We start from the raw sequence: 45632 nt of genomic DNA, 5'->3' as shown, positions 1-45632 counted from the left end.
TTCAGCAATGGCAATGGGCGCGTGGTGCGCCTGCTGACCTACGCCATGCTGATCAAGTACGGTTTTCAGGTGAGCTCGGCAGGCCGCCTGCTGAACCCGGCCGCCGTCTTCTGTGCCGACCGCAACCGCTACTACGCCATGCTGTCGCAAGCCGACTCGGGCGAACCGGCCATGCTGGAACAGTGGTGCACCTACGTGCTCAGCGGCATTCGGGACGAGTTGGAGAAAGTCAGCCGGCTGGCCGATTACGCCCACCTGCAAAACACCGTGCTGCTGCCCGCGGTGGCCCATGCCAGGGAGCGCCAGCTCATCACGCGACAGGAAGAAGCCGTGCTTCAAACCACCATCCGGGCAGGCACGGTCAAAGCCGGCGACCTGGAGGCGGCCATGCCTGGCCTGAATGCGGGCCAACGCACCTATCAAATCAGAAAGCTGGTGGACAGCGGCATGTTGCAGCCCATCCGGGAAGGCGCCAGGCAATACACCTTGGGCTTCACACACAACACCTTGCTGCGCGGCGTGGTGAAGGCCCTGGGCGACCAAGGCTTCGTACCAGCGGCATTGGCAGCAATGCCCAAGAGTTAAGCCGACATCGGCATCAAGGCAAGCGACAACAAAACGCCAGGGACGGCCACATGAACAGCATCAACAAGCCTGAACGCAGCACCCAAGATCGGGTGATCCAGCTGTTCACCGATACCTTGAACTACCAGTACCTGGGTGACTGGTCGGAGCGCGCAGGCAACCACTGCATTGAAGAAGGTTTGCTGACCGCCTTTCTCACCCGAAGCGGCCACAGCCCAGCCCACATCAGCGCCGCGCTGCACAAGCTGCGTTCAGACGCCTCGCTTCACGGGCGCACGCTCTACGCCGCCAACCAGGCGGTGTACCAACTGTTGCGATACGGCGTGTCGGTGAAAGTGGCGGCCGGGGAAATGAGCGAAACGGTTCGCCTGGTGAACTGGGACAACCCGGCTGACAACGACTTTGCGATTGCAGAAGAGGTCACGCTCAAAGGCGGGCATGAGCGTCGGCCCGACATCGTGCTTTACCTCAACGGCATCGCCGTGGGCGTGCTGGAGCTGAAGAACAGCCGCACGGGCCTGGGCGAGGGCATTCGCCAGTGCCTGTCGAACCAACAGCCCGAGTTCAATGACTGGTTCTTCAGCACCGTGCAACTGGTGCTGGCGGGCAACGACTCAGAGGGCCTGCGCTACGGCACCATCGAAACCCAAGAGAAATACTTCCTGACCTGGAAGGAAGACGAGGCCGACAACGCCGGCTACAAGCTCGACAAGTACCTGACCAAGCTGTGCAGCAAGCACCGATTGCTGGAGCTGATTCACGATTTCGTGTTGTTCGACGGAGGCGTGAAGAAGCTGCCGCGGGTGCACCAGTACTTCGGGATCAAGGCGGCGCAGGCGCATGTGCAGCAACGGCGCGGCGGCATCATCTGGCACACGCAGGGAGCCGGCAAAAGCATCTTGATGGTGCTGCTGGCCCGGTGGATCTTGGAAAACAAACCCGCTGCGCGCGTGGCCATCGTCACCGACCGGGACGAACTGGACCGGCAAATCGAGCGCGTGTTCAAAGACGCGGGCGAGACCATCCACCGCAGCCAGAGCGGCCGCGACCTGATGGCGCAGCTGGCACAGCCCAACCCGCGCCTGCTGTGCTCACTGGTGCACAAGTTCGGCCGGCGCGACGTGGACGACTTCGAGGCCTTCCTGCGCGACCTGGCGGCCCAGCCCAGCCCCACGCAAGGCGAGGTGTACGTGTTCGTGGACGAGTGCCACCGCACGCAAGGCGGCAAGCTGCATCGGCTGATGAAGGCCATGATGCCCAACGCGGTGTTCATCGGCTTCACGGGCACGCCCCTGCTCAAGCAAGACGCACAGACCAGCCTGGAGGTGTTTGGCGGCTACATCCACACCTACAAGTTTGCCGAGGCCGTGGAAGACGGCGTGGTGCTGGACCTGGTCTACGAGGCGCGCGACATCGACCAGAAACTGGGCAGCAGCGAGCAAATCGACCAATGGTTCGAGGCCAAGACCAAGGGCCTGAACGACTGGCAGAAGGACGAACTGAAGAAGCAGTGGGGCACGATGCAGAACGTGCTCAGCTCGCGCGCCCGCATGGACCGGGTAGTGGCCGACATCGTGTTTGACTTTGCGGTGAAGCCCCGCCTGTCCAACGAGCGCGGCAACGCCATCCTGGTGGCGTCCAGCATCTACGAGGCCTGCAAGTACTTCGTGCTGTTCGGCAAGACGGTGTTCAAGGGTCGCTGCGCGGTGGTCACCTCGTACAACCCGCAGGCATCAGACGTGAGCAAGGAAGAGACTGGCGCGAACACCGAGAGCGACAAGCAGTTCATCTACAACACCTACACCGAGCTGTTGAAAGACGTGGTGGCCGAGCCCGGCAAGACCAAGACCGAGACCTACGAGCAGCTGGTGAAAGAGCGCTTCATCAAGGCCCCCGCGCAAATGAAGCTGCTGATCGTGGTGGACAAGCTGCTGACCGGCTTCGACGCACCGCCCTGCACCTATCTCTACATCGACAAGTCGATGCAGGACCACGGCCTGTTCCAGGCCATCTGCCGCACCAACCGGCTGGACGGCGATGACAAGGACTTCGGCCACATCGTCGACTACAAAGACCTGTTCAAAAAGGTGGAGAAAGCCATTGCGGTTTACACAGCCGAACTGGACCACAGCGCGGGCGGCACAGACCCCGAGATCCTGGTCAAAGACCGGCTGGAGGCTGGCCGCGCCCGGCTGGACGATGCCGTGGAAGCACTGGCCTTGCTGTGCGAGCCGGTGGAGCCGCCCAAGGGAGACCTGGAGCACATCCACCACTTCTGCGGCAACACCGAGATTGCCGACGACCTGAAAACCCGTGAACCGTATCGCGTGGCGCTCTACAAGGCAGTGGTCGCCTTGGTTCGGGCCTACGCCAACCTGGCCGATGAACTGGAAGCGGCGGGCTACACGCCTGCACAGATCGAGCACCTGAAAGGCCTGCAGAAGCACTACCTGAACCTGCGAGAGATCATCCGCAAGGCATCGGGTGAAACGCTGGACCTGAAGCCCTACGAGGCAGACATGCGCCACCTCATCGACACCTACATCGAGGCCCAGGCACCGCGCAAAATCTCGCCCTTCGATGGCATTGGCTTGCTCGACCTGATCGTGAAGACGGGCATCGCCGACGCGATTGCCGAGCGTTTGAGCGACATGAAGGGCAACCACGAGTCGATTGCCGAGACGATCGAGAACAACGTCCGCAGCAAGATATTGAAAGAACAACTGACCGACCCGGCCTACTTCGCCAAGATGTCGGCCCTGCTGGACGAGATCATTCGCCTACGCAAAGAGAAAGCCATCGAGTACGAGGAATACCTCGCGCGCATCGCCGACGTGGCCAAGAAGGTCAGCGCCGGCAAGGCGGAGGACACGCCCACCCAGATCAAGACGGCGGGGCAATTGGCCCTGTTCAACAACCTCAAAGATCACGTGGTCACCGACGCCGTACAACAAGCTGACGTGCCCTGGGGCGACGCCAGCAAAGCACTCGACACCGCCCTGCTGCTGGACGCCACCATCAAGACCAAACGCCCCGATGGGTGGCGCGGTGTGGTGGCCCGAGAGCAGATGGTGAAGCAGGCCATGTTCGATGTCCTGAAAGACATCAAGGAAGTGAACCGACTCTTCCCCATCGTGTTTGCGCAGAAGGAGTACTGATGCGCGACGTGCTGGATCTCGGCGAGTTGAAGGCGGAGATCTCCCGCAAGGCCATCAAGCACGTCCACCTGAGCGTGCTCCCCCCCATGGGCAAGGTGCGCGTGACTGCACCCCAAAGCACGCCACTGGACACGATCCGACTGTTCGTAATTTCCAGACTGGGTTGGATTAGGTCACAGCAACGCAAACTGCAAGCCCAAGAACGCGAGACCCCTCGCGAGTTCTTGAACAAAGAAAGCCACTACCTCTGGGGCAAGCGCTACCTGCTGGAGATCACCCACGCGGAAGCAGCGCCAACGGTGAGCCTCACGCCCCGCAAGCTCAAGCTGCAAGTCCGGCCGGGCGCAGATCAGGCGCGGTGCGAGGAAGTCCTGGACAGTTGGTACCGGCAGCAAGTGCGCGACGCCGTGCCCGCGCTGCTGGCGAAATGGGAGCCCCTGCTGAAGGTGAAAGCCCACAAGGTGTTCGTTCAGCGCATGAAAACCAAGTGGGGCAGTTGCACGCCCGAGTTAGGCTACATCCGGCTGAACACCGACTTGGCCAAAAAGCCATTCGAGTGCCTCGAATACATCGTGGTGCATGAACTGGTGCACCTGCTGGAACCCACGCACAACCAGCGGTTCATTGACCTGATGGACTTGTACTTGCCGCATTGGCAGCAGTTGAGGAAGCAACTCAACCGGTTGCCGGTTAGGCATGAGGATTGGGGCTACTAACGCCCCCGGACCTGACAACCAAATAATGCATATTTGAGCTATTAAAGGGAAGACTGAGATGTTTGAATCGATAGAGCCGCTGGACACGTATAACAAAAATATAAACATCCTAATCGGCTCAGGTGCTTCAGCAAACCTGTTCCCAACACTTGCGCTTGCCATCAAAGACGCAAAAGGGAACAGAGAAACAATCGAGACACTCGCTACGAGATTCGAGAATAGCCCCGAGAAGCGGACGGCACTTTTCATGCACTACTACAACACGAGCATCTTTCCAGTCCAAAAATTCGATCCAGCCTCAGTCACCTCCGATGAAGGCAAAGAAAATCTCAGGAACTATGAGACCCTCTTGACGACCTTGCTGGGGCTACTCGACAGAAGAAAAGACCTCAATCGGAAGATCAACATATTCACCACCAACTATGACGGCTGTTTAGAACATACAGCCGACAAAATTCTCATGAAGGGATCGCATGATTTTGTGGTGAACGATGGAGCTTCTGGCTTTCACAGAAAGCACCTTCATTCGAAGAACTTCAACACCTTCCAATGTCAAACTGGGATATTCGAACGCACCAACTACGGCATCCCACAACTCAACATCATTCATCTGCATGGCTCCGTTTACTGGGCCAAGAGCGGGGAAAAAATCGAGGTCAGTTACCGTAAAAATTTCAACAACCTACTGACAAAGCAAGCTATTGGAAAACTTAAAAAATACTCTGCATTCCTAAGCACTGATGGCAACAAAACTGAAGATATCCCAGACTTATCCTTCAGCAAAAAACAAATCGAGGCGTTCTGGAACGAGTACAACAAGCTTCCAATTGTGAACCCCACAAAGTGGAAGTTTCATGAAACCGTATTTGAAGAGCACTACTATCAAATGCTTAGGCAATTGAGTTATGAGCTAGAGAAGCCAAACTCAATACTGATCACATTCGGTTTTTCTTTCGCCGATGAGCACATCCTGAAACTTGTCCAAAGGTCACTGGCCAACCCGCAACTTCAAACCTTTATCTGCTGCTACAGCGATACCAGCGCGAACAGCATGCGGGAAGAATTCAAGCTCTGGAAGAACGTCAAAGTCATTGGACCACCTGAAGGTGTGAAGATGGATTTCACCAACTTCAATAGATATGTATTCTCTCTGCAGGCCGAAAAGTACGAGCCACCTGTTCCGGCTGAAGATGAGGGTTCACTATGAGCATCGTAGTCGGCGAAGTCATTGCGGTCAGCGGAGTACGCATCTCCCTTCGGATTTTTGAAGACTCCAATCAAGAGACCATTTTCTACGATGGCGTTAAGTACCGAGGTGTATCACTGCGGGAACACATCTCTATCCAACGAGGCTTCATAGACATTGTCTGCCTGGTTGAAGGCGAGTTTCTAGATGAGAAGAAACTAGATTCTGATGCCGAGAAAACTCAGTACATCCGGAAGGTGGACGTCCGCCCTATTGGCTACGTGGTTGACGACAAGTTCTTTGAAGGCGTGAAGTACATGCCGATGATCAGGGACAGGGCGTCCCTGCTTAGCGAGCTCATGGTTGGAAAAGTCTATGGGACTGAGGGCAAGACCAGTTTTTCTATAGGGTCCATGCTCAAAGAGAACGTCCCAATCAACCTGCCATGGACACGGTTATTCAACAGCCACCTGGGCATCTTCGGTAACACGGGAAGTGGCAAGTCCAATACGCTAGCAAAGCTCTACACGACGCTCTTCGACGAGAAGCTACCAGCGCTAAAGCAAAAGAGTCAGTTCGTCATCATTGACTTCAATGGTGAGTACACGGAAAACCAGATTCTTCCAGCCAAGGACAAACAGATAACGGTTCTGGATTCCAAAAAGGCAAAGCACAGGTTCAAGATTGAGGCCGCTCATTTTTGGGACATAGAAACCTTGAGCCTCCTCTTCCAAGCTACCACAAACACACAGCAACCATTCTTGCGCCGCGTCCTTTCTGGCAAGGACAAGTTCAAGGATGCACCGCTAAAACATTATGTTGAGAAGGTTTTCGAGAAGGTCTTCAGCACTGGCGAGGCCAAATCAGACGCATTAGATCTGAGTCGCGAAATTGCTCGGATGATTGACTGTGAACCATTACAGAAACATCTGAGCGGAATCATCTACTACAACAAAGACAAGTACTTTAAGCACAACAACGGCACGTACTACAACTCAAATGGAAATGGCTTTGAAGGCAACATCAAGCCTGTCATTGATGAGCACGTCCATTTGGACGGGATGGACCAATTCGACGAGCTTATCTTGAGGTGCTACCTCCAGCTCTGCTCGGATGTCGTGTTCGGCTATGCCCAATACGAACACATCCAGCCAGTACTCGCAAGGGCCAAGTCATCCATTACTGCACTTCGCAACGTGCTTGAAATCGTGGTTGTCCCACCTCCACCTCATCTCTTGCACGTCATCTCTTTGAAGAAATGCAAGAACGAGATCAAGAAGATCTTGCCATTACTCATTGCAAAGAACTTCTACACAAATCATAAGGATTCGGAAAACCTGAAGAGCCCACCGAGCAGGACACTTCACCTCATCATTGATGAAGCCCACAACATCTTGTCCGAGCAGTCCACCCGAGAGCACGAAATCTGGAAAGACTACCGGCTTGAGCTGTTTGAGGAGATCATCAAGGAGGGGCGCAAGTACGGCGTCTACCTCACGCTATCTAGCCAGCGGCCGGCCGACATCTCACCCACCATCGTTTCTCAGATTCACAATTTCTTCATCCATCGACTGGTGAACGAGCGCGACCTCATGCTGTTGGACAACACCATCAGCACCTTGGATTCCAGCTCGAAGGCGCTCATCCCGACTTTGGCGAAAGGCTGTTGCGTGGTCACGGGAACGGCGTTCGAGCTACCCATGATCCTGAAGATTGACCCACTCCTCAAGGAGCATCGCCCCAGTAGTGACGATGTGAATCTTGAGGAGCTTTGGGCGCTGCCTGAAAAGCTCTGACACGACCGTGCTTGAGTGCTCGGCGAATCTCAACAGCGTTTAGCAAGATGTGAGCACCTGCGACTGTGTTCGCAGACGCGGCGCCGTTGTGCTTTGATGTCTACGACTTTATTGCGCTGTCTACGACTTTATTGGCAAAGAACAGCCGGCGCGTGATCTACAGGAATAGAGCCTGTCGGGGCTCTCCCTCTGAGCCCGTACACGTTTAGAACGTGACTCTACCCTGTCGGGCCCCCCCTTTGAAACGTGTGTGCATTGGTGCCTTTGGAATATTCCCTGTCGAGGCCGCCTGTTGGGTCGTATTCCGGCTGTTTTACATCTCGAAGCCAAGGATTTCAAAGGAAAATTTCCACATGGAATCCTTAGAGCCAACCCTCGGATCGTCTGCGCTCGCCCGCAGGAAGTGCATCAACGCCATCAAGTCGGTCCCCGCCGACGTGCATTCCCTGCCATGTTGAAGGGAGGCCTTGATGGAGGAGCGAACAGAAGCGGGCCATGTTGGGAAGAAGGAGACTCTAAATTTGACGGGTTTCGTTTTGGTCATCGATGTTGAGGCGACCTGCTGCCCTCTAGGTTCGGTACCACAGCAGCAAATGGAAACTATCCAAATCGGGGCAGTGATCGCCACCCTTTCGGGGGAGGTGATAGGTGAGTGGAACTCACATGTGCGCCCCATCCGGCACCCCGTGCTGACGACGTTTTGCACGCAGCTGACGGGCTTCCGCCAGAGCGATGTCGATACTGCTGACGTCTTCCCTAGCGTGATCAAAAGACTGGGACAGTGGATCGACGATACCCGCTCAACCATTGAATGCTGGGCGTCGTGGGGCGCGTACGATCGTCATCAGCTACAACAGGACGTCACCTTCCATGGTGTGCCCTGGTGCCTACCGCCAACTCACCTGAACATGAAGGCGGTGTTCGCCAAGAAATTCCGGCTAAAAAAGCGTCCAGCGCTAAGTACGGCATTGAGTCTCGTCGGACTGGAGTTTTCTGGCACGCCTCATAACGCTCAGGATGACGCAAGAAATGCGGCAAAGCTGCTCCAACATCTGCAACGTTGAACACTCCACACCTTGACAATCCAGGACCGCTTTGCAGCGGTTGCTGCCCCTCGCAGCACTGATCCGAATACCCGCTGTTGGTCGTAGATCAGTCATTCACTCCGACAAAAATGCCGTAAATGGTCCCAGAACCATGAGCGGAAAGACGAGTTCGAATTTGACCTAACGCAATACCCTTCATCAGAGCCGGCGCATGCTGTGTGGCCCTCAACTTGTTGGAGCCCATCATGGAAACCTCAGGTACGGCTGTTCACCGCGCGCCGTGGAACAAGGGAAAAATCGTTGGTCAGAAGGCGCCTTTCAAGCTCAAAGACATCTGGTCGTTGCGTGTGCGCCTTCAGCTGGAGAACCGGGTTCGCGAATTAGCGCTCTTCAACCTCGGCATCGACAGCAAGCTGCGCGGTTGCGACTTGGTGGCACTGAAGGTTCGTGATGTGTGCCACGGTGACCAGATGGCCACGCGAGCCATCGTCATGCAACACAAAACACAACGGCCGGTGCAGTTCGAAATCACGGCGGGCACCCGTGATGCCCTGCAGACCTGGATCAAGCAGGCGGCGTTGAAATCAGATGACTTCTTGTTCCCCAGCAGGCTTCATGAATCTCCCCATTTGGGCACACGGCAGTACGCTCGAATTCTGGGTCACTGGGTTGACGAACTCGGACTTGATCGTGCGGACTATGGGACACACTCCATGCGAAGAACCAAGGCGACGTTGATCTACCGGCGCACCAAAAACCTTCGAGCTGTTCAGTTGTTGCTCGGACACGCCAAGCTGGAATCCACCGTGAGGTACCTGGGTATCGAGGTCGATGACGCCCTTGAAATCTCCGAGCAGACAGAGATTTAGACTGCGCTGCCGCGTTCTGATTGGCTGTTTTCCCGTTGCAAGAGTCCCAGACGTGTCGAGGTGGTCTGCGCGAGCTGTGGCATCGGAGATCAACCTCAGACGGCACCGTCGAAGAACAGGCGCCAACGACCATGTTCGCGAACCCAGTATTGGCGACGGTCGATGCTGCGGGGTGGCTTCGTGTTTACAGCGGAGTAGTTGACGATGGCTACCTCGTCCTGGCGCTTCCAGCGGAAGACCGATACATCGCGCCACACAGCCTGTTGTGCGGCCTCCTGGCGGTCGCGTTGGTCTTCTGAGCCGGTAGACACCCTGCGCAGCGGGCTGCTGCCGCGTGCACTGAAGTCATCGGTTTGCAGTGCCGTCAGGATGCGGACATCATTTCGTGCCCTCGCCTGCTGCCACTGGGTGAGCAGGGCTTCGAAGCCGTGGCGCTCCGCAGTCTGGTGAGTGGGTGTTGCCCACTTCAGTTCGTCGGCAACGATCACCGGCGTGCGCCGTGTCTGCAACACAGCCATGAGATAGGCCATGTCGTCGTTGGCCAGCGCCACGCAACCCTCGGTGGCGTACGGGCTGCGCGAGTAGGTGGCGCGTGGCACACCATGCAGCCAGATGCCGCTGCCGGTGCGCCCCAGGCGCCGGTCGTGCTCGTTGGGGTAGTTCAAGGGCAGCGCACCGATACCGTACAGCTCCTCAACCTGCTGGTCGTCCAGGCGGCTGGTGATGAAGTACACCCCCAGTGGGGTGCGCAGGTCGCCCTCGACCCGTTTGTCAAAACCCGCCTGACCGATGGACGCATAGAAGCTGCGGATCAGCTGCAGGCCGTGAGGCTGTTGCTCAAACACATAGAGCCGCGAATGACTGGCATCCACCGCCACCACATGGCGGACATTGCGGGCGAGTTGCAGCACTTGTTCGGGCACGGTGCCCGGCGGTGGCATCTCGGTGAGCGAACCCAATCGTCGGTTGGCTTCCGCCCGAAGCTTGCGCAACCTCTCTCGCACCACTGGGGGGCCATCTGTGGCCGTCGAGAGGCCGGGAGCGTTGCCGCTGTGCGCCAGCAGCAGGTCTGCGTAGACGAGCTGTCCCAGCTGGAAGCCGGGGACATCGCGCACCAGCGCAGCAGCCAGCGGCAGGGCCTGCCGGTCACCGCGCGCCACTGCGCGGTACACCTCGATCAGACGGGCCTCCGGGGAAGACCGCAGAGACCCGGTCAGTAGAACTCCATCGTTCGGGCTGTGTCGTGTGGTCTGTGCGCTGACCTCCCCGAACGGCGACACCAGTGACGCCCCCGCCAGCGCCGTGCGGGCGAGCAGCACTCGCCGGCTTGGGTCCGAGCAGGATGCTGCGGTCAGGGGGGTGAACGATCTGGTGGTCATTGCGCGTCGGCCAGTGCCAAGGCTGAGGCCAGGTCAAGTTGCTCTCGCATCGCCTTTGCTGCCTGTTGAAAACCGGGCAGGCTGGACACCGCAACGGCCGAAGCCGACGTGTTGCTGACGATCTGCGACGGGTTGGTCCGCACGCCCTTGACGAGGTATTCGAAGTGCAGATTCGGACCGGTTGCGGTACCGGTCGCGCCGACCGTGCCGACGGTCTGGCCCTGCTGCACGCGCTGCCCTGCCCGGACGTCGATGCGACTCAAATGCGCATACGCCGTGGCGGCCTTGTCAGGGTGTTGGATCACGACGTAGTTGCCGTAGCCACTCTGGCGACCCGCGAAGCTCACCACACCGTCGGCCACGGTTCGGATCGGGGTCCCGGCCGGAGCGCTGTAGTCTGTTCCCTTGTGAGCTTTCTGTCCTCCGAACACCGGGTGGATGCGTGGCCCGTACGAACTGGTGATGCGGGAGAACGCCAACGGGGATGCAAGGTAGGCGCGGCGCTGACTCGACCCATCGAGACCGACGAACTCGCCGGCCTTGCCAGGAGATTGAAACCACAGGGTCTGGTGGGCGTCCTTGCCGTTCTGGACTTCGGCACCCAACAGCTGTCCGGTGAAAAGGATTTCTCCGTCCAGCTCGAACGCTTCGTACACCAGGCTGAAGCGCGCCCCTGGCTGAAGGTCACGCTGAAAATCGATGTCTGCGGCAAACGCCTCCACGACCTGCGAGGCGACGGCATCCGGCAGGCCTGCCCGGTCCGTGGCGGCAAAGAAGGAAGAACGGATGGTGAGTGAACCCAGCTGAATCAGGCGCCGTGGCGTGGGCTGTTCGAGCCGGGATCGGAACCCCCCGTCGAGTTGCTCCACCACCAGCCGGCTGACCCGCTGATGGGCTGCATCCACCCACCGCACAGACAGTGTCTTCAAGCGCCCATCGGTTGTGCGGGTCACCGACGCGAGCTTGCCGGGGGTACCCGTCAATAGCAAACGCGATGTGGCGTCGCTGGCGAGAAAGGCTTGTGAATCTCGATCTTCGACGCCCAAGCGCCTGAGCAAGGCCTGGAGGGAGTCGTCGCGACGGGTGACCTGGGATTGGTGAACGAGAAACCCGGGGATCAATGCCGTCAGATCGGACGACGCTGCGGGTGTATCTACCGGCTCTACCACCTGCCGAACCGGCCATTGCGCCGCGTCCGGCAGCGCGGGCGAGACGCCGAAGGCCACGACACCCGTGCCCAGCAACAGGCTGCCCAAGGCGGCGATCAGGGGCCGCTGGTGACGCTGGATCCAGGGTTTGAGAAGAAGCAAACGTGCGGAGTACATGACAGTGCCCATGCTGGAGGCCCCTGGTTGCGAGATGCCTCAGGCATTGGACAAAAGGACCCGGATGTCCGACGTGATCGTGGCGGCGTCGGTTCCATAGGCGGAGAACAAGCGCACCCGACCTTGGGTGTCGAAGATGTACTTCCCCGCCGAGTGGTCCATGGTGTAGGACGTCGGCGTCGATCCCGGGACCTGCTTGTAGTAAATCTTGAAGTCGGCTGCGACGCCCTTGAGTTCATCGGGCTCGGGCCGCAGGGCAACGAACCCCTGGTCGAAGTTCGCCATGTATTCCTTGAGCAACGCCTGGGTGTCCCGCTGGGGGTCCACTGTGATGAAGAGCACCTGCAGCCGCTCGCCCTGGTCACCCAGCAGACGCTTGACCTCGGCCATGGTTGTCATGGATGTAGGGCAGACATCCGGACACTGCGTGAAACCGAAGAAGGTGACCACAATCTTGCCCTTGAAGTCCGCCAGCGTTCTCAGGTTGCCGTGGTGGTCCTTGAGCCGGAAATCCCGGGCAATAGCGGCACCGGTCACATCGGTGCTCTTGAACGGCGTGACCTCGGGTGAGCAGGCCATCAGCACAGGCGCACCAGCCACGCTGGCCAGCGCCGCCTGCACAAAGCGCCGACGCCCCATGCGCGGGTGGTCTGGGTTGAATGAAAAGCGTTGGTTCATGTCACTTCCTGGCTTTGGCCACTTCTTCGGCCACGAGTGACAGCAGTTGCTGGTCACCAAAGGACGGGAGACCGCGACCATTGACAAAGAACGTCGGGGTCTTGGTCACTTCCAGTGCGGTCAGGTCTTCGATGTCCTGCTTGAGCACCGCATCGATGTCCGAGCCCTGGGCGTCGGCCTGCGCCTTGGCAATGTCCAGACCGGCTTCCTGTGCCGCCCGGAACGCCAGCTCGATGTTGGGTTTTCCGTGGTCGGCCCACTGCGGCTGGCTGGCCAAGATCATCTCCAGCACGGGTAGGTACTTGTTCTGGCGTTTGGCGGCTTCGAGCAGCTTGACCACCTGATCGGAGCCGGCATGGAACGGGGCATAGCGGATCACCAGACGCACATCGTTCGGATACTGCTTGAGGATGTCCTTGACGATGGGATAGAACGCTCGGCAGGTCTCGCAGGCCGGGTCAAAGAACTCGACGATGGTGACCGGCGCGTTGCTGGGGCCAAAGACCGGTGAATGGAAGCGGACCAGCCGGTTGTCCGTCTGGCTGGCTAGCGCGCTGCCGGACTGCTGGACCACCTGGCTGACCTTCTCGGCCTGCGAGTTCTGCACCCGCTTCTGGTAGGCGTTCATGCCGAGGAAGAAGAACAGCAGGACGATGGCGACCAGGGCGATGACGGTGATTTTTTTGGAATTCATCGGGAGGACTTTCTGAGGTAAACAATGAGAAGGAACGCCAGCACTATGAACGCGGCCAGCGACAGCCAGGGGATCTGGACGCCGTTGAAGATGTCGAGCTTTTGGTCCGCGCAGGACACCCCGGCGCTGCAAGGTACCCAGGCCTTGGGAATCAGGCCAGCCACCAGCAGGGTGTGGTACCCGGCCATCGCCAGCCCGCTCAGTGCCAGAGCCAGGCCATAGACGGCGCCCCGTCGGTCTTCAGTGAAGCATGCGATCCCCAGAATGATGGCGAGTGGAAACATGAAGATGCGCTGGTACCAGCACAGCACGCAGGGCGTCATGCCCATGACCTCGCCCAGAAACAGCGCGCCCAAGGTGGCGGCAGTGGCCACCAGCCAGGCCATCAGCAGCCAGGTCCAGGGTCGGTTCATGACGTGCCTTTCGAAAAGGCCACGGCGGGACGCAGGGACATCAGGATCCAGGCGCCCGCCGCCAGCACGATGAACACATCGGCCAGGTTGAAGGCAGGCCAGTGCAACCCGCGCCAGTGCAGATCCAGGAAGTCGGTGACGGCGCCGCTGGCAATGCGGTCGATGAGATTGCCGCTGCCGCCGGCCACGAGCAGTGCGCCCGCGGCCCGCTCCAGCGGTTCCACCTGGCGCGCAAGACAGACGAAGGTGATGGGCACCACCACCATGAAACCGATGACGATGAAGAATATCCGCTGCCAGCCACCCGCTTCGGCCAGCAAGGAGAACGCGGCGCCAGTGTTGAGCACATGGACCAGGTTGAACCAGGTCGTGACCTCCACCGCTGTGCCCAGTGCGATGGTGCTGGCGAACCAGGTTTTGCTCAGCTGATCCAGCGCCAGAAGAAAAGCCACGGCAAGCAGCCAGGCCAGACGGGGGCGACCCCGCCAGGAAAATGCAGACATGAAAAGACCCTGAAAGAACGGACATCACCAGCCGCAAGGGCTGGCACGTTTCACAGGGATCGGAGAAGCACGGCGATGGGCGCCGTCAAAGAAGCCGAACCCTGGTCAGGCCAGGGTGGTCCACTGCGGCCGTTCGGGCCGCTCCACGAGCAGGATCTCGGTCCAGAGACGGGCCACTGCGTGCAGACGGTCGGCGTCGTTGCTCGGAACAAAGGGCGTACTGGCCGACAAGGCCAGGGCGCCGGAGTGGCAGCTTCCACAGTGGGAGTGCTGCGCATGGGATTCGCCGACGTGGTCGTCGGTCTCGGCCTGTCCAGAGGTATCCGCCAGGTTCGCATGCACCGAGGCACAGGGCTCGTGCACACAAGGCTCGCGCTCGGCCGCGCCCGCCCACTGCAGGGGCAGGCAGAACAGCATCAAGAGGGTGAGCAGAACGGCGCGCATGATGCAATGATTTTACGGCGCTGGCACTGGGGTGGAAACGCCGCCCTGGTGTGCTTCAGGTTGTTCAGCGGTCCGGTGGAGACTGGAACTGGCGAATCGTGGTCCACAGTTCCGGGGCCACCGCCATGGGCTGGAACGCGCTGATGTATGCACGTCCGGTGTTCCCCAGCGGGAGGCGACCGAACAGATGGCCAAACGGCACCAGGAGCAGCCTCAGGAGTTGCCCGCTCAACTCGGACAGGTTTCGCGTCTGCCAGGCCAGCCTGAGCATGTACCAGTGCGAGCGTGCATGCGGGACCAGGCGCGTCTGTCCCAGCACGTGCATGGCTTCGAGCAGGTGCCAGGCTTGGCCCAAGTCACGATGGTCGAGACGTTGGTAAGCCTGTGACAGCCGCTCGAAGGTGTGCGGGTCGAACGCCACCGTGTTCACGGACTCAGTGGGCATGGCCATGGTGGTCGTGCCCGTGGTCACTGGCATCTGCGGTTCCGAGTTCACTCCTGGCCTGGCGCATCACCTGCCAGCCGCCGTGCAAGGCCAGACCCGCCATCAGGGCCGCCACGAGCAGGTCTGGCCAGGCCGTGCCTGTTCCAAAGACCCCCAGTGCGGCCAAGAACACGGCCACGTTGCCGATCGCATCGTTGCGCGAGCACAGCCAGACGCTGCGCATGTTGGCGTCACCCTCGCGGAAGGCATACAGCATCCAGGCCACCGACACGTTGGCCAGCAGCGCCAGCAATGCAACAACCCCCATGGTCGGTGCATCAGGCACCCGACCGTTCCAGACCGCCCACAGCGCGCTGCCCAGCACGTAGAGGCCAAAGCCCATCATGCTGAAGGCTTTGAGCATGGCGGCCCTGGCACGCCAGGCCAGCGCCGATGCCAGCACCGCCAGCGAAACACCGTAGTTCAGCGCGTCACCGGCGAAGTCGATGGCATCGGCCAGCAGGGACAGAGAGCCCGACGAGAAGCCAGCGCCCAGCTCGACCAGGAACATGGCGGCGTTGACGAAGAGCGCGACCCACAGCACGCGGCGGTAGCGTGGCAGGTTGGCAATCTGTCCGGGGGCGGGGCATTCGTGTTCACAGCAATGGGCTGACATGGGATCTCCTGCAGGTTCAGAATGCCGGTATTGAAAACCCTGGAGCTGCTCCAGAGTCAAGCCCTGAATCCCACCGAACGGAGAAACCCCATGCGCATCAAGGAACTGGCCGAGGCCACAGGCGTGGACGTGGACACCATCCGCTACTACGAAAAGCAAAGTCTTCTGCCGGAACCGGCCCGGCAGGACAACGGCTACCGTGACTATGCGAGCGCCCACCTGGAGCGCCTGGCCTTCATCCGCCACTGCCGCGCACTGGAAATGCCGCTGGCCGACATCCGCCGGTTGCTGGGCGCGCTGGACGCTCCGGGCGAGCCACACCCGGATGTGGACCGGCTGGTTCAGGAGCAGATCGACAAGGTGCGGGCGCGGCTCAAGAGCATGCGAGCGCTGGAGAAGCAGTTGTTGCTGCTCCAGGCCGCCTGTGGCCGTTGTGACGACGAAGGCACTGACTGCGGCATCCTCAAGGAACTCGTGGCCGCCGCGCACGGCGAAGCCTGCGCGTGTCATGCCCATCTTGCGCACTGACCGACCATGAAGGCCTTGTTGCTGTACGTCGCCACCACATGGGCCTACACAGCAGCAACTCCAATCGACAGAGTCAACAGGTTCAAAGACAAATTTCAGTCAAAACTGTCATCTTCGGGCAATCTCGCGGTCACTCGTCCATTACTACATTGCTCCTGTACTCGGTACCGCGTTGCATCACCCGATCAACGTGAAACTTTCAGGAGCAACCATGATTCGCAAGTTCAACATCCTCGTCCTTTCGTTTGCAGCAACCATCCCGGCTTTTGCCATGGATGCGGCTCAAGCCGAAGCCAAGCAGACTGTCCCGCTGGTCAATGGCGAGACGCTCTACATTTTCAAGGACGGAAAGATGGCAAAAGCCAACCAATATGGACGCACTGCATACCTTGCCAAGGGAGAGGTCGTTCAATCCGTGGATGGTCAGAAGATCAGCACAGTGGGCAACGAAGTCGCTCGCCTCGACTACCTGGCGCGCAAGGGTCATCAAAACTGATGGCGTCACTCGCGTGAAGACGGCCACCCTGTCTTGGGTGGCTTTTTTACTTGCGACGGAAGATCATTGCAAAAACGATCACCATGGCCAGATAGTTCATCACCATGAACCACGTGTTGTTCCATGCGACGCCATCAAACCCCCAGTAGGTCACCGGATAGAAAACCGGGGATGGATAAAAATCGGCCGAATGGGTGAACACGTCGATTAGCACGTGGGACCACCAACCCAACAGCGGCAACCAGAAGCGGCTCAGCCAAAGCCAGAGTACCCCTGTGACGGCCCCCGCCACCAGCGCGCTATGCATTACGCAATGCAGGTGGTGGGTCAGGCCGGCGAGCAGCGGCGACATTGGGGGCTCGTACCCGGGCAGCGCATTGGCATAGGCCAGCAGCACACCCCAGCCCTCAGACGACGACAGCGTCAGTGCGACCAGCGGCGCAAGCTGGACCAGATCAGGCAACACCGCCAAGCCCACCGCCAGCCCGGCGGTCCAGCGGCCGGTGCCGGTGCCAGGCCGCGGCGCCCAGACCCACCCACAGTCCGTGTGCAAGGATGTCCATGGCGCATGCCCTCTTGTGCAGTGAATCTGTCCGCTATCGGTTGCGCAGGCGCAGCGCATTGCCGATCACCGACGCCGAGCTCAGGCTCATCGCCAGTGCAGCAATCAAGGGCGACAGCAGCCAACCCGTCAACGGGTACAACACGCCGGCAGCAATCGGGATGCCCAGTGCGTTGTACAAAAAGGCAAACACCAGGTTCTGCTTCATGTTGCCCACGGTCGCTTCGGACAGCGCCCGCGCGATCGCGATCCCGCGCAGATCGCCCTTGACCAGCGTCACCTGCGCGCTGTTCATCGCCACGTCGGTCCCGGTTCCCATGGCCACGCCCACATCGGCCTTGGCCAGTGCCGGCGCATCGTTGATGCCGTCACCGGCCATCGCCACCACCCGACCTTCCTTCTGCAAGCGCTCAACCAGCAGCAGCTTGTCGGCCGGCTTGACCTCGCCATGCACCTCGTCGATGCCCAGGCGGGTGGCCACAGCCTGGGCCGTCGTCAGGCCGTCACCGGTGGCCATCACAATGCGCAGACCCGATGCCTTGAGGGTCGCCAAGGCCTCCGGCGTGCTGGCCTTGACCGGATCGGACACCGCCAGCAGGCCCATCAACTGACCATCCATCGCCAGGTGCATCACGCTGGCACCTTCTGCACGCAAAGCCTCGGCCTGCGGCACCAGCGCCGCGACCGAGACGCCCATCTGCTCCATCAGCGCGGTGTTGCCCAGCGCCAACTGGCGCCCAGCCACCTGGCCACGCACGCCGATGCCCGTGCCAGACTCGAAGTTCTCGGGTTTGTCCAGCACCATGCCGCGTTCGCGGGCGGCACGCACGATGGTTTCGGCCAGCGGGTGCTCGCTGCCCTGGTCCAGGCTGGCGGCCAGGCGCAGCACCTCGTCGGCGTCAAAACCGGTCGCGGGAACGGCGCGCTCGAACGTCGGGCGACCTTCGGTCAATGTGCCTGTCTTGTCGATGATCAGGGTGTCGATCTTGCGCATGTTCTCGATCGCCGCGGCATCCCGGAACAGCACGCCATGCGTGGCGCCCCGACCGGTCGCGACCATGATGGACATGGGAGTGGCCAGACCCAGGGCGCAGGGACAGGCAATGATCAGCACCGCCACCGCGTTGATCAGGCCGAACACCCAGCGCGGCTCGGGGCCGAACAGCCCCCAGCCGAAGAATGTCAGCAAGGCAATGCCCACCACCGTGACGACGAAGTAGCCCGCCACCACGTCGGCCATGCGCTGCATCGGTGCCCGGGAGCGTTGTGCCTGGGCCACCATCTGCACGATCTGCGACAGCATGGTGGCCGCGCCCACGCGCTCACTGCGCATCACCAGCGCGCCGCTGGTGTTGAGCGTGGCACCAATCACCTTGTCGCCCACCCGTTTGGCCACCGGCATCGGCTCGCCCGTGAGCATGGATTCATCGACCGCACTGCCGCCTTCGGTCACCTCGCCGTCCACCGGCACTTTTTCGCCGGGGCGCACGCGCAGCACGTCACCCACATGCACATGGTTCAGCGGCACGTCCTCTTCGGTGCCGTCGGCGCGGATGCGGCGGGCCGTCTTGGGAGCCAATCCGAGCAGCGACTTGATGGCCGTCGAGGTCTGCGACCGGGCCTTGAGTTCGAGCACCTGGCCCAACAGCGTGAGCGAAATGATCACGGCGGCCGCCTCGAAGTACACGGCGACGCGGCCCATGGAAATGAACGAATCCGGGAACACCTGTGGCGCGACCGTCGCGACCACGCTGTAGACAAACGCGGCCCCCGTGCCAAGACCGATCAAGGTCCACATGTTGGGACTGCGATGCATCACCGACTGCCAGCCACGAGAAAAGAACGGCCAACCCGCCCACAGCACGATGGGAATGGACAAGAGGAGCTCGACCCAGCTCTGCGCGGACATGTCCATCCACTGGAGGCGGTGGCCAAACATGGCGAGCACAAACACCCCGGCGGTCAGTGGCAGCGTCCACCAGAAGCGGCGCTGAAAATCGCGCAACTCCGGGTTGTCGTCGTCTTCGATTTCCGGCAGCAAGGGCTCCAGCGTCATGCCGCATTTGGGACAGTTGCCCGGATGGTCCTGGCGAATCTCTGGGTGCATCGGGCAGGTGTAGACGGTGCCGGCGGTGGCTGGCGCAGAGTCCGCTGGTGCCGTGGACACGAGGTACTGCAGCGGGTTCGCCGCGAACTTGCCCTGGCACTTGGCACTGCAGAAGTAGTAGGGTCGCCCCTCGTGTTTCAGCGTGTGTGCCGACTGCGGCGTGACCTTCATGCCGCACACCGGGTCCTTGAGGTCGGTGGGCGACGCGGGCACGGTCGGTGGGGTGTGGCTGCTGTGGTGCTGGTGTGTGCTCATGTCCATGGGCCTACTGCTTGTCGTCCTGTGCGCGACCGGGTGCCTGCGGGTGCCGATCATGTCCTCCATGACCATTTCCATGCATCAGGTGCATCAGTGGGCAGGCCAGCAACAACAGATAGGGCCAGAAGCCCATAACATGGCCCCAGTGCTCTCGCAGCAGGTAGAAGCCCGCGATCAAGGCAGCCGTTGCCAGCGCCATGCCGGCCGGGCGCCGCCAGAAAGAAGGCACATGGGCTTCGTTATGGTCGTGGTTCATGGTGTCTGGTGCTCCGTTGCCTAGGCTTTGACTGCGTACCGCATCATCATTCCCGCCTCGGCATGTTCCAGCGTGTGGCAGTGAAAGACGTAGTCCTGGTCGCCGGTGTGCGGGTGCGAGAAGTCGATGGCGATCTTGACCGACTCGCCCGGCCAGACCTGCAGCGTGTCCACTACGCCCAGGTCCTGCGGCAGCAGACCGCGTGCCCCTGCCAGGGGACGGATCTGGTCCGGGCTGCCCAGGCGTTCGAGCACCCGGAACGAAAAGCCGTGCAGGTGCATGGGGTGCGGCATGCTGCGTTCGGCGTTCTCGATCAGCCAGGTTTCACGCGCGCCACGCTGCACGGTCAGCGGCACGGCTGCGTGATCGAACACCCCGCCGTTGATCGTCCAATGGCCTTTTCCGTCATGGCCCAGCCGCATGCGTCGCGGGGTGCCCACCGATTCGGCCGGTGTGGCGAGGCTGGACAGCCGGGAGGGCATGCGCCGGTCATAGGGCACTCCGGCTGCCGCCAGGTCAATACGCATCAGTGCCCTCGCATCGCCTTCCATCGCCATGGCGGCGGGCGCGGCGGCACCGAGGGCCGCGCCGTGCTGGCTGTGGTCCATCGCCGCCATATCGTGTCCGCCCTCCTGGTGCATCGGGTCGAAAGGCAGCGAGGCCAGGGTCACCGGCCGACCGCCTTCGGCTTCCCGGAAGTCCACCAGCACATCCAGCCGCTGACCGGGCGAAAGGAAGGTCTGTTCGATGCGCACGGGCTGGGCCAGCAATCCACCGTCCGTGCCCGCCAAGTAAAAGCCCAGGGCTCGGCCTTGTTGCAGGAACGCCAGCCGGTAGCTGCGCGCGTTGCTGCCGTTAAGGATGCGAAAGCGAACGATGCGACGCCCGGCCTTCAGGCGTGGGCGTTCGGTCAGGTTGACCATCAGCCGGTTGCCCACCCAGCCACCGAAGGACTGGGCGGCGCTGGGCGCGTACTGGAGGCGCCCTTGTGCGTCGAACTCCTTGTCCTGCAGCACCAGCGGGATTTCGGATTCGCCCAGCGCCAGTGCCAGTTCCTTGCGCAGGGTGGCTTCGTCTTCGTCTTCGACGAAGAACAGGCTGGCCAGCCCGTGGTAAGCCTGCTGGGGAATGAAGCCGTGCGCATGGGGGTGGTACCAGTACATCGAGGACCGGTCCTGCACGGTGAAGGCGTAGTCCATCTGCTGGCCAGGTGCCACCACGTGGAGCCCGTTGCCGTCGTTGCGCGAATCCACGCTCAGGCCGTGCCAGTGAATGACGGTGGGCTGATCGATGCGGTTGATCAGCTTGACCCGCATCTGATCGCCCTGTCGGGCCAGCAGCGCCGGGTTGAGGAATTTCTTGCCGCCCGACTCCACGGCATAGGCCAGGACGGGGGTGCGCTGCCCCGGCAGCACTTCGATCTCGCTGCGGACCACATGGACTTCCTTGAAGTCCGTCACGGGCAGCACCCCGAAGAGGCCACTGGTGCCCGGCAGGCGCAAGGGGTTGGAGAAGCCCGTCGCCTGCGCTTCAAGGCGCAGGACCTCGTCGGTAGAAAGGCCTGACGGCGTGGCTGAGGCGGCCCAGGCACCCGGGTAGGCGGCTGCGGCCCCCATTGCGCCCATGCTGCCCAGAAACTGCCGCCGTGAAAACATCGACATCACACAATCTCCTGAACTGGATACGAAAACAAGAACAGCGTCAGAACGTCGGCGCGCTCACTGGGCGCCGGGTTTGGCGGGCGACGGCGGCATGCGCTGCATCATCATTTCCATCATGTTCTGCATCATGTCCATGCGCATCTCCATCATTTGATGGCGCTGGGTCAGGTCTGGCGTGGCCACTCCCGGGGTACCCATCCCCTGCATGCCGGCCATGCCGCCCATGGGCTTCATGCCTTTCATCATGTCCATGCCTTCTTGCATGGCCTTCATGTGCTCGGCCATCAGGGCCTCGCGTTCGGCCGGTGTCTTTGCGGCCGCCATCTTGGCGCGCAGCGACTGCATCGTGGCCATGTGCTCTTGCATGTGCTGCTGCATCTGCGGCATCGACGACATGCCCATGGGCATGCCTGCCTGGGGTGTGGCCGGCTGGGTCGCGGTGCTGGCCGCCGGGGTGGACGGGTGGTGCTGGGTGTGGTCGGCGGTTTGCTGAGCTGCGGCGGAGAACGCCGCACCGGCGACAGCCACGGACAGTAGGGCTCGGATCAAGGCGGACATGACGATTTCCTTTCGTGACAGAACGCATGGCGAAATGCCATGGGGTCACTGTAGGGATCGACCCGGGTCGGCAAGATGACCCGGAGATGACAAAAAAGTCAGGTTCAGCGCGGCGACTGCTGCTGGGCCTGCCGGTTGATGTCGTCGTGGTGGCGTCGGGTCTCTGGCGCCCATTGCGACTTGATCCAGGACAGCACGGCCACGATGTCGGCATCGCTGAGCGAATCGCCAAAGGCGGGCATGTTGGTGGCGTAGTCGGGCAAGCCGACGGCCTTCGCCACCCCTTCCTTGGTGATGCGAATCAGCACATCGTCCGGGTGGTGCCAGGTGTGGCCGCTTGAATCGTGGGGAGGTGCAGGCATTCGCCCATCGGCGCCTCTTTCGCGCCAGTTGGCTTGCCCCTCCAGATGGACACCGTGGCAGCTTGCACAGCGGGTCTGATAAATCAGCGCCCCCTGTTTGAGCATCGCAGCGTCATCCGTGCGAAGCATCCCGACAGGAACTGGCCGGAAGAGGTCCGCAGATTGCCACCAGAAAAAGGCTGCGGAAGCCCCGGCGAGTGCCAGAACGACCGCAGCTGAACGGAGGTAACCTGCGCGCTGAAGAGTCACTTCGCTGGCTGGATGTCGGTCACCGTCATCTGCCCGTTTTCGTTGGTGGCCATGAACTGGATCTTGGCGCCGACGCTGGTCTTGTCCAACAAGGCCTTGTCCTTGGCCACGAAGACCATGGTCATGCCGGGCATGTCCATGTGCTTGATGTCACCGTGCTTGATGGTGATCTTGCCGGCGTCCTTGTCGATCTTGCGCACCTCACCGTCGGTCATGCCGGGAGCTGCAGCCAAGCCCATCTTGGCGTGGTCCATGTTCATCTGGGCAAACACGGGGTTGATGGCGAAGGCGGTGAAGGCCAGTGCGCCCGCACTCAAAATTGCTCGCAGCTTCATCGTAAAGTCCTTTCGTTGAGTTGAGATCGCGAGAAAAAAGCTCAATTGGCCGCCACATTGACCTGGCCTTTCATGCCGGCCTCGTAGTGGCCCACATGCAGACAGGCGAAGTTCACCACGCCGGGCTTGGTGAAGCGCCAGATCACTTCACCCTGTTTGCCAGGCTTGAGCGAGATCTTGTTGGGTTCTTCGTGCTCCATGGTCGGGAACTTCTTCATGACTTCGTAGTGCTCCTTGAGTTCCTTTTCCGTGCCGAGGCTGAACTCGTGCGGCACCTTGCCGGAGTTCTTGATGACAAAACGGATGGTCTCACCCTTCTTCACCGACACGTTCGACGGTGTGAAGCGCATGCTGTCTGCAGCGTCCACCTCGATCGTGCGCGTGACCTTGGCTGCAACGCCCGGTTCGCCGATAGGAGACTCTTCGTGGTGGCCACCGCCGTGGGTGCCACCAGCGAAAGCAGCCGATGCGGCCAATGCTGCAGCAGCGAAAACAAAGCCGGCGCGGGAGGCGAAGTTGAACTTGAGGGATTTCACGGTTGTCCTTTGGGTTTTGGTTGGGGAAACGGTTGAGGAAAAACGGTCGTGAGGCGGGCAATGGCCCATTTCAGTGGGACATGCCTTTGGCAGTGGGTTTGACCACCTGCGCGGTGGCGGGCGTCGTGTCACTGCTGGCCGCAGGGCGTGGTGTCGGGGGTAGCGCCCCGGTCCATTCGTACGCCACGGTGCCCTCCGGGAACTTGTACGGTCCCGGGTCCTTGTAGTCGCCCGGTTTCTGGTCCTTGCGGACCTTGAAGACCGTGAACATGCCGCCCATTTCCAGCGGGCCGAACTGGCCGGTGCCGGTCATCATGGGCGCCGTGTTGTCGGGAATCGGCATCTGCATCTCGCCCATGTCGGCCATGCCGCGCTCGCCCATCAGCATGTAGTCGGGCGCCACCTTCTGGATCTTCTTGACCAGGCCGCGGTGGTCCACGCCGATCAGGGTGGGCACGTCGTGGCCCATGGCGTTCATGGTGTGGTGGCTCTTGTGGCAGTGCATGGCCCAGTCACCTTCTTCGTCGGCGATCAGCTCGATCTGGCGCATCTGGCCCACGGCCACGTCGGTGGTGACTTCGTACCAGCGGGTGCTGGGTGGGGTCGGTCCGCCGTCCGTACCCGTGACCAGAAACTCGTGGCCGTGCAGGTGGATCGGGTGGTTGGTCATGGTGAGGTTGCCCACCCGGATGCGCACGCGGTCGTTCAGGCGCACGTTGAGCGTGTCGATGGCGGGGAACACCCGGCTGTTCCAGCACCAGATGTTGAAGTCGGTCATGGTGTTGACCTTGGGCGTCTTGCTGCCAGGCTCCACGTCGAAGGCGTTGAGCAGGAAGCAGAAGTCGCGGTCCACCTCGCTGATGTGCGGGTGTTTGGCCTTGGGGTGGGTCACCCACATGCCCATCATGCCCATGGCCATCTGCACCATCTCGTCGGCGTGCGGGTGGTACATGAAGGTGCCAGGGCGCCGAGCCTCGAACTCGTAGACATAAGTCTTGCCCACTGGAATGGCGCGCTGATTCAACCCCCCCACGCCGTCCATGCCGCTGGGCAGGCGCTGGCCGTGCCAGTGGATGGTGGTGTGCTCGGGCAGCTTGTTGGTCACGAAGATGCGCACGCGGTCGCCCTCCACCACCTCGATGGTCGGGCCTGGGCTCTGACCGTTGTAGCCCCACATGTTGACCTTGAAGCCCGGCGAGACCTCGCGCACCACGGGCTCGGCCACCAGGTGGAATTCCTTGACACCGTTGTTCATGCGCCAGGGCAGCGTCCAGCCGTTGAGCGTGACCACCGGGTTGTAGGGTCGGCCGGTCTGTGGCACCAGCGGCGGCGCGGTGTCGACCGAAGTCTGGATGACCGGCTCGGGCAAGCCAGCCAAAGCAGAGCGGGCCACGGCCAGGCCGGCCACGGAGGCAGCGGCGCCGGCGAAGAACTGTCGTCTGGAGTTGGTAGGGGTGTTGGTCATGTGATGTGTCCTTTCAATGCGCTGCTGCTGCCGGAGCCTCGCCACCGGCGCCGCCCAGATTCACAAAACTGTCGGGCTCTCCGCCCTGCAAGACCCACTGCAGATCGGCCTCGGCCAGCCAGAAGTCGCGCTGTGCACCGATTGCATCCACCGTGGCCTGAGACTGGTTGCGCACCTCGTCCAGCAGGTCCCAGACGCTCTTGAGCATGCCGTTGTAGTGCAGCACCGTCTCTTCGGTGATGAACTCACGGGTCTTCAGGATGTCGCCCTGGCTGTCCTGCGCCAAGGCGTGGGCGGCCCAATAAACGTTCATGGCTGACTTCGATAGCGCACGATTACGCAGGCTTTCTGCGTCTGGCAACTGGTTGCGAACAGCATCACCGCGCTTTTGCAAGTCCGCTGCGGCCATGGGTTGCGCCGGGATGGCAGGCAACTGGTCTGGCAACACAAAGCCATCCTGAAGACCCGTTTGCCCCATCGTCTTGACCAGATTGGCCTGCGCCTGGGCGGCGGCTTGCTGCGCTCGCCTCAGATTCATGCGTGCATTGGATGCAGCCAGTTGAACGGGAGACAGTTGCAGCTTGCTCCAGTTGCCCACCGTCACCATGCGCTGACCCAGTTCATAGGCCGCCTGCGCGGCTTCCAGCATGTCACGCTGGTGCTTCAGGACCTGTTGGGCTGCCACGGCTTCGATCCAGGCTTTACGCCCCGCCGCAGCCACTTCCAGCACCTCGCCGGTATCTTCGACGCGGCGCTGCAGGCTGGGGTCGAGTTCCGTCCAACGGCCCTCAGCGATCAGTTGCTCGTGCTTAGGACCCAACCGAGCCAACGCACGGGCCAGATCGCGATGCACCATCCAGGCCATGCGAACCGCTACCTCTGCGGTGGGGATGGCAACTCCCATGGTGCTGCTCGGCGTAACGGCGGCGACGCTCACGTTGGTCTGCTCCCACTTGAGTACGTCGGCATGGCCGCGCTTGAACACTCCCACTGCGTCATTGGCACGGCGCCAGTCGGCCTCCTGCGTCGGGCTGGCCGTCTGCGCAGCCAGCGCGAATGGGACGACCAACAGGCCTGCCACCAGCAGCTGGCTTGTGGCTCGATAACTGAACAAAGGTTTCACTGCAATCGCTCCTTTTGATGTGGATCAAGTGGTGCGGATTCTGGCGAGGCGAGTTCGTCACTTCCCTGTCGGTCAGATTACAAAAAGGTCAGCTTTTGTCGCGCCCGCCTCGATACGGGCAAACTCGAGGTCAGGAGAACGTGAACGTGAAAATTCTGATCGTCGAAGATGAGCCCAAAGCGGGTGACTACCTCAGACAAGGCCTGCGCGAGGCCGGCTTTGCCGTGGAACTCGTCACCAACGGTGTGGACGGTCTGCACCATGGCCTGGAGGGGGACCACGATCTGGTGATCCTGGATGTCATGCTGCCAGGCATGGACGGGTGGCAGGTGCTCAAGAACCTGCGCAGCCAGGGACGGCAAATGCCCGTGCTGTTCCTCACGGCACGCGATCAGGTCGAGGACCGCGTCAAGGGCCTGGAATTGGGGGCAGACGACTACCTGGTCAAGCCGTTTTCGTTTGCCGAACTGCTGGCCAGGGTCCGGACGATTCTCAGGCGCGGCCGCACGGGTATGGAACCCACTTCGATGAAAGTCGCCGATCTGGAGCTCGACCTGCTGCGCCGGCGTGTGACCCGGTCCGGCAAACGCATCGATCTGACGGCCAAGGAATTCGGCCTGCTGGAATTGCTGATGCGCCGCCACGGCGAGGTGCTGCCGCGCTCCCTGATTGCCTCCCAGGTATGGGATGTGAATTTCGACAGCGACACCAATGTGATCGAGGTGGCCATGCGGCGTTTGCGGGCCAAGGTGGACGACCCCTTCGAGCCGCGGCTGATCCAGACTGTCCGGGGCATGGGCTACGTGCTGGAAGCGCCCGAGGGCACCCGCTGATGCCGGGACGGTTTTCTCTCACCGCACGCCTGACGGCGTTTTACACCCTGGTCTCGGCCTTGGTGCTGGTCGGGATGGGGCTGCTGGTGTCGCTGGCGACCGGGCGGCACTTCGTTGAACTGGACCGGGACTATCTGCATGACAAGATCGAGCTGGTCCAGAAAATCGTCCGGGAGTCGCCTTCACAGGCAGAGTTGTCCAGCCGATTGGACGAGTTTCTGGGCAGCCATCACGGGCTGTACATCGATCTGCGGCAAAGTGATCGGCTCGTGTATGGCCAGGAGGCTCCACGGTTCCCAGCCGACCTGCCCACAGCAGGTTCTGGCGCCGATCCGATGGACTGGGACGATGGCGGCCAGATGCTCAGGGGTCTGTCGGCCCGGTTCGAGGTGCCCATGTTGCCCTGGGCCACCTCACAGACAGCGTTGCAGTTGCGGATTGCTCTGGACACAGCGCACCACGCGCACTTCCTGCAAGCGCTTCGCCACACGCTGGCGCTGTACCTGCTGGGTGCCATCCTGGTCAGCGGCCTGCTGGGATGGTGGGCGGCGCGCAGAGGCCTGGCGCCGTTGCGGGTCATGAAGGAGCGCGCCATGACGGTGACTGCCCAGAAGCTGGACCAGCGCATGCCGGTGGACGCGGTGCCGGCGGAATTCGCCGACCTGGCACAGAGCCTGAACACCATGCTGGAGCGCCTTCAGGCCGACTTCGCGCGGCTGCAGGAGTTCTCCAGCGACCTGGCGCACGAACTGCGCACCCCCATCAACAACCTGCTCACGCAGACCCAGGTGTCACTGGCGCAGAAGCGGGACGCGAGCGCCTACCAGGACATCCTCGCCTCCAATGCAGAAGAGTTCCAGCGCTTGGCCCGCATGGTGTCCGACATGCTGTTTCTGGCCAAGACGGAACATGGCATCGAACTGCCTAACCCGGAGGCGATCGCACTGGAGCAGGAGACGCGGGCGCTGTTCGACTTCTACGATGCTGTGGCCGACGAGAAACGCATTCGTCTTTCGCTGGCAGGAGAGGCGGTGATCATGGGAGACCGCCTGATGGTCCGGCGCGCCATTGGCAATCTGCTGTCCAACGCCCTGCGGCACTCACCCGACGATGCCGATGTGAAGGTGGCGATCGAAAAGAAGGGCGCGGCCGTTGCGCTGTGCCTGACCAACACCGGGAACACCATTTCGGCCGACGTCCTGCCCCGGCTGTTCGACCGCTTCTTCCGGGTGGACAAGTCGCGCAGCCACCCGGACTCCGATGGCGCTGGCCTGGGCCTGTCGATCACCCAGGCCATCATGGCCGCCCATGGCGGCTCCGTGACAGCCAGTTCCAGCTACGGCGTCACCACCTTCTGCCTCATGTTCCCAGGCTCAGTTGCAGATTGACTGGAGCTTGGGATGTCCGGTCACGTCGATCGCGACCTTTCGGTCGGGAGGTTCGGGTGACCGCTCCCAGCCTGAAGCAGAGGTTACTGCCACCGCAGTCATTGACATGTTTCCAGCTGGGCTTAGTCTCGCCGAGGCCACTCCCAGCATCGCGTATGGGGTGCTCGGAGGCCTCCCTCATGGATAAGGGTGCGCGGAAACATGTTGCGCACCGCCCATCCATCTCCGCTCGCTTCCTATGAACATGCTCTTCTCAGCGCGACGGGCAAGCCAGTCTTAGAGAAATGGCTGTACCTGCCGGTTGCTGGGCGAGCAGTTCAGCTGACCTTCGTTGATGGCTGAAGGCCCTGCGCTATCGTTTGAGAAGCCTGTTCAATCCTGCTATGAGATCGGTGGCAACACGAGGCGGCGGAGTCCGTCGTGTCGTTGTTCTGGATTGCTGATTAGACTTCGCTGCTGCGGGCACTCGGATCTGAGGAGATGGGGTCGCTTCTCGCTCATCGGCCAGGCGGGCTTGAGTTGCCGATTTTCCAACGGCCGCTGCAAGCTCACTTTTTGCCAGTTGTCGCTGCCGGAGCTCGTTTGCCCGATCCTCCATCTGTTTGGCTTGGTGAGGGGGCAGATCGAATGGGCAGGTGTATTCGTCGCCGACGTTACCCAGACCCAGCAGCGCACGGTGGCACTGCTCGACCAGCTTTCGATCTTCTTCAAAATCCAACGACTCGTATGCCTGGTGAAGATGGTTCATCTGGACCACCACCTCTTGTGTCGTCTTACCGCTTTGGCGTCGCGCCAGCTTGTAAGCAACAGAAATGAGTCTGAGCAAAGGCCGTTTGAGGCCCCCGGTCAATGAGGCGATCTCATGCGAGTCCTTGTGTGGATCGATCTTCAGCCGACCATCCATCACCACTTTCAAATCATCCAGGTAAGCGCGATAACCAGGGTCGTCTCCATGGTCAGGCAGCATCACGATGGGCGATGACAGCACCCGAGCCCGCTCCTCGGGTGGACGCCGCTTCAGTTTGTGAACTAAGCTGTAATTCATGGTGAGCGTCAGCGGAATACCGAAGTCAGCCAAGCGCGTAATCAACACCGACACTTGACTGTTGGCGTTGCTGCTTCGTGTCACAAACTGGAGCTCGTCGGTCAGGATGCCGCAACAACCATGCTGAACCATCCTCAATTGCAGGTGCCTCAGATCCCCCTCCGATCGCGCCTCGTAATCGTGGCCGAGCCCGATCCTCCCAGCGATCAGGTCATACATTTCTGCTTTACTGATGTTCGAGCGAATCGGCAGGTGAACGATAGGGTTCAGTGGAAACTGAGGCAGGTCGCCACAAACCTGAATCTTTTCACCAGAAGGAATGAGTCTTGCGATGGCGAGCAGGAGTGCGGACTTCCCAACACCAGGCTGACCCGTCAAAACAGTAATTCGAGGATCAAGCGGAAGATTCAACTGCCCCATTGCGGCGCGAATGAATTGCTCTTCGCTACCGTAGTGCAGAACGGCATGCGCCAACATGGGGCCCAAGAGTTGTCTGATGATCCCGATGTGCTGATCAGACGCTCGGTAAGGCACCTTCAAGGCAGCATGAAGCAGTTCAACCGCGACATCGACAGGCAGTTTGTCGATGTCGCACACCGGCACCGGCTCGATCCGAACTGCGCCCTTCAAGACGGTATCGTCTTTCGGGAGTGTGACACTATTGATCCATGGTGTTTTCTGCATGTTCGCCTTAGAAACTGTGTTTCAAACGATCCATTTCGTCTCTTTGATCGGGCGTGGAAACAGCAAGTCGGCCACTGCTTCGACCTGAGAACCACTCCTTACCGCTCTCTGTTTTGCAGCGTTCTTGGGCTGCGACCCGCTCAGTCACAACACGTCGCTTCTGACGGGTAGAGGCCTTCCCCCGCGCCTGCTGAACCAGGTGACTCTCCCCATCCGTCATGAACAATGCGTCATCGGTCGGGTGCCCAAATGCTTGCACCTCAATGAGTTCACCATTGAACTCAACCCACGCATAAAGCGGAGCCAGAGGGATGTAGTAGCCCTTTAGCGGTGTTTTCTTGTTAAAACGCACAATCGCCGCCCCAAGTGTTGGGAGGTGAGACGCAGGCACGAGATAGCGACGCCCATCCCGCGTCAGCTCACCTCTTTCAGCATGAAATTCGGTCTCTTTCAGGAAGCTACGAACAGCATCTTCAAATGGGACATCAATCAGGCTGCTGCGCTCTCGCCTTACAAGAAACTCATATAGATCATTAGGGCATCCGACATCTTCAAGAACGGCTTGATCTGTGAGTCGAGACGAAACGTCATCACTGCGGTTCTTACGGATCACGTCCAAGATCTCCCGTTTGATCAGCTCAATCGGAGTGTGGTCACTAAATTTGTATTCGGGCGGGGCGCCTTTGTTGTGATTTCTCGTGTGCTTGCTCTCAGTTGGTGCATTACTTTTGGGTTGATAGCTCGGCGTAGCCTCCCTTGCAATCACCCATTTGTTGAGCTCCTTCTTGACTGACGCACTTCCGCCTGGTCCACGGTCTGTCACAACATTCGCGGGTAGCCCGACAGACGGCCAATCACTGTCATCAATCTCGATCCCAAAGAGTCGACCAAATTTCGACTTTGGTACGGCCGCGCAAAACAAGGCAAGCTTATAGATGTCATCATCTTCACTACCGAGAGAAAATCCAACGCCTTGGATTTGACCGGTCGCCGAATCCACCAAGTCGACACGCTTCAATCGTTCAAGGTGGTATTCCCCAAGATAGCCCCGGGGATATTCAAGTACCGTTGCGGCATCCATGTGTGCGCGCTCCCCGGTAAAGTAGACAAAGTCAGACATCCGTCCCATATGGGGTTGATATTCATTTCGCATTCGAACTTCGCCGAGCAAAACGCGCCGCACCTCATCGGGGCCAACTATCTTTTTAAGGTAGTAGTAGAACTTGTCAGTTGAAGGGAACGGCTCACCACGCGGGTGATAAATCTCTCGGGATCCGTCTGGAAGCTTTCGTGTCGAACAACCAAACTCTTTCCGCAAAATCACGGGGATTGCACTTGCGAGGCTACCGGCGGACTTCGCATACCGTCGGAATCCATTAACGATTTTTTGAATCATCTCCGGGGTCGTCTTATGGCCAACCTTCACCCCGTGTGCATCGGATGGTCGTCCAAGTTGAGAGGCCTGATATTGAGGATCAAGGCGGTCCCACCGTCCACAGCGGAAACGGGGACCCAGAAGAACCCAAATCCGCCTGTCAAAGACTAGATACAAATAGAACCAAAGACGGAACCGTGTCTCATTGACCTTGGCTGGGCGGCAGGCTCTCGCGAACTTGTTGAGTTCCTGATCAGGGAAATCTGCTGAGAGGACATCTTCGACAGCCTCGAGTGCCGGTTGGATGCGAACGAGACGCTCGACCACCTCATCATGGAGCGATAGCTGCGAATTCTTAGAGACCTCAAACATTTGAGGTTCGGCATCCAAGTCACGCCCTTCGATGTCGGCCAACCAATGAGGCATCGCGTTGTCCTTGGTTGTGACAACGAGTGATGGCGCTTTCCCCGGCGCCCCATCGCTGAGACCTGCCTCAAAACTTTCGCGTGACAGCACATGTGTCACAGCGCTACGAACACGCTCTGCCTGATTCGCTTTCTGATGTTCATGGAATGACACGAGCAGCACACGATCTTTCCGAACGTGGGTTTTAAGCAGGTAGTAGCAGACACCCTTCTTCAGGGATTTGTATCCGTCAGGTGCAGTAACGATCGTTGCCATGATCAGCGCTCAAACCAGTGAGAAAACTCAACCAAAACGTCTTTTTGCTCAGGAATCATTGGCCGATCGGGCATACAACGCTGGTACAGATCGACCCGAATACGTCGCTCAAAAATTGCATGCTCCAGACAGTGCATTACCAATCGAGGAGTCACCCCGGATTTCGCGAAATCAGCCATCACCTCAATCGGCGGATTACCCCGTCTGAATGCATCATCCAAAGCCAATAACATTTCGCCATGCAAGACTGGATCAATGTCTGGCAGCTGCGCGTGCTGAATGAGGAGGTGTCGCAAATTGGTAGCGAGGCTTCGAGGAATATCTGTTTGCGCCACACGAACAATTCGAATATTGAGCTCTCTCATGTATTCCTGATAGACGAGATCACGAATTTTTGCCTTCTCGATCGCTCGCGGCGATTGCCTTTCTGTGTAGTCGCCAGGCCCCGGCATTCCATGGTCATGTGACGAACGCTTGATGTCCCAAGAGATGCAATAGGGCCCTTGAGCGTCCTCGAGGAACAACATGGGGTCCAGGATCCAAGGCCATGGGGCCCAGAACCGGAAGATGTTTCCCTCCTCATCTCGGTCCTCTGCGCGGATCCGGGGGTGGCGTCCATGAAAGCCGAGACGCTCAACAATCGCGTCGGTGCCACTGGTGGTGGGCAGTTGCAGACCAATCGCTTTGCGGTGACCGACAAGGGGGTGATCCGAAGCCTCGACTTGCATGATCATCCCCTCCTTGAAATCAATTAACGCCGGGTGATACATGGCCAGGGGAAAAACATCCAACTCGGGCCCCGACATCGCATGCAGCATGCGCTGCAACTTCAACGAAGGAAGTTCTCCGTTACGAGAGATCTTGGGAGCTTCGGTTTTGCTGGCAAGCTGCGCAGGAACGTACTTCGGCCCCCAGGCAACGGAGTCTTGCCGTCGGTAAATTTCCAACAGCCGTGCTTGCTTGACGTTCCTCTTCTTCATCTTTCAAACCGCAACGTGCATCCCTTGCGGGGATATCTCGAGGTTTGACCTGTACTCACTGGCACAGATCAGCTGTGATAGGAAAAATGGTAGAGGCTCTGGAGCGAAAAAACGGAAGAGGTGGAAAGTTGTGCAAAACACACGTGCAAGGTGCACACGTGAGGAAAAAATCTGGGATGTGAATATCGAATATTCACGACTAACACGCTGCGGAAGTTAGCCGGTAAACGGTGCAACGTTTACTCGATTGAGCATTTCCCTCTGAAGACGCCAGTTCCCGCAAACATTAGTCGATCACGTGCAAATTTTTCTTCAATGGTGATCTGAATGTCTGCACGCGATTGAATTGCAGTGAATCTGCACTTTTATCTGTTCACTGATGGTGAGTTGATACATCCAACGCGATTGCACGAGCTCAGACGATTGACGCATTTTTGCAACACGGATTCAATGATCCTCTGCAAGAGCGATCTGCTCGTCATGGAGGGAGTAATGGACCGGAAGCAAACACCAGTCCGACCGTGGATTCCGAATTGGTACGGGCAGGAGACGTTTTACAGCCTGTGCTGCCGCTTTCACCGCCTGGTCGGGCATCCACTGGCCGCCCATACGTCAGTGCAGTTGTTCGGGGATCGATTCGGTGCGTTGCGGCACGATGTCAGCGGTCACGTCCAAGCTTTTGTCGATCGAACATGGACTGACCGGGGTGATGCAGCCGCCATCCTGCTTGGGCGCACCGTGCTGCGTTACTACCTGCGCTTTCGGGATGCTGAGACTCGACGGGCAGTGATTGATCGACTCTTAAACTGCGGACCTCAGGCACTGAAACAGGAGCTCGGTCTGCTGGCGTCAGGCTTCGGTGCGAGCCACCCGCTGCGTGCATGTGAGGCGTGCGTGGAAGATGACGTTCGATCGCTGGGCATGCCCACATGGCATCTGCACCATCAGCTCCCAGGAGTCCTGTGCTGTCCGGTACATCGCAGGACGCTCTGGGAGACGAAACTCAAAGTCGATGGCAGGAAGCGGCTGCTGTGGCTGTTGCCTGATGACATCCAAGTCAACGATCGGCAACTGTGTCTGTCCGGCGACCCGCAGAGCATGGCATGGCGGGTCGCACAGGAACTGGCGGACGACATCACAGAACTGCAAGCGATGCCCATCGATTTCTCGGTTGATCGAGCACGGGAAGCGAGCCTGTTTCGCGACCGGCTACGGCAACTGGACCTGTGCGGCGCGGGTGACCGTTTACGTATCCAAAGTATCAGGCCTGTGCTCTTCGAGAGTCTCCAGCAATACCGAGCCATACCGCCACTGAGCGCTTTGGCTCAAACATACAAAGCTGCAGAAGCGACCTTGCGCCGACTGCTCAATCCGATAGGGCCGCCCATGCATCCCCTACGCCACATGGTGGTGATCCGATGGCTCTTTGGCAGTTGGGCTTCGTTCCGAGAGATCTATGAGAGCCCGCCTCGGACCACCGAGGCTCGAACCCCAACATTTCCAACGGCTCCCAAAAAAAGACCGCTATCGGTGGGCGCCACAGTGAGAGATCAGGTCGTCCGCCTGATCCGTGAAGGCCGCTCCGTGGCGTCGGCCGCCCGCGCATGCGGCGTCAGCACCAACTCCGCACTGCTGTGGGCTGAACATGATGGGGTGGCGGTTCACCGGCGCCCGAAGAGCATTGACGATCGCACTCGTCGCCACATTCAGTCCAGCTTGCGAAAAGGTATGGCCAAGATAGACATCGCACGGCGTTGGACAGTGTCCGTCGTAACAATCACGCGCATCCTCCTGGCGACCCCTGGGTTGCGTGAGGAGCGAGAACGTCGGCTGACAGCACAACGCCAGCAAAATGCTCGACGTGCACTCACAAGGTATTCGCGAGGTCACCCTGACTTCAGTCCAACAGATATCAAACGAGCCATAACCGCTGACTTTGTCTGGGCGCTTCGGCACGATAAGGAATGGTTTCAGCAGTGGTGCGCCTCACTCCCCGCAGGACGATCCCACGCCGCATCCGGAAGGACAAACTGGGAAGAGCGAGACCTCAGTTTTGTCCGATCGATCGAGAAACTGATCTCAGCCAGCGGCACAGCAGCGCCAACGTTCAAAAGCGTCTCAGAACTGGTGCGGCAAGTGCCAGGCCTGAGAAATCATGTGCGGCATCTGGCTAAGCTGCCCAGAACGGCTGCAGCCTTGGCAGCAGCCACAATGATTCTCATTGCGTCGAAACGGACGAAACAAAATCGTTAGATTCCACGTTTTCAAAAATCAGGGGGGTTCGGCTCGGAGAATCGAATGGTCATAACAACCACCGGCATTGCCGACTGACATGATGATCATTCCGAAAATCTTGCCCGATGAACTCTTGCTCAGCTACCGTGGCCGATTGATGGCCCTCAATGGCACGACCAACGTGACCGAGATTGCGAACCTCACGGCGTGGGCGCTGAGGGTTGACACGAGCGTAGTACCGGGTCCGGTTCAACTTCTGGTTGAGTCCCTGGCACGTTTTAACGATCTCTCTGTGGCCGAACTGGTCCAAAACCATACCTGCGCGGCCACGCTGGCTTTGCCGACCGCACCAGCGGAGTATCTGTATACCTCTGGAATGCCGACCGCCCTGACCGGGCGCCTGATGTTCAGCGTGGGGCACACCCAGTTCCAGTTTTGCCCTGACTGCGTCCGCGAAGACCTGCAGGCTCACTACTTTTCGTACTGGCGGCGCAGCCATCAACTGCCTGGTCGCCATCTATGTCCCGTGCATCGAACACCGCTGCTCGGCGTGTCGCAGCGGGGTGCCTTGACTTCGACGCCCGACCAACATCTGGGCGAAGCAGAATTTGCCCCTGAAGAGCTTTTGGCGGCTGAGGCTTCCAGCGTTATGGTGCAGCGCGCTCTGGCTTTGCTCGACTGGGCTGTCCAGAGCGGCATCTTCATTGACCGTGCCCGTTTGGCTGAGGTGCTGGGATCTCGTTGGAGCATGCTGGCTCAAGAGCGATCAGTCGCAGCGACTGACGCCGCACTGCACAACTACATCCTGGAGCAGTTCCCGCTGGTTTGGCTGCGGGCCTGGATCAGCCCGCAAAAATTGGAAGCGGGTCCGATCAGAAGCTTTGTCCGCCAGTTGATCTGGACTGACTTGGGGCACTTGACTCTTCTGGAAGTTATGGTGGCGGCTGTTGCTCTTTTCGACACCGATGAGGCTGCGCAAAAAGCACTTGTGACCTCGATGTCTACATTCATCTCGAAAAAGCAATGTGTTACTGCTGAACATCTCCAGGTGGCGTGACCTTCAGCGGCGCAAGATGACCTCCACCTGGTCATCCAATCGTGTCTTAACTCGCTCCCAGTCAGGAAGGTGCCTGGTCAACGTGGCATAGAAGCTCCGACTGTGGTTGTGATGCTTCAGGTGGCACATCTCATGGAGCAGGACGTAATCAATGGCCTCACGAGGCGCAGCCACCAGCCAAGGATTGAGGGTCAACCGCCCCGAAGGAGAACAACTCCCCCACTGACGCGTCATGAACTGAAGGCGAAACGGGGGAAGCTGGCGTACCCAGCGTAACGGTTCTGCGACTACCTTGAGGCGGGCCTCGAAGACTTCGCGGGCGCGGGAACGGTACCAAGCGTCGATGCATGCCCGAATGACTGTAGCATCGTGGTTGGGCGCTCGAACCACCAAAAACACACCTCGTAACTTCGCTTCGGGCCGTGCATCGGCCTGAACGATGACTTTGAGTCGATACCGCTTACCCAGGTACTGGATGGACTCGCCGCTAACGTACTCTCGCGGCAGCACATGAGCCAGCCGTGCACGGGCCGCGGAGACGTGCTGACTGATCCAGCGCGAGCGTTTCCGAACAGCAGCCAGTACGGCAGCCAATGGCGTTGATGGCGGGGCATCCACCTCTACACGACCATCGGCCTCAACGTGAATCGCAATACGAGGCACCACTCGAGCGGGTTGCCTGCGCAGCGTGAAGACGATCTGCTCGTCACCATAGGCCACCTGGTGCTGGCCTTCCGTAACCTCAGCCACCATGATCACGCCCTGCTGAGACCAATTCGGGTGATCTGGATGACCTGCTCCACCACCTGCTTGGTGTTGTCGAGGCCCAGGCTGCCGAACAGCAGTGGCAACAGACTCTTGCGGATTGCCGCCTCGATGTTCTGCGGGTTGAGCGAGTTCTCAGCCGCCGCGTCCTTCACCACGGTATCGATAGCCAAGGACTGCTGCACCAAGCGCTCGACGCCTTCTGGATCCAGGGCACCAAAGCTCTCTTCGCCGAGCACCATGCGGATAGCCCCAAAGTAAGCCTTGGCGTGCGGGTTGGCGATCAACACCTCCGGCATCCCAGGCGTAGCTCGTGCCTCCAATTGTTCCTCGAAAGACTTGAACAAGGCGTACTGCTTGAGCGGGTGCTCGAACATCGCTTCCGCCTCCGCAATCGCCTGGCGCAGCAACTCACCAAACACCTTCTGTGCATATGGATCTGCCGCCAGTTCCTGCTCAATCGTCTTGCGCAACCGCGTGCGGATCATGTCCGTCTCGTTGCGAGTCTTCTCCTCTGACCAGTCTTCGGGCTTTTCCTGGCCAAGCTGGTGCACGAGATACACCCCGTCGGGCTCCCTGACCTCGGTGCCGATCACCTGCTTGTCCACCAGCTTACGGATCTGTTCCTCGTAGACGCTGTAGTCCACCGTCTCCATGGCATCGCGGCGGGCCGTCTGACGCAGCTCAGTGAAAAAACGAAGGTCGCTTTTGTAGCGAGCAATCAGCTCTTCGGAGAAGCTCTTGTCCTCGAAAAAGCTACGTGATGACAACGCTGTCTGGAGACACAGCCCGAAGGAAGTCAGCGCGTCGTAGAAGTCGTCGCGTAGCTTCTGACGCTCGTCGTACTCTGTCCCATCAGCGTCCTTGACGAAGCGAGGTGCGAGAACCTGCCGGTACTGCTCACGGTCAAGCTTATTGGTAACCGACTTGAAGAATGACCACAGCTGCTCATGAAGACCGGGCAGGCGCTTGTACTCCGTGCTGAACTGGTGATATAGCCCTTCCAGGTCTTGAACGTCGAACCCGCCCTGAGTGCGTGACTCAAGGTCCTGATAGGCCCGAATGGCGGTGTCCAGCTCTTTCAGGATTCCGCGGTAGTCCACCAGCACGCCGTATCGCTTGGCGTCATGCAAGCGGTTCACCCGCGCTACCGCCTGGATCAGGTTGTGACCCTTCAGCGGCTTGTCGATGTACAGCACCGTGTTACGAGGCTCATCGAAACCTGTGAGCAGCTTGTCGACGACGATGAGCAGATCCGGCGTGCCATCGGTGCCAAAGTCACTAATGACTTGTTTCTCGTAGGTTTCAGGGTCGTTGCCGCAAGTGGCCATGGTCTGCTTCCACCACTTTTGGACCTCGGGCAGCGTGTCCTCATCGACTTCCGAGTTCCCCTCCCGCGTGTCGGGTGCCGAGATCACGACCGCGCTCGTCACCAAACCTGTCTCATCCAGCGCCTTCTTGTAGCGGATCGCATCGAGTTTGCTGTCGGTCGCCACTTGGCCCTTAAGACCTAGACCCACCTTCTTGATGTTCTCGTTGAAGTGGGTCGCAATGTCCCAGGCGATCAGTTCGATGCGGTTGGCGGCACCATAGATGGCACCCTTCTTCGCGAACTTGCGCTTCAGGTCGCTGCGCTGAGCATCGCTGAGGTTGCTGGTGATCTTGTCGAACCAGCGATTGACGGCCTCTTCGTTGATGTCCAGTTCCGGCACGCGCTCTTCGTAGAGTAGCGGCGCCACGGTTTCGTCCTCCACCGCGCGTTGCATGGTGTAGGCGTGGACGATAGGTCCGAACTTGTTGGAGGTCTTCTCGTCCTTGAGCAGCGGTGTGCCGGTGAAGGCGATGTAAGCCGCCTTGGGCAACGCCTTCTTCATCCGCTCATGGGTCTCGCCGCCATGGCTTCGGTGTCCTTCATCGACCAGCACGATCATGTCCGCAGAGTCGTTACGGCATTCGGGCAGCTTGGACGCGGTGTTGAACTTGTGGACAAGCGTGAAGGTGATCCGCTCGGTCCCCTTACCGATGCGCTGGGCCAGGTCACGACCGGAAAGGGTGCGGCTGCGCTCGCCATCCTTCTGCGTGGCGATGCTGGAACCGAACGCCCCGCCCGTCATGAAGTTGCGCGAGAGCTGGGCTTCAAGATCAACGCGGTCGGTGACCACAACGATGCGGCATTCCTTGAGGCTCTCGACCAGCAGCAGGGCCTTGGTCAAGAACACCATCGTGAAGCTTTTGCCAGAGCCCGTGGTGTGCCAGACGACGCCGCCCTCACGGCCGCCCCCCTGCGAATCGGGCTTCTTCTGACTGATGCGCGACAGCAGCGCCCGAATGCCAAAGAACTGCTGGTAGCGAGCGACGATCTTTCCGACCTTGCGGTCGAAGAGCACATAGCCCCTCAGGAACTCTAGCAAGCGGGACGGTGTCAGCAGACTCACCAGCAACCGATCCTGCTCAGTCGCCTGCATGGGCGCGCTCCAGAGCGTGTCGAAGTAGGTGGCGAGTGCTGCAGGCTTTCCCTCAAACAACGCGGCACGGACGTCCGGACTCAAAGGCGCGTTCTTGACGGCATTCAGGTGAGCGTCGTCGAATTCTTCCTCTCGCCATTTGGCCCAGAACTTGGCGGCGGTGTGGGTAGTGCCGTAGCGCCCCTCGGTCTGGCTGATGGACAGCAGCAGTTGGGCGTACGCGAAAAGGTTGGGGATCTCGTCTGGCCTCTGGTTGCGCAGATGCTGGCTAATGCCTTCTTGCACCATGGCCTTCGAGGGGTGGCTGCCGCCACCCGACTCTGGACGCTTGGCCTCGATCACCACCAGCGGAATACCGTTCACGTAGGCCACCACGTCCGGCGTCCGGTGGTGTGTGCCTTGCGCAGACAACACCTCCAGTTCCTCGGTCACGTCCCAGCGGTTCGCGGAAGCATCCGTCCAGTCGATCACTGCAATCGTGGGCTGGTGCTTCTTGCCATCCGGCATGAACTCGGTGACCGTGATGCCCAGGGCCAGCTTGCCGTACAGGCGCTCGTTGGCCGGCATGAGCCCTTCGGCCAGGCTGAGCGCCGACAACTCCCGCACGATCTGTTCGATGCCGCTGGACGATAGCGGGTACCACTCGCCCTTGTATTCGTAGCGGCGGGTCTGCAGTACCTCGACCAGCCGCCCCTTGAGCAACACTTCGCGCGTGCTGCTGCGCAGGCTCAGCGCCTGTGCCGTCGTCTGGAAGCTCCAGCCCAGATTGCACAGCAAGTGCAGCGCTGGCAGGTGGGCGCTGTACTGCTCGCGGGTGTTGGGTGTAGCGCTCATACCTGGGCTTCCGACTCAACCTCGGACAGCTTGACGCGGCGCTTCCCGGTAAGAAGTTGGGACATCAGGGCCGCCTTTTCCTGCCGCAAGGCTCGGATTTGGGCTTCAAGCAAGGCCTCCTCTGCGCGTGCGGCATTGATGACCTCTGCAATGCGACGCTGCTCTGGCGCACTGGGAATATGCAGCTGCAGCTTGAAGAAGTCCGTCACGCTTACGTTCAGGAGACCGTGGTTGCGTGCGCCTTCCTGCGCGATGCCTTCGATCTCCTGGTTCAGGAGTCCTGCTTCAAAGTAGTGGCGGAAGAAGTCGAAGTCTGCGTCCACGTCCTCGCGTAGGCGGAAGCAAAGGTAGAGGCTCGACACGACACCAGCTTCATACGCCAGCAGCGGCTTGATCGCCCCCATCGGGTAGCCGGCCGAGTAGCTCTTGTTGTAGGCGAAGTCATGCCGATGCAGCAGCGTGTACCCGCTGAGGTTGGCGCTCGCAACGGACTTGCTGAAGTAGTCCCGTTGACTGATAAGACCGTGCTCACCAGAGATCGTCAGGACAGTCGTGTTGTGGGTGGTGTTCTTCCTCGTGACTCGCTCGAAGATGCTGTCAAAGTCCACGTAGCGCCACTTATCTGAGTATCCAGGGAAACGGCGATGCCCACACAACAAGGACACCATCAAATCACGGGTACTTCGTTTGCTGTTGGACAACAACCGCTCTGCGCTGAGGATGGCTCGATCCCAGGTCGAGAGAACTTCAACGATCCGCTTTTGCTCTCGGACTGGCGGAAGCGCAAACATCATCTTGGAATACGTCGAGACGTTTAAGTGCTTCTGGGCAAGCCCGCTTTGCCCAGAAAGCACCTGCTTACGGCCGAGCTGAGAGTTGGTTAGCTGTGCAAGGTATTCAGGCACAACCTTGTTCGTGTCCGGTCTGGCGAACAAGATGTCAATGCAGTTGCAGCCATCAAGCTCCTTGGGTACCACGCATGCAGTCCCTGCAAATCCAGTTCGAACCACCAGTACGTCACCAGCCTTGAGCTTGGATTTGCTGTTCTTTTGGTGCCCGTCTTCAGATAGGTAGACCCACTTGTCGTCTTGAACCGCGTTCTCACGGACGTTCCCTGAGCGAAACGCGCGTACGCCTTGGCCATCTGCGACGTAATAGTGGCTGGGATTAACAACAATGCCGACACTGACCTGCGTGCAAACCGAGGTCACAGATGCAGTTTGCCAACCTTTAGGCAGCATTGGTTCCTCCGATCCCTCTTGCGGGAGCATCTTGCGACTCACTCATAGCCCAGCTCTTTCAGGTAAGTTGCCATCTGAGTTTCCAGGCTGGCGAGTTCAACCTTGAGCTGTTCACGCTCCGTTCGAACGGCCATCAGATCGATCTCAATCTCTTCCTCGAACGTATCAACGTACCGAGGGATGTTGAGGTTGAAGTCGTTTCCTGCGATCTCGGCCTGCGACGCAAGGTAGGCGTACTTGGTGACGCCATGCCGCGTCCGCACGGTCTCTACGATGCGCTGCAGGTCGATTTCGCGCAGCACGTTCTGGTTCTTGCCAGCCTCGAAGTCGCGGCTGGCATCAATGAACAGCACCTTTTCGTCGGTCTTGTTCTTGCGGAACACCAGCACGGCAGCTGGGATGCCAGTGCCGTAGAACAGCTTCTCGGGTAAGCCGATCACGACATCCAGCAGGTTTTCTTCGATCAGCTTCCGGCGAATGCGGCCCTCGGCGGCACCACGGAACAGCACGCCGTGCGGCACCACGACAGCCATGCGGCCGGTGCCGGGCTTCATGGTCTCGATCATGTGCAGGATGAAGGCGTAGTCGCCCTTCGTGCGTGGTGGCACGCCGCGGCGGAAACGGCTGAACTTGTCGGCGTCGGCGCCTTCGAAGCCCCACTTCTCCAGGCTGAAGGGCGGGTTGGCAACGACGATGTCGAAGTGCTTCAGGCTCGCCGCGCCATCCAGCAACTTCGGGTTCCGGATGGTGTCACCCCACTCGATGCGGTGGTTGTCCTCGCCATGCAGGAACATGTTCATCTTGGCAAGGGCCCAGGTGCTGCCGATCGCTTCCTGGCCGTAGAGGGCGTACTTGCGCGAGCCGGTGCTTTCGCGAACCAGACGGCCACACTTCATAAGCAGTGAGCCAGAGCCACAGGTCGGATCGCAGATCTCGTCGCCCTCCTGCGGCGCCATCAGCCGGGCCATCAGCGTCGAGACTTCGGGCGGCGTATAGAACTCGCCCGCCTTCTTGCCGCTGGTGGAGGCGAAGTTCTTGATGAGGAACTCATAGGCGTTGCCGATCACGTCCAACTGGCCGACACGGCTGGGGCGCAGGTCCAGTTCTGGTTTGGCAAAGTCCTCCAGCAGGTGGCGCAGGATGTCGTTCTTCTGCTGCTCATCACCCAGCTTGTTGGAGTTGAAGCTGATGTCCTGGAACACATCACGCAGCTTGGTGATATTGGCCTCTTCAATGGCATGCAGGGCCTTGTCGATCCGCTCGCCGTTGCCAGGGCTGTGACGCTGGTTGTACAAAGCGTAGAAGCTGGCATCGGCCGGCAGCACGAAGCGCTCACTCTTGAGCATCTCTGCGATCAGCTCCGGGTGATCACCGTACTGCTGCTTGTAACCGTCGTAGTGGTCTTGCCAGACGTCGGAGACGTACTTCAAGAACAGCATCGTCAAGACGAAGTCTTTGTAGATGCTCGGGTCGACGGTACCGCGGAAGGTGTCGCAGGCGTTCCAAACGGCGGCGTTGATGTCGTCTTGGGTGATAGCGGTGTTGTTCATAGCGTCTCGTTTCAAGTCAGGTCCAAGCCAGCGGCCTTGGCAAGGTCGGTCGCGATCGCCGCGAGCTGCCGCTCGCGGTTCGCGATGAGTTGGGTCAGCAGCCTGCGCTCTCTGGCGGCTGCGTCGGCCATGCCGACGATTCGAAGCTGCTGCTCGATGGGGGGTACGGCAATCCGTAGCCCTTCAATCTCGGTGATGCGGACGCTCAGCTGATTGGTTCCCTCGGCCGCGACACGCAGCTGCTTCTGGACGGGGGGCTGGTTGATCTGCCAGGCCAGAAAGTTCGGCGCCACCCGGGCCCCTGGGTGGACCCGGAGCACCACAAGGTGCGGCCCACAGACAGCCAGGTCGGGCGGCGTGCCAATGCTTGCCGCGAAAAAGCGCTGGCCGCGGGGCACAAAGAGTATGTCGCCGGCTTGCAGCCACTCAGGCTCTTTGCGGCCAGTCAACTCTGTGCGAATCACCGCACCCCACTGCAACCCCGACGACGGATCGACGTCCTTCATCTGGGCAACCAGCACGCCGCCGGAGTGCACCTCTGCGATCGGCCCACGGAAGGGATAACCAGTGCGCACAGTCGCGAGGTCGGCGATAGGAATTATTTTTGCATCAATCACGATGATGTGATTTTGCTTGACCAACGCAAGAAATGCAAGCAGAATCCATCAAACAGGTTTGCATCATGGTGATTGATGCAATTTTTTGGAGATCATATGGGCTTCGAAATTGACTTCCTTCCAGTTGGAAACGGTGACTCCAGTGGCGACGCCATAACGGTGCGCTGGGGGCATCCGGGCAACTACCAAGTTCTCATCTACGACGGTGGCACCAAAGAGACTGGTGAAGCCTTGGTCCAGCACGTGCGGACACACTATGGAACGACCCGCGTCGATCATGTCGTCAGCTCCCACCCCGACGGTGATCACGCATCCGGCCTGTCTGTTGTGCTCGAGAAACTGGATGTGCAGCGCCTTTGGATGCACCGCCCGTGGGATCACTCGCAGCTCATCCACGGGTACTTCTCCGATGGCCGGATGACCGAGGCCAGCCTCGCGACCCGGCTTCAGGACAAAATGCGCGCGGCCTATGACCTTGAGACCCTGGCCCTTCGCCGAGGCATTCCGATCGCAGAGCCATTCCTTGGTCAGGCGATCGGCCCCTTCTGGGTCCTGTCACCGCATCGTGACTGGTACATCCACGATCTGGTGCCGGCTTTCGAGAAGTCACCTGTGACCAAGATTCAGCACGGGCTAGGCTTGCGGTCGGCAAGACCAGGGCTCATGGGCGCACTGGCTCTTGCGACCAATGCGGCTGGTGAGTGGCTCAGCGAGAACTGGTTTATCGAGCACCTGCGCGATGACGTGAAGACGTCGGCCGAGAACGAGTCGAGTGTGGTGCTTTATGGAGATTTCAACGGTCATGGCGTTCTGTTGACGGGGGACGCGGGCATTGAGGCGCTTACCCGCACGGCAGCGTGCGCGGAACTCAACCAGATCGACCTGCCAGGGACCATAAAGTTTGTGCAGATCCCGCACCACGGCAGCCGGCACAACGTGTCCACCTCGGCTTTGGACCGCCTTATCGGCCGCCGCCTGCCGTTTACTGGCACGACACCGGACCGGTACGCGTACGCGTCGGCAGGAAAAGAATCAACATCGCACCCGCGCAAGGTCGTCATGAATGCGTTCTTGCGCCGTGGCTTTCAGCCATATGCAACGCGCGGTAACGCGCTGCGGTACTCCCACCAGATGCCCGCACGCGCTGGATGGGGCCCGGCGACGCCCATCACGTTCTCTGACAAGGTGGAAGCATGGGACTGATCGAATCGATCGCGAAGGTTGCCGATCCCTACGATCGGCAGGCGCGGCTCTACCCGGCCCTGCTCACACTTTTCCCGCTGGCGATGGCGGTCACGATCGTCTTTGCGCATCAAGCGCCAGCGCTTGGCAATCTGGCCGCGGCCGCCGCCGGATGCGGCGCGCTGTACTGGATGGCCGGCGTGGCCCGCGACCGCGGCAAACGGCTTGAGCCGGAGCTGTTCGAAGTGTGGGGCGGGAAACCATCGATACAGCTTCTGCGCCATCGAAATGAAACGATTGATCCGATTACCA

At 60.0% G+C, this 45632-nt stretch carries 41 protein-coding genes and 1 pseudogene (1 of these 42 running past the window's edge); 15 read left to right on the top strand and 27 right to left on the bottom strand.

What is annotated here, in order from left to right; all coding sequences use genetic code 11:
* The 7 genes and pseudogenes from ACE3RQ_RS13665 to ACE3RQ_RS13635 all read left to right on the top strand — a co-directional run.
* Positions 1-585: pseudogene (locus ACE3RQ_RS13665) on the top strand (Fic family protein); the annotation flags it as partial.
* A 50-nt stretch (positions 586-635) separates the two neighbouring features.
* The gene (locus tag ACE3RQ_RS13660; protein ID WP_374522578.1) at positions 636-3743 is read left to right on the top strand and encodes a type I restriction endonuclease subunit R; all 3108 of its coding nucleotides are present in this window, start codon (positions 636-638) and stop codon (positions 3741-3743) included.
* Positions 3743-4459 carry a M48 family metallopeptidase gene (locus tag ACE3RQ_RS13655; protein ID WP_374522577.1) on the top strand — a complete coding sequence of 239 codons (717 nt, stop codon included), beginning with the start codon at positions 3743-3745 and terminating at the stop codon, positions 4457-4459. The genes ACE3RQ_RS13660 and ACE3RQ_RS13655 overlap by 1 nt, the downstream gene beginning before the upstream one ends.
* Before the next feature lie 58 nt (positions 4460-4517).
* Positions 4518-5666, top strand: a complete 1149-nt coding sequence (locus ACE3RQ_RS13650) for an SIR2 family protein (protein ID WP_374522576.1) — start codon at positions 4518-4520, stop codon at positions 5664-5666.
* On the top strand, positions 5663-7441 hold the full coding sequence (locus tag ACE3RQ_RS13645; RefSeq protein WP_374522575.1) for an ATP-binding protein: 1779 nt from the start codon (positions 5663-5665) through the stop codon (positions 7439-7441). Before ACE3RQ_RS13650 ends, ACE3RQ_RS13645 begins: the two co-directional genes overlap by 4 nt.
* A 521-nt stretch (positions 7442-7962) precedes the next feature.
* The gene (locus ACE3RQ_RS13640; protein ID WP_374522574.1) at positions 7963-8505 is read left to right on the top strand and encodes an exonuclease domain-containing protein; all 543 of its coding nucleotides are present in this window, start codon (positions 7963-7965) and stop codon (positions 8503-8505) included.
* 227 nt (positions 8506-8732) lie between these two features.
* Entirely contained in the window at positions 8733-9356 is a 624-nt protein-coding gene (locus ACE3RQ_RS13635; RefSeq protein ID WP_374522573.1) for a tyrosine-type recombinase/integrase, read from the top strand.
* A 95-nt stretch (positions 9357-9451) separates the two neighbouring features.
* Here ACE3RQ_RS13635 and ACE3RQ_RS13630 read toward each other — a convergent pair whose 3' ends face one another.
* The 9 genes from ACE3RQ_RS13630 to ACE3RQ_RS13590 form a co-directional block, all read right to left on the bottom strand.
* Positions 9452-10675 (bottom strand): murein L,D-transpeptidase family protein, encoded by a 1224-nt coding sequence (locus ACE3RQ_RS13630; protein WP_374522572.1) that lies wholly within the window; start codon positions 10673-10675, stop codon positions 9452-9454.
* A gap of 56 nt (positions 10676-10731) precedes the next feature.
* A complete protein-coding gene (locus tag ACE3RQ_RS13625) occupies positions 10732-12060 on the bottom strand; it encodes a peptidoglycan DD-metalloendopeptidase family protein (RefSeq protein ID WP_374522571.1) in 1329 nt (442 codons plus the stop codon).
* Between the two features lie 39 nt (positions 12061-12099).
* Entirely contained in the window at positions 12100-12738 is a 639-nt protein-coding gene (locus tag ACE3RQ_RS13620; RefSeq protein WP_374522570.1) for an SCO family protein, read from the bottom strand.
* 1 nt (position 12739) lies between these two features.
* The gene (locus ACE3RQ_RS13615; RefSeq protein WP_374522569.1) at positions 12740-13432 is read right to left on the bottom strand and encodes a DsbA family protein; all 693 of its coding nucleotides are present in this window, start codon (positions 13430-13432) and stop codon (positions 12740-12742) included.
* The gene (locus ACE3RQ_RS13610) at positions 13429-13845 is read right to left on the bottom strand and encodes a disulfide bond formation protein B (RefSeq protein WP_374522568.1); all 417 of its coding nucleotides are present in this window, start codon (positions 13843-13845) and stop codon (positions 13429-13431) included. Before ACE3RQ_RS13610 ends, ACE3RQ_RS13615 begins: the two co-directional genes overlap by 4 nt.
* Positions 13842-14348 carry a signal peptidase II gene (gene lspA, locus ACE3RQ_RS13605; RefSeq protein ID WP_374522567.1) on the bottom strand — a complete coding sequence of 169 codons (507 nt, stop codon included), beginning with the start codon at positions 14346-14348 and terminating at the stop codon, positions 13842-13844. The genes ACE3RQ_RS13610 and lspA overlap by 4 nt, the downstream gene beginning before the upstream one ends.
* A 105-nt stretch (positions 14349-14453) precedes the next feature.
* The gene (locus ACE3RQ_RS13600) at positions 14454-14792 is read right to left on the bottom strand and encodes a DUF2946 family protein (RefSeq protein ID WP_304831671.1); all 339 of its coding nucleotides are present in this window, start codon (positions 14790-14792) and stop codon (positions 14454-14456) included.
* 64 nt (positions 14793-14856) lie between these two features.
* A complete protein-coding gene (locus ACE3RQ_RS13595; RefSeq protein ID WP_374522566.1) occupies positions 14857-15243 on the bottom strand; it encodes a DUF3703 domain-containing protein in 387 nt (128 codons plus the stop codon).
* Positions 15227-15892 carry a cation transporter gene (locus tag ACE3RQ_RS13590; protein ID WP_374522565.1) on the bottom strand — a complete coding sequence of 222 codons (666 nt, stop codon included), beginning with the start codon at positions 15890-15892 and terminating at the stop codon, positions 15227-15229. The genes ACE3RQ_RS13595 and ACE3RQ_RS13590 overlap by 17 nt, the downstream gene beginning before the upstream one ends.
* Before the next feature lie 90 nt (positions 15893-15982).
* Here ACE3RQ_RS13590 and ACE3RQ_RS13585 point away from each other — a divergent pair, with 90 nt between their 5' ends.
* Both ACE3RQ_RS13585 and ACE3RQ_RS13580 read left to right on the top strand, forming a co-directional pair.
* Positions 15983-16420, top strand: a complete 438-nt coding sequence (locus ACE3RQ_RS13585; RefSeq protein ID WP_374522564.1) for a Cd(II)/Pb(II)-responsive transcriptional regulator — start codon at positions 15983-15985, stop codon at positions 16418-16420.
* Positions 16421-16631: 211 nt separating this feature from the next.
* Positions 16632-16916 carry a CopK family periplasmic copper-binding protein gene (locus ACE3RQ_RS13580; RefSeq protein WP_374522563.1) on the top strand — a complete coding sequence of 95 codons (285 nt, stop codon included), beginning with the start codon at positions 16632-16634 and terminating at the stop codon, positions 16914-16916.
* A 46-nt stretch (positions 16917-16962) separates the two neighbouring features.
* Here the strand turns inward: ACE3RQ_RS13580 and ACE3RQ_RS13575 are convergent, their stop codons facing one another.
* The 10 genes from ACE3RQ_RS13575 to ACE3RQ_RS13530 form a co-directional block, all read right to left on the bottom strand.
* Positions 16963-17388 carry a hypothetical protein gene (locus ACE3RQ_RS13575; RefSeq protein ID WP_374522562.1) on the bottom strand — a complete coding sequence of 142 codons (426 nt, stop codon included), beginning with the start codon at positions 17386-17388 and terminating at the stop codon, positions 16963-16965.
* Between the two features lie 124 nt (positions 17389-17512).
* Positions 17513-19846, bottom strand: coding sequence for a heavy metal translocating P-type ATPase (locus ACE3RQ_RS13570; RefSeq protein WP_374522584.1), 2334 nt, complete (start codon positions 19844-19846; stop codon positions 17513-17515).
* Between the two features lie 4 nt (positions 19847-19850).
* Complete coding sequence (locus tag ACE3RQ_RS13565; RefSeq protein ID WP_374522561.1) at positions 19851-20099, bottom strand: DUF2933 domain-containing protein; 249 nt, start codon at positions 20097-20099, stop codon at positions 19851-19853.
* A gap of 20 nt (positions 20100-20119) precedes the next feature.
* Positions 20120-21760, bottom strand: coding sequence for a multicopper oxidase family protein (locus ACE3RQ_RS13560; RefSeq protein ID WP_374522560.1), 1641 nt, complete (start codon positions 21758-21760; stop codon positions 20120-20122).
* A gap of 57 nt (positions 21761-21817) precedes the next feature.
* Positions 21818-22318, bottom strand: coding sequence for a hypothetical protein (locus ACE3RQ_RS13555; protein WP_374522559.1), 501 nt, complete (start codon positions 22316-22318; stop codon positions 21818-21820).
* A 104-nt stretch (positions 22319-22422) separates the two neighbouring features.
* On the bottom strand, positions 22423-22785 hold the full coding sequence (locus ACE3RQ_RS13550) for a cytochrome c (RefSeq protein WP_374522558.1): 363 nt from the start codon (positions 22783-22785) through the stop codon (positions 22423-22425).
* Positions 22786-22925: 140 nt separating this feature from the next.
* Positions 22926-23264, bottom strand: coding sequence for a copper-binding protein (locus ACE3RQ_RS13545; protein WP_374522557.1), 339 nt, complete (start codon positions 23262-23264; stop codon positions 22926-22928).
* Between the two features lie 41 nt (positions 23265-23305).
* A complete protein-coding gene (locus ACE3RQ_RS13540; RefSeq protein ID WP_374522556.1) occupies positions 23306-23800 on the bottom strand; it encodes a plastocyanin/azurin family copper-binding protein in 495 nt (164 codons plus the stop codon).
* Positions 23801-23870: 70 nt separating this feature from the next.
* Positions 23871-25265 (bottom strand): multicopper oxidase family protein, encoded by a 1395-nt coding sequence (locus tag ACE3RQ_RS13535; RefSeq protein WP_374522555.1) that lies wholly within the window; start codon positions 25263-25265, stop codon positions 23871-23873.
* 13 nt (positions 25266-25278) lie between these two features.
* Entirely contained in the window at positions 25279-26388 is a 1110-nt protein-coding gene (locus ACE3RQ_RS13530) for a TolC family protein (RefSeq protein ID WP_374522553.1), read from the bottom strand.
* A 146-nt stretch (positions 26389-26534) separates the two neighbouring features.
* On the opposite strand from ACE3RQ_RS13530, the gene ACE3RQ_RS13525 reads away from it, so the two are divergent.
* Together ACE3RQ_RS13525 and ACE3RQ_RS13520 are read left to right on the top strand one after the other, a co-directional pair.
* On the top strand, positions 26535-27221 hold the full coding sequence (locus tag ACE3RQ_RS13525) for a heavy metal response regulator transcription factor (RefSeq protein ID WP_374522552.1): 687 nt from the start codon (positions 26535-26537) through the stop codon (positions 27219-27221).
* Positions 27221-28609, top strand: coding sequence for a heavy metal sensor histidine kinase (locus ACE3RQ_RS13520; RefSeq protein ID WP_374522551.1), 1389 nt, complete (start codon positions 27221-27223; stop codon positions 28607-28609). The genes ACE3RQ_RS13525 and ACE3RQ_RS13520 overlap by 1 nt, the downstream gene beginning before the upstream one ends.
* 352 nt (positions 28610-28961) lie before the next feature.
* Here ACE3RQ_RS13520 and ACE3RQ_RS13515 read toward each other — a convergent pair whose 3' ends face one another.
* The 3 genes from ACE3RQ_RS13515 to ACE3RQ_RS13505 are packed head-to-tail and all read right to left on the bottom strand — an operon-like array spanning position 28962 to position 33374.
* Positions 28962-30338: an ATP-binding protein gene (locus ACE3RQ_RS13515; protein ID WP_374522549.1), complete on the bottom strand. Its 1377-nt coding sequence runs from the start codon at positions 30336-30338 to the stop codon at positions 28962-28964.
* Positions 30339-30345: 7 nt separating this feature from the next.
* Entirely contained in the window at positions 30346-32394 is a 2049-nt protein-coding gene (locus ACE3RQ_RS13510; RefSeq protein WP_374522548.1) for a hypothetical protein, read from the bottom strand.
* Between the two features lie 2 nt (positions 32395-32396).
* On the bottom strand, positions 32397-33374 hold the full coding sequence (locus ACE3RQ_RS13505) for a hypothetical protein (protein ID WP_374522547.1): 978 nt from the start codon (positions 33372-33374) through the stop codon (positions 32397-32399).
* 351 nt (positions 33375-33725) lie between these two features.
* Here ACE3RQ_RS13505 and ACE3RQ_RS13500 point away from each other — a divergent pair, with 351 nt between their 5' ends.
* Positions 33726-35627, top strand: a complete 1902-nt coding sequence (locus tag ACE3RQ_RS13500) for a TnsD family Tn7-like transposition protein (RefSeq protein ID WP_374522546.1) — start codon at positions 33726-33728, stop codon at positions 35625-35627.
* A gap of 79 nt (positions 35628-35706) precedes the next feature.
* Positions 35707-36666, top strand: a complete 960-nt coding sequence (locus ACE3RQ_RS13495; RefSeq protein ID WP_374522545.1) for a TniQ family protein — start codon at positions 35707-35709, stop codon at positions 36664-36666.
* A gap of 3 nt (positions 36667-36669) precedes the next feature.
* Here the strand turns inward: ACE3RQ_RS13495 and ACE3RQ_RS13490 are convergent, their stop codons facing one another.
* The 5 genes from ACE3RQ_RS13490 to ACE3RQ_RS13470 are packed head-to-tail and all read right to left on the bottom strand — an operon-like array spanning position 36670 to position 44162.
* A complete protein-coding gene (locus tag ACE3RQ_RS13490) occupies positions 36670-37419 on the bottom strand; it encodes a M48 family metallopeptidase (protein ID WP_374522583.1) in 750 nt (249 codons plus the stop codon).
* A gap of 2 nt (positions 37420-37421) precedes the next feature.
* The gene (locus ACE3RQ_RS13485; RefSeq protein ID WP_374522544.1) at positions 37422-40730 is read right to left on the bottom strand and encodes a type I restriction endonuclease subunit R; all 3309 of its coding nucleotides are present in this window, start codon (positions 40728-40730) and stop codon (positions 37422-37424) included.
* Positions 40727-41971 (bottom strand): restriction endonuclease subunit S, encoded by a 1245-nt coding sequence (locus tag ACE3RQ_RS13480; RefSeq protein WP_374522543.1) that lies wholly within the window; start codon positions 41969-41971, stop codon positions 40727-40729. The genes ACE3RQ_RS13485 and ACE3RQ_RS13480 overlap by 4 nt, the downstream gene beginning before the upstream one ends.
* Before the next feature lie 38 nt (positions 41972-42009).
* Positions 42010-43521: a type I restriction-modification system subunit M gene (locus tag ACE3RQ_RS13475; protein WP_374522542.1), complete on the bottom strand. Its 1512-nt coding sequence runs from the start codon at positions 43519-43521 to the stop codon at positions 42010-42012.
* Between the two features lie 11 nt (positions 43522-43532).
* Positions 43533-44162, bottom strand: coding sequence for a restriction endonuclease subunit S (locus ACE3RQ_RS13470; protein WP_374522541.1), 630 nt, complete (start codon positions 44160-44162; stop codon positions 43533-43535).
* Positions 44163-44234: 72 nt separating this feature from the next.
* Between ACE3RQ_RS13470 and ACE3RQ_RS13465 the strand changes: the two genes are divergently transcribed.
* Positions 44235-45341, top strand: a complete 1107-nt coding sequence (locus ACE3RQ_RS13465) for a ComEC/Rec2 family competence protein (protein WP_374522540.1) — start codon at positions 44235-44237, stop codon at positions 45339-45341.
* Positions 45332-45632: the 5' end (the start) of a hypothetical protein gene (locus ACE3RQ_RS13460; RefSeq protein ID WP_374522539.1), read on the top strand. The gene runs 530 nt beyond the window's last position; 301 of the gene's 831 nt are visible here — the first part of the coding sequence; its start codon is at positions 45332-45334; its stop codon lies off the right edge, out of view. Before ACE3RQ_RS13465 ends, ACE3RQ_RS13460 begins: the two co-directional genes overlap by 10 nt.

The organism is Hydrogenophaga sp. (assembly GCF_041913525.1).
Classification (GTDB): Bacteria; Pseudomonadota; Gammaproteobacteria; order Burkholderiales; family Burkholderiaceae_C; genus Hydrogenophaga.
Note: the sequence above shows the minus strand (reverse complement) of the source record. Positions and strands in the feature narration are given on the sequence as shown.

What these genes read in the sequence shown, in the direction of transcription:
- ACE3RQ_RS13660 (WP_374522578.1), top strand. Translation starts at nt 636, where the DNA reads ATGAACAGCATCAACAAGCCTGAACGCAGCACCCAAGATCGGGTGATC.
- ACE3RQ_RS13655 (WP_374522577.1), top strand. Translation starts at nt 3,743, where the DNA reads ATGCGCGACGTGCTGGATCTCGGCGAGTTGAAGGCGGAGATCTCCCGC.
- ACE3RQ_RS13650 (WP_374522576.1), top strand. Translation starts at nt 4,518, where the DNA reads ATGTTTGAATCGATAGAGCCGCTGGACACGTATAACAAAAATATAAAC.
- ACE3RQ_RS13645 (WP_374522575.1), top strand. Translation starts at nt 5,663, where the DNA reads ATGAGCATCGTAGTCGGCGAAGTCATTGCGGTCAGCGGAGTACGCATC.
- ACE3RQ_RS13635 (WP_374522573.1), top strand. Translation starts at nt 8,733, where the DNA reads ATGGAAACCTCAGGTACGGCTGTTCACCGCGCGCCGTGGAACAAGGGA.
- ACE3RQ_RS13625 (WP_374522571.1), bottom strand. Translation starts at nt 12,060, where the DNA reads ATGTACTCCGCACGTTTGCTTCTTCTCAAACCCTGGATCCAGCGTCAC.
- ACE3RQ_RS13620 (WP_374522570.1), bottom strand. Translation starts at nt 12,738, where the DNA reads ATGAACCAACGCTTTTCATTCAACCCAGACCACCCGCGCATGGGGCGT.
- ACE3RQ_RS13615 (WP_374522569.1), bottom strand. Translation starts at nt 13,432, where the DNA reads ATGAATTCCAAAAAAATCACCGTCATCGCCCTGGTCGCCATCGTCCTG.
- ACE3RQ_RS13610 (WP_374522568.1), bottom strand. Translation starts at nt 13,845, where the DNA reads ATGAACCGACCCTGGACCTGGCTGCTGATGGCCTGGCTGGTGGCCACT.
- lspA (WP_374522567.1), bottom strand. Translation starts at nt 14,348, where the DNA reads ATGTCTGCATTTTCCTGGCGGGGTCGCCCCCGTCTGGCCTGGCTGCTT.
- ACE3RQ_RS13600 (WP_304831671.1), bottom strand. Translation starts at nt 14,792, where the DNA reads ATGCGCGCCGTTCTGCTCACCCTCTTGATGCTGTTCTGCCTGCCCCTG.
- ACE3RQ_RS13595 (WP_374522566.1), bottom strand. Translation starts at nt 15,243, where the DNA reads ATGGCCATGCCCACTGAGTCCGTGAACACGGTGGCGTTCGACCCGCAC.
- ACE3RQ_RS13590 (WP_374522565.1), bottom strand. Translation starts at nt 15,892, where the DNA reads ATGTCAGCCCATTGCTGTGAACACGAATGCCCCGCCCCCGGACAGATT.
- ACE3RQ_RS13585 (WP_374522564.1), top strand. Translation starts at nt 15,983, where the DNA reads ATGCGCATCAAGGAACTGGCCGAGGCCACAGGCGTGGACGTGGACACC.
- ACE3RQ_RS13580 (WP_374522563.1), top strand. Translation starts at nt 16,632, where the DNA reads ATGATTCGCAAGTTCAACATCCTCGTCCTTTCGTTTGCAGCAACCATC.
- ACE3RQ_RS13570 (WP_374522584.1), bottom strand. Translation starts at nt 19,846, where the DNA reads ATGGACATGAGCACACACCAGCACCACAGCAGCCACACCCCACCGACC.
- ACE3RQ_RS13565 (WP_374522561.1), bottom strand. Translation starts at nt 20,099, where the DNA reads ATGAACCACGACCATAACGAAGCCCATGTGCCTTCTTTCTGGCGGCGC.
- ACE3RQ_RS13560 (WP_374522560.1), bottom strand. Translation starts at nt 21,760, where the DNA reads ATGTCGATGTTTTCACGGCGGCAGTTTCTGGGCAGCATGGGCGCAATG.
- ACE3RQ_RS13555 (WP_374522559.1), bottom strand. Translation starts at nt 22,318, where the DNA reads ATGTCCGCCTTGATCCGAGCCCTACTGTCCGTGGCTGTCGCCGGTGCG.
- ACE3RQ_RS13550 (WP_374522558.1), bottom strand. Translation starts at nt 22,785, where the DNA reads ATGCTCAAACAGGGGGCGCTGATTTATCAGACCCGCTGTGCAAGCTGC.
- ACE3RQ_RS13545 (WP_374522557.1), bottom strand. Translation starts at nt 23,264, where the DNA reads ATGAAGCTGCGAGCAATTTTGAGTGCGGGCGCACTGGCCTTCACCGCC.
- ACE3RQ_RS13535 (WP_374522555.1), bottom strand. Translation starts at nt 25,265, where the DNA reads ATGACCAACACCCCTACCAACTCCAGACGACAGTTCTTCGCCGGCGCC.
- ACE3RQ_RS13520 (WP_374522551.1), top strand. Translation starts at nt 27,221, where the DNA reads ATGCCGGGACGGTTTTCTCTCACCGCACGCCTGACGGCGTTTTACACC.
- ACE3RQ_RS13515 (WP_374522549.1), bottom strand. Translation starts at nt 30,338, where the DNA reads ATGCAGAAAACACCATGGATCAATAGTGTCACACTCCCGAAAGACGAT.
- ACE3RQ_RS13510 (WP_374522548.1), bottom strand. Translation starts at nt 32,394, where the DNA reads ATGGCAACGATCGTTACTGCACCTGACGGATACAAATCCCTGAAGAAG.
- ACE3RQ_RS13505 (WP_374522547.1), bottom strand. Translation starts at nt 33,374, where the DNA reads ATGAAGAAGAGGAACGTCAAGCAAGCACGGCTGTTGGAAATTTACCGA.
- ACE3RQ_RS13495 (WP_374522545.1), top strand. Translation starts at nt 35,707, where the DNA reads ATGATGATCATTCCGAAAATCTTGCCCGATGAACTCTTGCTCAGCTAC.
- ACE3RQ_RS13490 (WP_374522583.1), bottom strand. Translation starts at nt 37,419, where the DNA reads ATGGTGGCTGAGGTTACGGAAGGCCAGCACCAGGTGGCCTATGGTGAC.
- ACE3RQ_RS13485 (WP_374522544.1), bottom strand. Translation starts at nt 40,730, where the DNA reads ATGAGCGCTACACCCAACACCCGCGAGCAGTACAGCGCCCACCTGCCA.
- ACE3RQ_RS13480 (WP_374522543.1), bottom strand. Translation starts at nt 41,971, where the DNA reads ATGCTGCCTAAAGGTTGGCAAACTGCATCTGTGACCTCGGTTTGCACG.
- ACE3RQ_RS13475 (WP_374522542.1), bottom strand. Translation starts at nt 43,521, where the DNA reads ATGAACAACACCGCTATCACCCAAGACGACATCAACGCCGCCGTTTGG.
- ACE3RQ_RS13465 (WP_374522540.1), top strand. Translation starts at nt 44,235, where the DNA reads ATGGGCTTCGAAATTGACTTCCTTCCAGTTGGAAACGGTGACTCCAGT.